The sequence below is a fragment of the Massilia violaceinigra genome, assembly GCF_002752675.1.
In the GTDB taxonomy this organism is placed as follows: domain Bacteria; phylum Pseudomonadota; class Gammaproteobacteria; order Burkholderiales; family Burkholderiaceae_D; genus Telluria_A; species Telluria_A violaceinigra.
The window spans coordinates 5,976,926-6,033,706 of sequence record NZ_CP024608.1; the positions used below are offsets into that span (position 1 = coordinate 5,976,926).

The 56,781-nt window shown below is 64.6% G+C and carries 56 protein-coding genes and 1 pseudogene (2 of these 57 only partly in view); 26 read left to right on the forward strand and 31 right to left on the reverse strand.

Annotated features, from left to right (window positions below; translation table 11 throughout):
* The 15 genes from CR152_RS25620 to CR152_RS25690 all read right to left on the reverse strand — a co-directional run.
* Positions 1-236: the start of an ExeA family protein gene (locus tag CR152_RS25620; protein WP_099879712.1), read on the reverse strand. Its footprint begins 655 nt before the window's first position; the window shows 236 of its 891 coding nt (coding positions 1-236); its start codon is at positions 234-236; the stop codon falls past the left edge of the window.
* Between the two features lies 1 nt (position 237).
* Entirely contained in the window at positions 238-2,022 is a 1,785-nt protein-coding gene (gene mshL, locus CR152_RS25625; protein ID WP_099879714.1) for a pilus (MSHA type) biogenesis protein MshL, read from the reverse strand.
* Between the two features lie 8 nt (positions 2,023-2,030).
* A complete protein-coding gene (locus tag CR152_RS25630) occupies positions 2,031-2,411 on the reverse strand; it encodes a hypothetical protein (protein WP_167399951.1) in 381 nt (126 codons plus the stop codon).
* Positions 2,396-3,115: a type II secretion system protein M gene (locus tag CR152_RS25635; RefSeq protein WP_099879716.1), complete on the reverse strand. Its 720-nt coding sequence runs from the start codon at positions 3,113-3,115 to the stop codon at positions 2,396-2,398. Before CR152_RS25635 ends, CR152_RS25630 begins: the two co-directional genes overlap by 16 nt.
* Positions 3,112-3,819, reverse strand: a complete 708-nt coding sequence (locus CR152_RS25640) for a PilN family protein (protein ID WP_208640206.1) — start codon at positions 3,817-3,819, stop codon at positions 3,112-3,114. The genes CR152_RS25635 and CR152_RS25640 overlap by 4 nt, the downstream gene beginning before the upstream one ends.
* A complete protein-coding gene (pilM, locus tag CR152_RS25645) occupies positions 3,816-4,757 on the reverse strand; it encodes a type IV pilus biogenesis protein PilM (protein ID WP_099882778.1) in 942 nt (313 codons plus the stop codon). The genes CR152_RS25640 and pilM overlap by 4 nt, the downstream gene beginning before the upstream one ends.
* 163 nt (positions 4,758-4,920) lie before the next feature.
* Positions 4,921-7,731, reverse strand: a complete 2,811-nt coding sequence (locus CR152_RS25650) for a DUF6701 domain-containing protein (protein ID WP_370663864.1) — start codon at positions 7,729-7,731, stop codon at positions 4,921-4,923.
* A 302-nt stretch (positions 7,732-8,033) separates the two neighbouring features.
* Positions 8,034-8,480 carry an agglutinin biogenesis protein MshP gene (locus CR152_RS25655; RefSeq protein ID WP_099879720.1) on the reverse strand — a complete coding sequence of 149 codons (447 nt, stop codon included), beginning with the start codon at positions 8,478-8,480 and terminating at the stop codon, positions 8,034-8,036.
* Positions 8,477-9,328, reverse strand: coding sequence for a type II secretion system protein (locus CR152_RS25660; protein WP_099879722.1), 852 nt, complete (start codon positions 9,326-9,328; stop codon positions 8,477-8,479). The genes CR152_RS25655 and CR152_RS25660 overlap by 4 nt, the downstream gene beginning before the upstream one ends.
* Positions 9,325-9,939: a type IV pilus modification PilV family protein gene (locus CR152_RS25665; RefSeq protein ID WP_099879723.1), complete on the reverse strand. Its 615-nt coding sequence runs from the start codon at positions 9,937-9,939 to the stop codon at positions 9,325-9,327. The genes CR152_RS25660 and CR152_RS25665 overlap by 4 nt, the downstream gene beginning before the upstream one ends.
* Positions 9,929-10,483 carry a pilus assembly FimT family protein gene (locus tag CR152_RS25670; RefSeq protein WP_099882780.1) on the reverse strand — a complete coding sequence of 185 codons (555 nt, stop codon included), beginning with the start codon at positions 10,481-10,483 and terminating at the stop codon, positions 9,929-9,931. Before CR152_RS25670 ends, CR152_RS25665 begins: the two co-directional genes overlap by 11 nt.
* A 94-nt stretch (positions 10,484-10,577) precedes the next feature.
* Complete coding sequence (locus tag CR152_RS34900) at positions 10,578-11,102, reverse strand: type II secretion system protein (protein ID WP_307718597.1); 525 nt, start codon at positions 11,100-11,102, stop codon at positions 10,578-10,580.
* A gap of 80 nt (positions 11,103-11,182) precedes the next feature.
* Positions 11,183-11,716, reverse strand: coding sequence for a type II secretion system protein (locus tag CR152_RS25680; RefSeq protein ID WP_157778735.1), 534 nt, complete (start codon positions 11,714-11,716; stop codon positions 11,183-11,185).
* Positions 11,713-12,948: a type II secretion system F family protein gene (locus CR152_RS25685; protein WP_099879729.1), complete on the reverse strand. Its 1,236-nt coding sequence runs from the start codon at positions 12,946-12,948 to the stop codon at positions 11,713-11,715. The genes CR152_RS25680 and CR152_RS25685 overlap by 4 nt, the downstream gene beginning before the upstream one ends.
* Positions 12,949-12,951: 3 nt before the next feature.
* Positions 12,952-14,655, reverse strand: a complete 1,704-nt coding sequence (locus tag CR152_RS25690) for a GspE/PulE family protein (protein WP_099879731.1) — start codon at positions 14,653-14,655, stop codon at positions 12,952-12,954.
* A 312-nt stretch (positions 14,656-14,967) separates the two neighbouring features.
* On the opposite strand from CR152_RS25690, the gene CR152_RS25695 reads away from it, so the two are divergent.
* The 18 genes from CR152_RS25695 to CR152_RS25780 all read left to right on the forward strand — a co-directional run bounded on the left by CR152_RS25695 (position 14,968) and on the right by CR152_RS25780 (position 37,502).
* Positions 14,968-15,684: an ABC transporter ATP-binding protein gene (locus CR152_RS25695; RefSeq protein WP_099879733.1), complete on the forward strand. Its 717-nt coding sequence runs from the start codon at positions 14,968-14,970 to the stop codon at positions 15,682-15,684.
* Complete coding sequence (locus CR152_RS25700; protein WP_229413588.1) at positions 15,672-16,598, forward strand: ExeA family protein; 927 nt, start codon at positions 15,672-15,674, stop codon at positions 16,596-16,598. The genes CR152_RS25695 and CR152_RS25700 overlap by 13 nt, the downstream gene beginning before the upstream one ends.
* A gap of 67 nt (positions 16,599-16,665) precedes the next feature.
* Positions 16,666-18,507, forward strand: coding sequence for a pilus (MSHA type) biogenesis protein MshL (locus tag CR152_RS25705; protein WP_099879737.1), 1,842 nt, complete (start codon positions 16,666-16,668; stop codon positions 18,505-18,507).
* A 2-nt stretch (positions 18,508-18,509) separates the two neighbouring features.
* On the forward strand, positions 18,510-19,856 hold the full coding sequence (locus CR152_RS25710) for a tetratricopeptide repeat protein (RefSeq protein ID WP_099879738.1): 1,347 nt from the start codon (positions 18,510-18,512) through the stop codon (positions 19,854-19,856).
* Positions 19,857-19,860: 4 nt separating this feature from the next.
* Positions 19,861-21,564, forward strand: a complete 1,704-nt coding sequence (locus CR152_RS25715; RefSeq protein ID WP_099882781.1) for a GspE/PulE family protein — start codon at positions 19,861-19,863, stop codon at positions 21,562-21,564.
* Positions 21,564-22,769, forward strand: coding sequence for a type II secretion system F family protein (locus CR152_RS25720; protein WP_099879739.1), 1,206 nt, complete (start codon positions 21,564-21,566; stop codon positions 22,767-22,769). The genes CR152_RS25715 and CR152_RS25720 overlap by 1 nt, the downstream gene beginning before the upstream one ends.
* A 32-nt stretch (positions 22,770-22,801) precedes the next feature.
* A complete protein-coding gene (locus CR152_RS25725; RefSeq protein ID WP_208640207.1) occupies positions 22,802-24,346 on the forward strand; it encodes a hypothetical protein in 1,545 nt (514 codons plus the stop codon).
* Positions 24,334-25,020 carry a hypothetical protein gene (locus CR152_RS25730; protein WP_157778736.1) on the forward strand — a complete coding sequence of 229 codons (687 nt, stop codon included), beginning with the start codon at positions 24,334-24,336 and terminating at the stop codon, positions 25,018-25,020. The genes CR152_RS25725 and CR152_RS25730 overlap by 13 nt, the downstream gene beginning before the upstream one ends.
* Positions 25,017-25,409 carry a hypothetical protein gene (locus tag CR152_RS25735; protein WP_099879744.1) on the forward strand — a complete coding sequence of 131 codons (393 nt, stop codon included), beginning with the start codon at positions 25,017-25,019 and terminating at the stop codon, positions 25,407-25,409. The genes CR152_RS25730 and CR152_RS25735 overlap by 4 nt, the downstream gene beginning before the upstream one ends.
* Positions 25,406-26,113 carry a type II secretion system protein gene (locus CR152_RS25740; RefSeq protein WP_099879746.1) on the forward strand — a complete coding sequence of 236 codons (708 nt, stop codon included), beginning with the start codon at positions 25,406-25,408 and terminating at the stop codon, positions 26,111-26,113. The genes CR152_RS25735 and CR152_RS25740 overlap by 4 nt, the downstream gene beginning before the upstream one ends.
* A 3-nt stretch (positions 26,114-26,116) precedes the next feature.
* Entirely contained in the window at positions 26,117-26,854 is a 738-nt protein-coding gene (locus tag CR152_RS25745) for an ABC transporter permease (protein ID WP_099879748.1), read from the forward strand.
* Positions 26,854-27,549 (forward strand): hypothetical protein, encoded by a 696-nt coding sequence (locus CR152_RS25750; RefSeq protein WP_099879750.1) that lies wholly within the window; start codon positions 26,854-26,856, stop codon positions 27,547-27,549. Before CR152_RS25745 ends, CR152_RS25750 begins: the two co-directional genes overlap by 1 nt.
* Positions 27,550-27,594: 45 nt before the next feature.
* Positions 27,595-28,146 (forward strand): prepilin-type N-terminal cleavage/methylation domain-containing protein, encoded by a 552-nt coding sequence (locus CR152_RS25755; protein WP_099879752.1) that lies wholly within the window; start codon positions 27,595-27,597, stop codon positions 28,144-28,146.
* A 17-nt stretch (positions 28,147-28,163) separates the two neighbouring features.
* The gene (locus CR152_RS25760; protein ID WP_229413589.1) at positions 28,164-28,865 is read left to right on the forward strand and encodes a histidine phosphatase family protein; all 702 of its coding nucleotides are present in this window, start codon (positions 28,164-28,166) and stop codon (positions 28,863-28,865) included.
* A 426-nt stretch (positions 28,866-29,291) separates the two neighbouring features.
* Complete coding sequence (locus CR152_RS25765) at positions 29,292-30,377, forward strand: phosphotransferase (RefSeq protein WP_099879756.1); 1,086 nt, start codon at positions 29,292-29,294, stop codon at positions 30,375-30,377.
* A complete protein-coding gene (locus CR152_RS25770) occupies positions 30,374-31,633 on the forward strand; it encodes an acyl-CoA dehydrogenase family protein (RefSeq protein ID WP_099879758.1) in 1,260 nt (419 codons plus the stop codon). The genes CR152_RS25765 and CR152_RS25770 overlap by 4 nt, the downstream gene beginning before the upstream one ends.
* A 416-nt stretch (positions 31,634-32,049) precedes the next feature.
* Positions 32,050-36,585 (forward strand): response regulator, encoded by a 4,536-nt coding sequence (locus CR152_RS25775; RefSeq protein ID WP_099879760.1) that lies wholly within the window; start codon positions 32,050-32,052, stop codon positions 36,583-36,585.
* Entirely contained in the window at positions 36,582-37,502 is a 921-nt protein-coding gene (locus CR152_RS25780) for a diguanylate cyclase (RefSeq protein ID WP_099879762.1), read from the forward strand. Before CR152_RS25775 ends, CR152_RS25780 begins: the two co-directional genes overlap by 4 nt.
* 55 nt (positions 37,503-37,557) lie before the next feature.
* Here CR152_RS25780 and CR152_RS25785 read toward each other — a convergent pair whose 3' ends face one another.
* From CR152_RS25785 to CR152_RS25805, 5 genes are all read right to left on the reverse strand, one after another.
* On the reverse strand, positions 37,558-39,249 hold the full coding sequence (locus CR152_RS25785; protein ID WP_099879764.1) for a methyl-accepting chemotaxis protein: 1,692 nt from the start codon (positions 39,247-39,249) through the stop codon (positions 37,558-37,560).
* Positions 39,250-39,403: 154 nt separating this feature from the next.
* Positions 39,404-39,859 (reverse strand): MaoC family dehydratase, encoded by a 456-nt coding sequence (locus tag CR152_RS25790; RefSeq protein WP_099879766.1) that lies wholly within the window; start codon positions 39,857-39,859, stop codon positions 39,404-39,406.
* Entirely contained in the window at positions 39,852-40,322 is a 471-nt protein-coding gene (locus CR152_RS25795) for a MaoC family dehydratase (RefSeq protein ID WP_099879768.1), read from the reverse strand. The genes CR152_RS25790 and CR152_RS25795 overlap by 8 nt, the downstream gene beginning before the upstream one ends.
* Positions 40,319-41,464 carry an acyl-CoA dehydrogenase family protein gene (locus CR152_RS25800; RefSeq protein WP_099879770.1) on the reverse strand — a complete coding sequence of 382 codons (1,146 nt, stop codon included), beginning with the start codon at positions 41,462-41,464 and terminating at the stop codon, positions 40,319-40,321. The genes CR152_RS25795 and CR152_RS25800 overlap by 4 nt, the downstream gene beginning before the upstream one ends.
* 10 nt (positions 41,465-41,474) lie before the next feature.
* A complete protein-coding gene (locus CR152_RS25805; protein WP_099879771.1) occupies positions 41,475-42,665 on the reverse strand; it encodes an acyl-CoA dehydrogenase family protein in 1,191 nt (396 codons plus the stop codon).
* 166 nt (positions 42,666-42,831) lie between these two features.
* Between CR152_RS25805 and CR152_RS25810 the strand changes: the two genes are divergently transcribed.
* Both CR152_RS25810 and CR152_RS25815 read left to right on the forward strand, forming a co-directional pair.
* Positions 42,832-43,308, forward strand: coding sequence for an Rrf2 family transcriptional regulator (locus tag CR152_RS25810; protein ID WP_099879774.1), 477 nt, complete (start codon positions 42,832-42,834; stop codon positions 43,306-43,308).
* The gene (locus CR152_RS25815; RefSeq protein WP_099879776.1) at positions 43,308-44,081 is read left to right on the forward strand and encodes a DUF4184 family protein; all 774 of its coding nucleotides are present in this window, start codon (positions 43,308-43,310) and stop codon (positions 44,079-44,081) included. The genes CR152_RS25810 and CR152_RS25815 overlap by 1 nt, the downstream gene beginning before the upstream one ends.
* A 75-nt stretch (positions 44,082-44,156) precedes the next feature.
* Here CR152_RS25815 and CR152_RS25820 read toward each other — a convergent pair whose 3' ends face one another.
* From CR152_RS25820 to CR152_RS25845, 6 genes are all read right to left on the reverse strand, one after another.
* Positions 44,157-46,397, reverse strand: a complete 2,241-nt coding sequence (locus CR152_RS25820) for a carboxy terminal-processing peptidase (protein WP_099879778.1) — start codon at positions 46,395-46,397, stop codon at positions 44,157-44,159.
* Positions 46,398-46,571: 174 nt separating this feature from the next.
* Positions 46,572-47,081 carry a hypothetical protein gene (locus CR152_RS25825; protein WP_099879780.1) on the reverse strand — a complete coding sequence of 170 codons (510 nt, stop codon included), beginning with the start codon at positions 47,079-47,081 and terminating at the stop codon, positions 46,572-46,574.
* A gap of 229 nt (positions 47,082-47,310) precedes the next feature.
* Entirely contained in the window at positions 47,311-47,598 is a 288-nt protein-coding gene (locus CR152_RS25830; RefSeq protein ID WP_099879782.1) for a DUF1963 domain-containing protein, read from the reverse strand.
* A gap of 108 nt (positions 47,599-47,706) precedes the next feature.
* The gene (locus CR152_RS25835) at positions 47,707-47,937 is read right to left on the reverse strand and encodes a hypothetical protein (protein WP_099879785.1); all 231 of its coding nucleotides are present in this window, start codon (positions 47,935-47,937) and stop codon (positions 47,707-47,709) included.
* An 18-nt stretch (positions 47,938-47,955) separates the two neighbouring features.
* On the reverse strand, positions 47,956-48,708 hold the full coding sequence (locus tag CR152_RS25840) for an SHOCT domain-containing protein (RefSeq protein ID WP_157778737.1): 753 nt from the start codon (positions 48,706-48,708) through the stop codon (positions 47,956-47,958).
* Positions 48,709-48,895: 187 nt separating this feature from the next.
* Positions 48,896-49,144 carry a DUF3297 family protein gene (locus tag CR152_RS25845; protein WP_099882783.1) on the reverse strand — a complete coding sequence of 83 codons (249 nt, stop codon included), beginning with the start codon at positions 49,142-49,144 and terminating at the stop codon, positions 48,896-48,898.
* Positions 49,145-49,263: 119 nt separating this feature from the next.
* On the opposite strand from CR152_RS25845, the gene CR152_RS25850 reads away from it, so the two are divergent.
* On the forward strand, positions 49,264-49,974 hold the full coding sequence (locus CR152_RS25850; protein WP_099879788.1) for a hypothetical protein: 711 nt from the start codon (positions 49,264-49,266) through the stop codon (positions 49,972-49,974).
* A gap of 153 nt (positions 49,975-50,127) precedes the next feature.
* Positions 50,128-50,355, forward strand: a complete 228-nt coding sequence (locus CR152_RS25855; RefSeq protein WP_099879790.1) for a hypothetical protein — start codon at positions 50,128-50,130, stop codon at positions 50,353-50,355.
* Positions 50,356-50,451: 96 nt separating this feature from the next.
* Here CR152_RS25855 and CR152_RS34400 read toward each other — a convergent pair whose 3' ends face one another.
* Positions 50,452-50,874 (reverse strand): DUF7684 family protein, encoded by a 423-nt coding sequence (locus CR152_RS34400; protein ID WP_229413590.1) that lies wholly within the window; start codon positions 50,872-50,874, stop codon positions 50,452-50,454.
* Positions 50,875-50,950: 76 nt separating this feature from the next.
* A pseudogene (locus tag CR152_RS34405) lies at positions 50,951-51,861 on the reverse strand (IS1380 family transposase); the annotation flags it as partial.
* Between the two features lie 397 nt (positions 51,862-52,258).
* Here CR152_RS34405 and CR152_RS34410 point away from each other — a divergent pair.
* From CR152_RS34410 to CR152_RS25880, 3 genes are all read left to right on the forward strand, one after another.
* Positions 52,259-52,588, forward strand: a complete 330-nt coding sequence (locus tag CR152_RS34410) for a hypothetical protein (RefSeq protein ID WP_157778740.1) — start codon at positions 52,259-52,261, stop codon at positions 52,586-52,588.
* Entirely contained in the window at positions 52,518-52,835 is a 318-nt protein-coding gene (locus CR152_RS35100; protein WP_370663865.1) for a Tc toxin subunit A-related protein, read from the forward strand. The genes CR152_RS34410 and CR152_RS35100 overlap by 71 nt, the downstream gene beginning before the upstream one ends.
* Before the next feature lie 127 nt (positions 52,836-52,962).
* Complete coding sequence (locus CR152_RS25880; RefSeq protein ID WP_099879798.1) at positions 52,963-53,571, forward strand: hypothetical protein; 609 nt, start codon at positions 52,963-52,965, stop codon at positions 53,569-53,571.
* A gap of 438 nt (positions 53,572-54,009) precedes the next feature.
* Here the strand turns inward: CR152_RS25880 and CR152_RS25890 are convergent, their stop codons facing one another.
* The 3 genes from CR152_RS25890 to CR152_RS25900 form a co-directional block, all read right to left on the reverse strand.
* Entirely contained in the window at positions 54,010-54,561 is a 552-nt protein-coding gene (locus CR152_RS25890) for a thymidine kinase (protein WP_099882787.1), read from the reverse strand.
* Positions 54,562-54,630: 69 nt separating this feature from the next.
* A complete protein-coding gene (locus tag CR152_RS25895) occupies positions 54,631-55,557 on the reverse strand; it encodes an NADP-dependent oxidoreductase (RefSeq protein WP_099879802.1) in 927 nt (308 codons plus the stop codon).
* Positions 55,554-56,621, reverse strand: a complete 1,068-nt coding sequence (locus CR152_RS25900; RefSeq protein WP_099879804.1) for an alkene reductase — start codon at positions 56,619-56,621, stop codon at positions 55,554-55,556. Before CR152_RS25900 ends, CR152_RS25895 begins: the two co-directional genes overlap by 4 nt.
* A 102-nt stretch (positions 56,622-56,723) precedes the next feature.
* Here CR152_RS25900 and CR152_RS25905 point away from each other — a divergent pair, with 102 nt between their 5' ends.
* Positions 56,724-56,781, forward strand: partial view of a LysR family transcriptional regulator gene (locus CR152_RS25905; protein ID WP_099879806.1) — the 5' portion only. 848 nt of this gene lie beyond the right edge of the window; 58 of the gene's 906 nt are visible here — the first part of the coding sequence; it begins with the start codon at positions 56,724-56,726; its stop codon lies off the right edge, out of view.

Below are 56,781 nucleotides of genomic sequence, written 5' to 3' on the forward strand. Positions count from 1 at the left end.
GGGTTGGGAATGTAGGCGGTGAAGAAAGCGTCGCCCAGGGTCGCCATGAACTTGCGGCACAACAGGGTTTTGCCGGTGCCGACTTCGCCGGTGATCTTGATGAAGCCTTCGCCACTGCGGGCGGCCACCAGCAAGGTATTGAGCGCTTCCTGCGAATGCGGGCTGGTGAAAAAGAAACTCGTGTCCGGCGTAATGCCGAACGGGACTTCGCGCAGGCCGAAGTGCGAGGTGTACATGTCAGCGGCGCCCTGCCGCGTTCGGGTCCAGATCGTCGAAGCGGCGGCTGGTGTCGAGCAAATCCTGGTTCCAGCCGTTGGGGCCGTCGACGATGGTCGGCTTGATCAGCACCACCAGCTCACGCTTCTGGTTGACGTTGGCCTTGTTGCGGAACAGCCCGCCGATCACCGGCAGATTGCCGGCGCCCGGAATCTGCGAGCCATCGGCGGTCGAGGATTGGCGCATCAAGCCGCCGATGGCGACCACCCGCCCATCCTGCCCGCGCACCATGCTGTCGATTTCCGACGTCGACGAGGCCGCCAGCGGCAGGCTCAGGTTGCCGGCGCTGCCCAGGCTGACGGACTTGTTGACCGTGGTCACCTGGCTGACCGAGGGGTGCACGTGCAGCAAGATATTGCCCTTGTCATCGATCTGCGGGGTCACGTCGAGCACCACGCCGGAAAAGAACGGCTGCAGGGTCACGCTCGGGCTGACGGTATTGTTGTTGTCGCCCGTGCTGGTGGTGGTCGACACGCCGGTCACGTAAAACTCGTCGGTGCCGATCTTGAGCACGGCTTTCTGGTTGTTGATGGTGGCAATGCGCGGGCTCGACAGCACGTGCACGGTGCCTTGCGATTCCAGAAAGGAAATCAGTGCGGCGAAATTGCTGGTCTGGAAGGCCAGTCCGAACATCGACCCGGCCGTGGCCGCCGCATTCGAGAGCAGGAAGCCGGTGCTGGCGGCAATGGTCTTGCCATCGCTGATGACCGGCGGCTGGCCGGTACCGAACGGCAGTGGCTGGAGCGTGGTGCCGGGCGTGAGGAAGCCGGTCGAGACGCGGTTGCCGTGCGAGCCGGGGAAGGAGGCGAACGAGGCCCAGTTGATGCCGCTCTGGAAGCTGTCGTTCAGTTCCACTTCGAGGATCTTGGCTTCCAAAATCACCTGGCGCCCGACCGACAGCTGGGTCGCTTTCAGGAACAGGTCGACGTTGCGCAGTTCCTCCGGCATGGCGCGGATCACCACCACGCCCGACTGCGGATTGACCACCACCGTGCGGCCGTCCTCTTTCGAGCCGACAATCGCGGCGATCGACGCCTTGAGCTCGACCCAGAAATCGCTGTCCGAGGTGGTGCTGACGTTGCTGCTGTCGGACCGCTCGCTGGTGCCGCCGCCGTTCTGGTCGTTATTGCTATTGTTGCTGTTGTTGCCCTGCCCCGAGCTGCCGCTGCTGCCGCCGCTGTTGCTGGTGCCGGCATTGGTGATCGAGGTGGAGGTCACGCGCAGGTTGGATTTGCCCTTGCGGTTGCCGACCAGGTAGTTGACCTGGAACATGCGCGTCTGCATGGTGAGCGGCTTGATCGAGACGCGGTTACCCTCGATCCGGTATTCGTAGCCGTACATTTCGCGCACGGCGTCGAGCGCTTCGGCCAGGGTCACGTCCTTCAGGTTGGCGCTGATGTTACCGCTGACTTCGGGATGGACCAGCATGTTGTAGCGCGTGCCGGTGGCGATCGAATTGAAGAATTGCTGCGCCGGCACATTGTTGAAGCTGACATTGAAGCGCTCTTCCAGCGCCTGGCGCGACTTGGGCAGCTGCCCGGCCAGCGCCGCGACGGGCGGCAGCAAGGCCGCCGCCACCGCGTCGTCGGGCCGCGCCGTGGCGGGCACGGGACGCGCGGCGGCCGCCATCTGGGCGGTGATGTTCTCGTACGTGTCGCGCTTGGGCGTGGCGTTGCAGCCAGCCAGGATGACGGCGCTGGCCATCACCGATGCCATCACGAGGTGTTCCACACGTTGTTTTTGCATGCTTTTTGTCAGTCTCTCTCGTTATGCCGCTGCGGCGGCGGTGCCGGCGGGTACAGCCGCAGTACGCGGCGGCTCGCGCCGTCCACCAGGACAACTTCGGTTTGCGTCATCTGGGCCACGCGCGCGCCCTTGAACAGACCGCCCAGGCGCACGGTCTGGCCGTCGATCACGGCCACGTGGCGCCCGCCGGGCGCGATCAGCACCGACTGCAGTTGCGGCAGCGCGTGCGCCACCGGCGCCGCCGGCGCGTCGGCCGGGCTACCGGCCGGGATGTAGAAACGCGCCGGCGGACGGGTCGGGTCGGCCAGCGGCTGGGCCGTGGCGGCCGCGGCCTGCAGCGCCAGCGCGGCCACGCACAGCAGCCGGCGCGGGTTCACAGCGTCATCCATTTCTTGTCCAGGCTCAGCGTGTACAGGGTCAGGCTCAGGCGCGCCTCGGGATAGGTGTCGACCTCCATCTGGGCCGCGCCCCAGTACAGCTGGAGCGGCATGGCTTCGAGCGCATCCATGTAATTGACCATGTCCAGGTAATTGCCGCGCACCGTCACCTCGACCCCGTGCGCGTAGATGGCGCGGCTGGGGATGGCAGGGGACGCCACAGCCGGGGACGCCGTGGCCGGGGCCGCGGGTTCGGCACCGGCCGGGGCCGGGGCGGCATCGAAGGAACCGTCGAACGATGTCACCGGCAAGCTTTTCAGGCCCACCAGGCGCAGGCGGCCATTCGACTTGAGGATCGATTCGAGCAGCGGCGCGATGCGTTCGGGCGCCACCAGGCTGCTGTGCGCCGTGCGCAGCTGGTTCGACAGCGTGGCGCTGGCGTTCCTGATCGCCGCCAGGCGCGCCTTGCTGGCCAGGTCCGGGTCGGCCGCGTGCGCCTGCACCATGGCGGTGATCTCGGCGTCGATGCCCTGCATATTGTTTTGCTGCTGGCTGATCTGGTTGCGCAAGGTTTTCTGGCGCGCGAACAGCGGGTCGATCAGCATGGCGAACATGATGAATACGATCACGCCGACCGTGGCGCCGAACACCATGGCGCGCTCGCGCACGCTCATCGCATCGATTTTCAGTTGCAGCTTGAGCAGGCGCGCTTTCATTTGGCGACCTCCGGCTTGGGCGTAGCCGCCACCGCCAGTTCGGCGGGCGCAGGGGCCGCGGCCACGCGTTCAGGAGGCAGATCCTGCAGGGTGAAATCGATATACGGGGCCAGCTGGGATGGGTCGGGCGACTCCTTGCCATCGACCTGCAAACGGGCGCGGCTGATCTGCAGGCTGGAAAAGCTCTTGCCCCGCATGGCCGGCTCGCGCGTGAGCCGGCTGACGTAGGCCGGCACCAGGTTGGCGTCGAGCGCCCTGCCCTGCAAGGCGATATGCGAGCCGACGCCGCCGATGCGCACCCCGGTCAGCCACAGGTCGCCGGCGGACTGGCGTGCCAGCGCCTTGAAATAGCGCGAAAAACCCTTGCGCGAGTTGGCCATCGTGTCGCTGTTGAGCATCGAGGCGACGGCGTTGAGCGACGCCAGCTCGACTTCGGCGCTGGCGATCTCGTTTTCCAGTTGCTTGCTTTTCTGGCGCGGAGCGAATTCCGTCATGACCGTGGCCTGGCGCGCCTTCTTCAGTTCGAGCTGCTCGGCGCCGGCCGCCGCTTCCGCTTCGAGCGTGCGCACGCTGTGGCGGCCCATCATCACCAGCGCCAGCGCGCCGGCCATCAGCACGCCGAGCGCGATCAGCATGGCGCCGGACGTGAAGATCTTCTTCTGCGTGAGAAATTCGGGGTTGAAGAGATTGATCTGCTGGCTCAAGAGGCGGCCTCCTCTTGCCGCAACGCCGCGCCCAGGGTCAGGAAGAAGCGCTGCTGCTGGGCAAGCGCAGCCAATTCCGGCACGCTCCCCAGGTCCAGCACCGTGGCCAGGTCGAGCGATTCGACCTTGGTGTACAGATTGCTGGACAGGTATTCGTCGAGGCCGCTCGCGCCGGTCGGCGCCAGCACCAGTTTCGAGACATTGATGAAGTTGTATTGACGGTCGAAATGGTCGAGCGAGCGTTGCAGTTCGAGGGTGATCTTGTCGTAGCACACGTGCTTGCGGTCGTGATCGCTGTCGAGCAATTGTTCGAGCGTCACATCGATGCGGCGCGCCAGGTACAGCTCGCCGTTATAGGTCACGGTCAGCAAGCCGCCTTCGTTACTGAACGAGAGCATGGCCACGCCGCGCCCTTCCGGTTCGACCAGGGCCGAGATATTCCGTTGCGCCATTTCCGGAATGTCGATCACGGCCAGCGGCACGCCGGCATCGACAAAACGGTTCTGGCGCGTTTCGATCAGGCTGTTGCGCGCGGCCACGGCGAACAGCGACTGGCTGCGGCCCTGGGCTTTATCGGTGGGAATGTCGAGCACGTCGATGCTGGCCTGGTCGGCGGGAAAGTCGAGCATGTCCTTCAGGCGCCAGCGCACGGCGGTGCGCAGCTCGTCGGCCGGCACGTTGGGCGACTCCACCGACAGCAACTGGTATTCGCCGGCGCCGAGAATGGTCGTGCAGCGGAAACTGCCCGCGTGCAAGTCCTTGCCCGTCTTTTCCAGCATGTCCGGGCCGGTGCTCTTTTCGGCGGGATGGAACGAGGCCAAGGTCACGCGCGGCATGCCCTCGGCCTGGCGCTTGACGCGGGCGGCAAACACGCCCTCGCCATGCAGGGCGATTGCCAGCAAGCCATCCTTCTTCTTTGATCTCGAGAAAAATCCCATGCCCGCAATCCATATCAATACCATGCGCGAAGTCCGCACGGTAGCGTCTTGATTATATTCAAGTTTCACCGCGATTTAACACGAAATTTGCGATCAGCAACTAAAACCGTCTTATTTCCACCGCATAGGCATAGCAGGATGGAATGTTCTTTACGCGCCCCCATCAGAAAACCTCGCGGATGTAGATCAGCGGGGTCGGTTTGTACACGCCGAAGGTCAGTTTGCCGGCCACGGGCGGCAGCCAGACGGGCTGGCCGACGCTCACGTTCACGCTGCCGGTCTTGTTGGTCGGGGCGAACTTGAACTTCACCAGGCCGTTGACCATCGACGAGCTCGCAAGCGTGGTCTTGGGATCGGGAAATGGCGTAGCCGCATTGCACGCGGCCATGCTTTTCAGGCACTGCGAATAGCTCAGCAGCAGCTGGGCGGCGGTGACGCTGTGCGGGAACGTCACCACCCCCGACGCGGGCACCGGCGTCGCGACGATGCTGATGCTATCGGTACGGCTGTCGGCCCAGCGGCCGTCGGTGGCGCTGGTACCTGTCCAGTACTGGGCGCGCATGACCACCGGCAACGCCAGCAGTTCCGAACCGAAAGCGTTTTCGATCAGCAGGCGCCCGCGCACGATCTTGGTGGCGCCCTCCACCGACAGGCCGGAACGGCCCGAGGTCACCAGGTCGGCGTCGCTGGCGCGCAGGTAAATATCGACCGGCGCCATGCTGGCGGCGGCGAAATCGAAGCTGGGCCAGGCGGTGCCGCTGCCCTGCACGAAGACGGCGGCGGCGTTGGCGATCAGGCTCGGGGTGAGCGTGCCCGAAGGCGACTGGGTCAGCCCGCCCAGGGCGGTGTACGGCAATAGCTTGGGCGCCTTCACGAACTTGCCCTGATAAAACCTGGTAATTTCGCCGGCGGCGTTGTAGGCCGTTACGATGGTCTCGATCGGCTGCTTCGAGTAATGCAGGCCGATATTCTGGCAATTGAGCGGATGCGGCGCGGCGCAGGTGATCGCAATCGGCACGGTGGTACGGAAATGGTCCGGATAAAAACGGCCCAGCGCCACGCCGTCGCTGGCGACATCCTCGACACCGAGATAGTTACTGCTTTTCATGTGCACATTCACGTTGACGATGCCGACCTCGGCAAACGTGAAATTGCTGCCCGTGGCCGCGCCCGCGCTGAAGGTGCCGAAACTGCCTTCCACCTTGCGCACCGGGTCGCCCGGGCCGGTCTGCATCTCGGCGAACGGCAAGGTTTCCGAATTGGGGTCGCCGGGAATGGCGTAATTGGTGGAATCGATGGTCGCCGTGGTGAGCAGCTCCACTTCTTGCGGCGTCGTTTCCTTGCCAAAATTGGGAGTCGGGGTGCTGTCGGCCGCTTGCGCCACGACATTGAGCGTGAATCCGGCGCCGGCCTTCCAGAAGCGGCCGATGTCGGCCGTCATATCGTCGGCGGCCACCGTACCGGCGGGATTGCTCAGCGGCGTACTCAGGGCAAATTTATACGGCCGCACCACGAACTGCCCGCTGGTGCTGGTCAGGGCCAGGGCGGTAGCCGTTTCCGACAGTAATAATTCGATCATCCCGACGTCGCCATACACAAACTGCATCAGCGTGCTGCTGGGCGAGCCGGTCGCGAACGCCATGGCGATCGATTGCCACTGGGTCGCGCTTTGCAAGGCCGTGCTGGAAATGCACGATTTCAGCGCCACGCCCTTCAGCCTGGCAACCCCGCCGGCGCTGGTGGTGGGATTAACGCAGCGAAACGAGAATTGCAGGGTCGGCGTGGTCGACGGCGGCACGGCCGGTTTGAAGGCGCTATCCACAAACGTCACGTACACGGGCGACTGCACGCCCGCCTGCAAGGTCGGGACGCTGAGCAGATTGCATTTGCCGGGCGTGCCGAAGGCAACCCCGACTTCGCACGGATTGTCGGTGAACACATAGCGCGCGCTGCTGAAGGTGATCGTATTGCTGGCGCTGTTATTGCCCATGTCATTATCGAACTGCAAGCCGCTGGCGGTCGCGCTGCTGGTCATGCTGTTCGGCGCCGTCAGGCCGATCCGGGCCGTGATCGACAGCGCCGGTGCCGCCTCGCCCACCTCCAGTGCTTCGGCGCTGGTACAGGTCACCACCTGGCCGCTGGCGCCGCAGCTCCAGCCGGTGCCGGACGAGGACAGGTAGGTCAGGCCATTGGCCAGGGTATGCTTCACCGTGATCGGCCCGGCGTCCGGCAAGGGGCCCTGGTTGGTGACGGTATGCACCAGGTTGACATTGTTGCCGCGCGCCGGCGTGCCCGTCAGGGCGATCGCCAGCGACAGGTCGGCCACGTCGACGTTCGGCACCGAGACGATTTCCGCGTTCAGCAAGACCATGTCCTGGCCGGATTCGTACAGCATGGTGGCGGTGGTCTGGCCGGCAAACAGCTTGGGGCTGGCCAGCAGATAGGAATCGAAGTCGATCCCGTACGACGCGTTGTCGACCGTGCCGCCGATATTGCTGGTGGAATTGAACTGGTTGCCGGTCGGATTGGCGCCATCGACCATCTCGGCGCCGTTGAACTTGAGGTTCTCGCTGCCGCCGGAGAGCGAGCTGTCGCCTTCCCAGGTCACGTGGGCGATGCGGCCGGTGGCGCTGCCCAGCGGCGTCGGCGTCCTGAAATTGCTCAGGTTCAGGCTCACCTTGATATTGTCGGTGCCGAAGGTGCGGATGTACTGGAAACCCTCGTACAGGTTGAGGACGCGAAATGCTTCGTTCGGATCCGAGTAGATCGCCACCAGCGAAAAGCCGCCCACCACGCCTTCCACCCCGCAGTACGGGGTACCGTTGGTGATCGTCAGGTTGGAAAATGCGTAGTCGGCATTGCGCTTGGCCGTCACTTGCGCCGTCACGTCGACCGCGCCGGAAAAATAATTGTAGCCGATGGTCGCGGTGGTGAAGCGGCGGTTGGCCGGCGCGCTCAGCGCCACGCCATCCATGCTCACGCCGTAGTCGGGCGTGCTGCTCGACCCGGCCCAGTACAGGTGCGCGCTGACGATCTTGGCGGTGGCGGGAATGCCGGTCAGCTTGGCGACCAGCGCATTGTTGGTGATGTTGCAAGGAGCGCTGCCGTTGGCGCCCGTGCGCATGGTCTTTTGCGTGCCGGTGAAGTTCAGCCGTCCGGCATAACTCTTGAACAGGGCGATCGGCGTGTCGGCCCGGGCCGGCAGGCTGGCCAGCAGCAGGCCGGCGCTGCACCCCGTGGCCAGCGCGGCGCGCCAGAACCTGTCGATGCGCTGCGTCATGGCTGCCCCGGCTCGCTGAATTCGACATGCACCACGCGCTGCACATAGTCGATGTTATTGGTCGGACTCGGGCAAGCGCCCGTGCCCGGCGTGTTGCAGGCGGTGCTGCGGACCGTGTAGCGCTGCAGCTTGCTGACCGTGTCGAGCGTGCGCGTGCAGATCACCGTGACCTTCATGCGCGCCAGGGTACTGTCGGCCGGCATGGGAAAGGTGCTGGTGGCGCAGGCGCCATTGGCGCGCGTGACCTGGTACACGCCCCATTCGGCACCGGCGCGCGCCGACAAATAGGCGCGCGTGCCCTGCAAGTCGAGCGCCGAACTGGTTTGGGCGCTGGTGGCCAGGGTCACCATCGCCACCGCCAGCCCGGCCAGCACCACCAGCAGGAAAATGGCGGTGACCAGGCTCACGCCGCGCATGCGCTCCAGGTTCGGGAAGCGTTTCATGGGTTGTTATCCACGTGAACCTGCTGGATCAGGCGGATCGGGCCGTCGCTGCCATTGGGCCGGTGCAGGGTGAGGGTCAGGCGCACCAGCGCCGAGCGCGTGTTGCCGACCAAGAAATAATTGAATTCGCAGGATGCCACATTGGTCGCCAGGATCGCCGGCGCGGCGCTCGGCACCGCTTCCTGCACCGCCTTGAAGCCGTAGTTGGCGTGGCGGTACAGCATGCCGTTGGCGCAGCTGTAGGTGACCGGCTGCCCGGTGACCTGGAAGCGGTGCAGCGGATGGGCCATGGGCGGGTTTTGCGCCGCGAACGGATTGGCCGCCAGCGTGACCAGCTTGGTGGCGGCGTCCACCGCCGTCACCTGGGCGCGGTTGGTCGGCACCGCCGCGTAGACATTGGCCAGATCGCCTTCGATCGCCATGTTGTTGACCACCACCGTGTCGCCCGCCACGATCTGCTGGGTCCCGCCCTGCAAGGGGCCGACCACGCGGAAGTTGACGTCGCTGGCGACGGCGAAGTTCAGGTGCTCGCCGGACTCGATATCCTCGGCGGCGAGGTAGCGCCCGCCCGTCTTGGTGGGCACGAATTCGATCGAGGTGCCCGAAGCGCTCGAGGGCCCCGTCACGCGCACCGTGTTCGGCAGCGCCAGGCGGATTTCGCGCACCATGCGCCGCACGGCCGTATCGGCCACGTCGGTCAGCTCGGCGCGGCCGGCGCTGTCGACATAATTTTGCACGGGCAGGCGCAGGAAGGTCGCGACGATGCCGCCCAAAATGCCGGTGATGACGATCACGACGATCGCCTCGACCAGGGTAAAGCCCGCTTGATGTGAACGTGGCGGCATCATGGCGGCGAATTCGGTGCGTAGCGAGTGCGGTAGCCGTCCAGCACCACCGTTTCGACATTGTTGTACGACACCGCCACCCGGATCCACAAGGCTTCCGATGGCGGCAGGCCGGCTCCCGCCGGGCCCAGCAGGCTGGTGGGGGTCACGGTCAGCCTGGCGGTGTAGCCCGGCAAGGGGATTTCCATTCCCGCCGCGTCGCTCAGCTTGCCAGAGGTGAGGAACGCTTCGGTGGCGCTGCCATAGGCCGCCACGTAATCGTTGACGTTGTCGAACGGACGCGTGCCGCCGGCTTCGTTGCCGACGTTCTCGACCAGGGTGGCGCAGCCGGCCGCGCCGATCGCCGCGCTGGTTGCCGAGTCGACCTGCTCGTCGGTGGCGTCGCAAAAGGTGAAGCGGGCCAGCTGGACTTCTTCCATCAAGCCTTCGGCCAGCATCAGCGCCTGCTTGCGCACCAGCGGGTCGGCGCTGACCCGGGTGGTCAGGTTCATGGCGTTGAGGATGCCGGCCAGGCCGACCCCGATGATCACCATGAAGATGATCAGCTCGACAAAACTGATGCCGCGCTGGTAAGCGAGGGTGCGCGGGCGGATGGCGGTGCGCTCAGTGCACATGGCCGGTATCGGCTTCCACCACCAGGGCGACGCTGCTGGCGCCGGACTTGACGGTCATGGTCAACGTGGCAAACGCCGCCGCGCCCACGCTGGCGGGACGGCCCAGCGCATCGTAGGAAAAGAAAGCGGTGGCGGGGCTGGTCGCATAGGTCACGCCGGGCGGATTGCCTTCGCAGGCCCAGCTGGTCGAATTGGTGCAGCGCGCCAGCGTATTGGTGCTGGCGGTATTGTTGGCGGAGGGAGACATCACGCGCTGGTCGGCGGGACAGCTGCCGTCGGCCACGTACACGAAGCACAGGGCCACGCTGTTGCCGTCGAGGCGCACGAACACGGGACGGTTCTGGGCGACCGCCACTTTCTGGCCAAAACGGATCAGGGAGCGGGCTTGTTCGGTGAAGGCGGCCGCGTCATACACGGCGCGATCGAAATAGCGGGTGGCCGCGGCGGCGGCCAGGACGCCGACGATCACCATGACGGTGATCAGCTCGACCAGCGTGAAACCCTGCTGGAGGTGCTTGCCGTGGCGCCGGAGGATGCTACTCATGGAGAAGTTGTCGGCAGGACTGGCGCACTGGACAGCGGCCTTGGCCGCGATGCCCGTCGTTCCGTGCGCCAGTGGGCCAGTCACTCGGTACGGCTTAGCAGGACGTGGCTTTGACAGTGATCACCGGCGGGGTCGCATCGGTGGCCGGGGCCACTGCCGCGACGGCTGGCTTGTAGTGCACGTAGCAGTTCAAGCCCTTGACGGTGCCCGACACGCTCAGCGGCACGATGGCGACTTCGCCGGCGACGGTGGTCGGCGTATTGGCCGAGCTTTGCGCGGTGGTGATCAGCTGGTAGTCGGTGTCTTTCAGGCCGGCTGCTTCGAGCAGGGCGGCATTACCGGCAGGGTAACCGTTGGTAACCGTCACCGAAGTGCCTTCGAGCGACACGGCCGCGGTTGGGGCGATCAGGTACTTGCCGTGCACCATGGCCGAGACGGCTTCCAGCGAACCCTTGCCTGCCTTCATGGTGGCAGCGCGCGCGTCACCGCCGAGGTCGGCGAATTTTGGCAGCGCGGTGGCGGCGAGGATACCGAGAATGACGATCACAACGATCAGTTCGATCAGGGTGAAGCCAGCTTGAGCAGTGCGAATGAACTTACCGTGGGATTGCATTTTCATGTGGATCTCCAAATTCGATTTAAGCAGTGAAATATGAGGTGCGTAACAGAAACACGACTACCGTATTCTTTAACGGCGGTTTAACTATTAACTTGAGTAAGGGCAACGGTCCGGGTTTCTGACGTACCACTCTGCTTGGCGGGGATTGTGGGCAAGCGAGTGAATTCTACCTTGAAGTTGATGCGCTTCGCAGTGCCATGTGGAAATTTTTTTTCCCCACTTATCAAGTACACCAAGGTTTTGCTTTTACGGTCGAAATACCAGTTGCCGGGACCGACCTGGGCCGGGGTCGGCGCGAAGTATTCGCCGGCATAATTGCGCGGCTTTTCAGCCAGCCAGTCGATCGGGTTTTTCCCAATGAGAGAGGGGATTTCCGCCTCTTTTCCACGGGCCTGCAACTGGCCGATCTTGAGCACCAGCGCGCTGCGCAGCACGCCGGCGAGCTGCTCCACCGCGGCCAGTTCGGCCTGTTCGCGATAGTAGAGCAAGCGTTGTAAAAGCACACCAGTCAACACCGCCATCACCACCGTGCACACCGCCATTTCCAGCAGCGAAAAGCCGCCCCGGCGCGAGCACCCCGATGACAACCTTGGCGGGGTGGCAATCTGTCTCATTTATGCAAAGCGGCTTTGCCCAAATCCCAGATCGGCAGGAAGATGCCCAGCGCCAGCACCAGCACCATCGCCCCCAGGAACACGATCATGATCGGCTCGATCTGGGCCGACAGGGTTTTCAGTTCGTAATCGACTTCGCGCTCGTACATCTGGCCGATTTCATCCATCAGATCGTCGAGCGAACCGGTTTCCTCGCCCACCGCCACCATCTGCAGCACGATCGGCGTAAACACCCCGGCCGCCACCGCCGTGCGCAAGATGCTCTCGCCGCGCTCGACGCCATCGCGCATCTGCTCCACGCGCGAAGACAGATAGGCATTGTCGACCGTTTGCGACACCACCGTGAGCGCCTGCACCATCGGCACCCCGCTCTTCATCGACAGCGCGAAACTGCGCGCAAAGCGCGCCATGGTGCCTTTCAGGATGATCTTGCCGGCAATCGGGATGCGCAGGCGCACCCGGTCCCACCACATGCGGCCCTCTGTGGAATTGATGTAGCTGCGCCAGCCGAAAAACGCCACCACCGAGAAGCCCAGCAGCGCCGGCCAGAAGCGCACCATGAAGTTCGAGCTGGCGATCAGGATGCGCGTCATCAGCGGCAACTGCGAATTGAAGCTCTCGAACACCTTCACGAACTGGGGAATGACGAAAATGTTCACCACGATCATCGCCAGCAGCATGGCGATCATCACAAACATCGGGTAGCGCGTGGCCGTCTTGACCCGTTCGCGCATGTCGCGGTCGAATTCGAGGTGGTCGAACAGGCGCAGGAACACGTCTTCCAGGCGCCCCGTCATTTCGCCCACGCGCACCATCGACAGGTAAAAATTGGAGAACACGTCCGGATGGCGGCGCATGGCCGCCGACAGTTCGCGCCCGGAATCGAGCGACTCGCGCAAGTCCTTGATGACCTTGCCGAAAGACTTGCTGATGGCCGATTCCTGCAGCCCGGCCAGCCCGCGCATGATGGGCACGCCGGATTTAAGCAAGGTGTAGAGTTGACGGCTGAACAACTGCACATCCATCGAGGTGACTTTTTTCTCGAACATGCGGTCGAGCCAGCTCTCCTCTTCGCCGCTGCTGGTGACGGCGCGGCTGGTCGGGCTGATCTCGAGCGGCGTGACGCCGTTGCCGAACAGCTGATCGGCCACGGCCCCGCTGTCGGCGCCCTCCAGCACGCCTTGCATCAGCTCGCCTTTGGCATTGCGTCCCTTGTAGGCGAAGAACGGCACGGTTTATTCCTCGATCTGGTTACTGATGCGCATCGCTTCGGACACCGTGGTGCGGCCCTGCACGGCCAGCTGCACGGCGTGGCGGCGCAAGGTTTCGCCCTGCATTTCGGCATGCGCCGCTTTCAGGAAGTGGGCCGGATCGGGGTGGTTGGCCGCGTCCACCACGGCGCGCGTCATTTCCAGCAGCTCGTACACGCCGGTCCGGCCGCGGTAACCCATGCCGTTGCAATGCGAACATCCTTTGCCGTGGAAAAACTGGGTGGTCTCGGCATGCTCGTGCAATTCCGCGCGCAGCCATTCGCGTTCGGTCGGCGTGAGCTCGTAGGTGGTGGTACAGCTTTCGCAAATCACCCGCACCAGGCGCTGCGCCAGCACCGCCTGCAACGAACTGCCGACCATATAGCGCGGCACGCCCATGTCCATCAGGCGCAGCGGGGTGCTGGCGGCATCGTTGGTGTGCAAGGTGGAGAGCACCAGGTGACCCGTCATGGCGGCGCGCAGGCCGATCTGGGCGGTTTCCTGGTCGCGCATCTCGCCGACGAGCACAATGTCGGGATCCTGGCGCAGCGCGGAGCGCAGCACGCGCGCGAACGACAGGTCGATTTTCTCGTTGACCTGCACCTGGTTGATGCCGGCCAGGCGGTACTCGACCGGGTCTTCCACCGTGATCAGCTTTTTCTCGACGGAATTGAGTTCCGCCAGCGCGCTGTACAGGGTGGTGGTCTTGCCGCTCCCCGTGGGGCCGGTGACCAGCACCAGGCCGTTGGGGCGCTGCACGATGGCGCGAAATTTTTCCACCAGGCGCGCCGGCATGCCGATCGCGTCCAGCCGCAGCGTGGTGCCGCCCTGGTTCAGCAGCCGCATGACGACCGATTCGCCGTACTGGGTCGGCATGGTCGAAATCCGCACGTCGATCCGTTGCTGCTTGACCTTGACGGCGAAGCGGCCATCCTGCGGCAAGCGTTTTTCGGAAATGTCGAGGTCGGACATGAGTTTCAGGCGCAGCGCCAGCGGCGTGGCGATCTTGATATCGGCCTCGGTTTGCAGGTGCAGCACGCCATCGATGCGGAAACGGATCTGCAGCCGCGTTTCCTGCGGTTCGATGTGGATGTCCGAGGCGCGCACCTGGGTGGCGTCGTCGAACACCGATTGCAGCAGCTTGACGATGGGTGCCTCTTCCAGGTTCGGATTGGCGGCCAGGGTGCCGAAGTCGACGAAGGTGTCGCCCAGATCCTGTTCCAGCTCGCGCGCGAAGTCGGTGATCTCGTCGGTGCGGCGGTAGATGCGGTCGATCGCGGCCAGCACCTCGGTTTCATTGACCACGGCCAGCTCGATATTGCGTTTGACCAGGCGCGCGATCTCGTCGTAGGCGAACAGGTCGGTCGGGTCGGACATGCCGATCAGCAGCGCGCCGCGCCGGTCTTCCAGCGCGATGGCGCGGAAACGCCTTGCCTGGGTTTCCGGCAACTGGCGCACGATGTCCGGGTTGGTGTTGTAAAACTTGAGGTTAATGTAGGGAATGTCGAGCTGCTTGGCGAGCGCGCCCGAAATCTGTTCCTCGGTCACGAAACCGTTTTCGATAAACACCCGGCCCAGTTTGCGGCCGGTGCGTTTCTGATCCTGCAACGCCGCACCCAGCTGTTCTTCGGATAACAGGTTTTGCTGGACGAGGATTTCGCCGAGGCGGACTTTTTCTGGGCGTGCCATGAAGACCCTTGTTGAAGTTGCTTGTCTAGTGAATAAGACGGGCTTCGCTATCCTCCGCACCGTCACTCCCGCGCAGGCGGGAATCCAAGTTTGTTTCCCGACTGTGCAGCCAAACTTGGGCTCCCGCCTGCGCGGGAGCGACGGCTCACGCAGAAAGCCGTCGAACTATTCTATTCCAGAAACACTCGTTTTTTACATTCACAATGATTTTGTGTCGTACTAACGTGCAACCATTGTGCAAGCGACACTGAATGCGCTACAGTCGGAGCGTCGCTCCCTGTCAACCTTGCCACCTCTGCCAACATTGCCAACATGAGCACACCCGCGCTGCGCTTCCGCCAGTTAGTCAAACGCTACGCCGGCACCCCGGTACTGGAAGGCATCGACCTCGACATCGCGGCGGGCGAATGCGTGGGCCTAGTGGGGGTGAACGGCGCCGGCAAGACCAGCCTCCTGAAATGTCTGTTCGACTTCGTCTCGTTCGAGTCCGGCAGCATCGAGATCTTCGGCCACGGCCACCGCCTCGCGCAAGCGCGCCGTCCCCTCGCCTTCCTGCCCGAACGCTTCATGCCGCCCTACTACCTCACCGGCGCCGAATTCCTGAAATACATGGCCAAACTGCACGGCAACACCTACGACATCCACGCCGCCCACGCCATGTTCGACGCGCTCGACCTCGACCATGCGGCGTTGTCCATGCCGGTACGCAAGCACTCCAAGGGCATGACCCAAAAGCTCGGCCTGGCCGCCTGCTTCCTCGCCGACAAACAAGCCTACGTGCTGGACGAACCCATGAGCGGCCTCGACCCGAAGGCGCGCGCCCGCCTGAAAGAGCGCCTGTTGCACGCGCGCAGCCAGGGCGCCACCGTGTTTTTCAGCTCGCACGCGCTGGCCGACATCGACGAACTGTGCGACCGCATGGCCATCCTGCACGGCGGCCAGCTGCGCTTCATCGGCACCCCCGCGGCCTGCCGCGAGGCCTACGGCGCCGCCACGCTGGAACAGGCCTTCCTCGCATGCGTGCACTAAACCCCATGTATCACCAGCACTTCGGCCTGCACCAGTCGCCCTTCGGCATCACGCCCAACCCCGCCTTCTTTTACGCCGGCAATACGCGCGGCGAGATTCTCGACGCCCTGCTTTACGCGGTCGAGCACGGCGAAGGCATCATCAAGGTCACGGGCGAAGTCGGCAGCGGCAAGACCATGCTGTGCCGCATGCTGGAAAACCAGCTGCCGCCGCACATCGACGTGATCTACCTGGCCAATCCCACGTTGAAAAACACCGAGGTCGCCTACGCCATCGCCGGCGAACTCGAACTCGACGTCACCGGCAAGCGCATCGACGAAGTCACGCGCATGCTGCAGGCCGACCTGATCGCCCGCCACAGCGCCGGCAAGCAGGTGGTGCTGCTGGTCGAGGAAGCCCAGGCCATGCCGCTCGAGACGCTGGAAGAGGTGCGCCTGTTCTCCAACCTGGAAACGGCGCGCCACAAGCTGCTGCAGATCGTGCTGTTCGGCCAGCCCGAGCTCGATGAGCACCTGAACCTGGCCAGCATGCGCCAGTTCAAGGAACGCATCACCCACAACTTCGTGGTGCCGGCCATGCCGCCCGACGTGATTCCCGACTTCCTGGCATTCCGCCTGCATGCGGCCGGCTACAACGGCCCGGCCGTGTTCAGCGCCGCCGCAACCAGACAGATCGCGCGCGTGTCGCAAGGCATCGTGCGGCGTATCAATATACTGGCGGACAAAGCCCTGATGGCCGCCTACATCGACGAATCCGACCTGGTCGAAGCGCGCCATGCCAAAGCGGCCATCGCCGATTGCGCTTTTGCCGGCAGCGGCCGCCCTAAGGGCAGGACCTTGGCCCTGGCCGGCCTCGGCGCGGCCATGCTGGCGTTGCTCGCGTGGCTCGTTTCGCGCAGCATCTTCTTCCATTAGACGTGCAGCAATTGCCCCACGCTTACTTTTCCGCCATTATTGTGTCATGGCACTCACGAGCGCACCAATGACCCTGACTAAATCCGTTTCCCCCTGGAGTACCGCGGGCACCGCCATCTGTTGCGCCTTGTTGAGCGCGTGTGCCACGCCCACCCTGCCCCGTTCGCCGTCGCATGTGACCCAGGCGCCCCCGGCGGCCGGACGGATTCCCGATCCGGTCATGCACAGCGCGCCGCTGCCGCCGCCCAAAGCCACGCCCAAGGCCGAAACCTACAGCGTCACGGTGCACAAGGTGCCGGTGCAGTCGCTGCTGTTTGCGCTGGCGCGCGACGCCCGCCTGAATGTCGACATTCACCCGGGCATCGAAGGTACGGTGACCCTCAACGCGCTCGACCAGACCCTGCCGCAGTTGCTGACCCGCATTTCGCGCCAGGTGGACATGCGCTACGAAATCGACGGCGCCACCCTGACCGTGCTGCCCGATACGCCGGTGTGGCGTAATTACAAGGTCGATTACGTCAACATGGCGCGCAGCACCAGCAGCAGCGTCAACATCGCCACCCAGATTTCGACCACCGGCGGCGGCTCGAGCACCCCCACGCTCACCAACGCCAATGGCAGCACCAGCGGCGGCGCGGCCGCGGCCGGCGGATCGGGCAACAATAATTCGACCACCTCGGTCACCAACCGCTCGGAAAACAATTTCTGGGGCAGCCTGGAAAAGAATATCCGCGACATGCTGCGCGAAACGACGCTGGGCGACGCGCCGAGCACGATCTCGTCGGCCGCGCCCCCACCCGCGCCGGGCGCCGCCCAGCCGCAGCCGGGCCAGCCGGCCCAGCCCACGCCGCCAGCCGTGCCCGACAACGTGCTGGCCGCCTTCAATGCCTCGTCCAGCGAGCGCCAGCGCAACGCGCCGTCGGTGATCGTCAACGCCGAAGGCGGCTTGCTGGCGGTGCGCGCGACCGGGCGCCAGCACGAAAAGATCCAGCAATTTCTCGACATCGTGCTCGGCAGCGCCAAGCGCCAGGTGCTGATCGAAGCGACCATCATCGAAGTGCGCCTGTCCGACCAGTACCAGCAGGGCATCAACTGGAGCCGCCTGCACGGCGGGCTGACCCTGACCCAGAAACCGGTCGGCGGCACGCTGCCCGGCTCGAACGTGGCCATCGGCACCACGCCGGGGCTGTTTTCGATCAATTACATCAATCCCACCTCGGCGCTGGGCAACATCACCACCGCGATCCAGCTGCTCGAATCGTTCGGCAAGGTCAAAGTGCTGTCCAGCCCCAAGATCAGCGTGCTGAACAACCAGACCGCGATGCTGAAAGTGGTCGACAACAACGTCTTCTTCACCATCAAGGTCACGCCCGCCGTGATCGGCGTGAACGGCAACGTCACCACGCCCGCCACCTACGAATCGAAGCTCGAAACCGTGCCGGTCGGCTTTGTGATGAGCGTGACACCCCAGATTGCCGACTCGGACGAAGTCACCCTCAACGTGCGCCCGACGATCACCCGCATCGTCGGCTACGTGACCGACCCCAACCCGGCGCTGGCCGCCGAAAACGTGATCAGCCAGGTGCCGGTGATCCAGGCGCGCGAAGTCGAATCCATCCTCAAGGTCTACAGCGGCGACATTTCCGTGCTGGGCGGGCTGATGCAGGACTCGGTCGACAACGCCAAGGATGCGGTGCCGGGCGCGGGCGTGCTGCCGGTGATCGGCAATTTCTTCTCGTACCGCAATGAGAAAGTCAGCAAGACGGAGCTGGTGATCTTCATCCGGCCGGTGGTGGTGAAGAATGCCAGCATCAACGGCGACTACAAGGATTACCGCTACCTGCTGCCCGACACCAGCGGCGCCGTGTCGGAGCCGTACTCCGAACCCGTGCGCGGAAAGGTGAACTGACCATGAGCCTCCTGATGCAGGCCATCAAGAAAGCCGAACGCGCCAAGCAAAACCATGCGCCCGACGAGGAACTGGCGAAGCCCTCCGAAGCCTACGACGAGGTACTGGCGCTGGCGCCGCATGAGCAGGCCACATCCGCCGAGCCGCTGACCCTGTCGCCGCTCGACGCGGCGCCGGCCGCCGCGCGCGCCGAACCGTCCATCGATGTCGCGCCCGAGGCGCCGCGCATGGCCATTCCGGACCCGCAGGCCGAACCGCCGGCGCCACCGCCACCGCCACGGCGTGCGCGCAATGCCCCGCCACCGCCGCCACCACGGGTCAAGGCCCAGAAGCGCGCCATGGCGCGCATGGACGCGCGCACCATCCGCATTGCGGTCCTCGGCAGCATCGCCCTGCTGATCGCCGCCGTGTTCGCGTATATTTACTGGAACGCCGTGTACGGTCCAGGTTCCAGCCGCCACCTGCCGATGGTGCCGATGCCGGGCCAGAACCAGAGCGCCGCGCCGGATCCCGGCGCTGCCGTGCCCGGCGTGCCCGTCATCGCCGCCCAGCCCGGTGCGGACGTCCCCATTCAAGCGGCGCAGCCGGTCCAGCCCTACGTTGCGCAAGCGCCGGCGCCCTCGTCGCGCGACCAGATTCCGCCGGACGAAGCGATGCGCCTGCAGCAGTTGCAGCAGCAACAGCCGCCTGCTCAAGCCGCGCCGCGCCCATCCACCGCGCGCGCGCCGGCAGCCGCGGCCGACAGCAGCGGTATCCGCGTGGCACGCTCAAGCAAGCCGGAGCAGATCAATCCATCGCTCCAGAACGGTTTTACGGCCTACAACAATGGCGACCTGCCAGCCGCGCGCCAAAGCTACCAGACCGTGCTGCGGCAAGACGCGAACAACCGCGACGCCCTGCTCGGCATGGCCGCCCTCGCCGCCCGCGACAACCAGGCCGAGCAGGCTGCAAGCATCTATGCGCGCCTGCTCGAGCTCGACCCCAACGACAACGATGCGCTGGCCGGCCTGACCAGCGTGCGCCAGGGCGACCCGGCCCAGTCCGAAGGGCGCCTGCGCCGCGTGGTCGAGCGCAATCCGGAATCGGGCCCGCTGCTGTTCGCCCTGGGCAACCTGTACGCGCGCCAGGGACGCTGGCCGGAAGCCCAGCAGCATTATTTCCGCGCCTATTCCGCCAGCCCGAACAATGCCGACTACGCCTTCAACCTGGCCATCGGCCTGGACCGCCTGAACCAGGGGAAACTGGCGTTGACCTATTACCAGCGCGCGGTGGAACTGGCGCAGCGCGGCGCCGTCAATTTCGACCGTGCCGCGGCCGCCACCCGCGCACGCGAACTGGGCGGGCAATAAGCGCATGTCGGAACATGCAAAATTCCCTCTCGGCAAACTGCTGATCCAGAAAGGGGTCATCAGCGAAGACCAGCTGCGGATCGCGCTGATCGAACAAAAGCGCAGCAGCGAGCCGCTCGGCAAACTGCTGATCACGCTCGGCTTCGTCACCGAAGCGACGGTGCGCGAAGCGCTGTCCGAAAACCTGAACCAGCAAAGCGCCGACCTCACCAGCCTGGTGGTCGACGCCATCGCGTTGAAACTCATCCCGAAGGATGTGGCCAAGCGCTACCGCGTATTCCCTATCGTCTACGAACGCGATACCGACAACCTGATCCTGGCCATGGCCGACACCAGCAACATCGTCGCGCTGGACCAGATCAGCGCCATGCTGGTCAAGGGCATTACGATCGCGCCGGTGCTGGTCAACGAATCGGACATCGCGCGCGCCATCGACCAGTATTACGGCTTCGAGCTGTCGATCGACGGCATTTTGCTCGAGATTGAAACGGGCGAAGTCAATTACTCCGCCATGGCCGCTACCACCGACGAATACAGCCAGCCGATGGTGCGCCTGATGGACGCGCTGCTGGCCGACGCGGTGCAAAATGGCGCGTCGGACATCCATTTCGAGCCGGAACAGAGTTTTCTGCGCATCCGCTACCGCATCGACGGCATCCTGCGCCAGATCCGCAGCCTGCACAAATCGTACTGGCCGGCGATGGCGGTGCGCCTGAAGGTGATGAGCAATATGAACATCGCCGAATCGCGCGCGCCGCAGGACGGCCGCATTTCGATCAAGTTCTCGGGGCGCCAGATCGACTTCCGGGCCTCGGCCCAACCGACCACGCACGGCGAAAATTTTGTGCTGCGCGTGCTCGATCGCCAGAAGGGACTCGTGCCGCTGGATGGCCTGGGGCTGGGCGAGGACGAACTGCACCTGCTCAAACTGATGATCGCCCGTCCGCACGGCGTGATCCTCGTCACCGGCCCGACCGGCAGCGGCAAGACCACCACCCTGTACTCGATCCTGAACCACATCAATACCGAGAGCGTCAACATCATGACGCTGGAAGACCCGGTCGAGTACCCGATGAACATGATCCGCCAGACCTCGATCAACGAGTCGGCCAAGATGGGTTTTGCCGACGGCATCCGCTCGATGATGCGCCAGGACCCGGATATCATTTTGGTGGGCGAAGTGCGCGACAGGGAAACCGCCGAAATGGCGTTTTCGGCCGCCATGACCGGCCACCAGGTCTACACCACCCTGCACACCAATTCGGCCATCGGCTCGGTGTCGCGCCTGCTCGACATCGGCATCCTGCCCGACATCATGGCCGGGAACATCATCGGCATCATCGCCCAGCGCCTGGTGCGGCGCCTGTGCCAGGTGTGCAAGACCGAATCGGTGGCCGACGCGATGGAGCGCCGTTTGCTTGGCCTCTCGGCCGAGGACCCGGCGGCCACCATCTGCCAGGCGGCCGGCTGCGAAGCCTGCGGCCACCAGGGCTACAAGGGCCGCATGGCGATCATGGAACTGCTCAAGGTGAACGCCGACATCGACGAAGCCATCGCCCGCCGCGCCTCGCTGCGCGAACTGAAAGACACCGCGCGCGCCGCGGGCTTTCGCTCGCTGGTCGACGATGGCATGCGCCGGGTGCTGGAGGGCGCCACCTCGCTCGACGAAGTGGCGCGCGTGGTCGACCTGACCGACAGGCTGGCCTGATGCCGCTGTACGCCTACCGCGCGATGGACCTGGCCGGCCAGATGGTGCCCGGCGCGATGGACGCGACCAACAGCGCCGACCTGGAACTGCGCCTGCGCCGCATGGAACTCGACCTGATCGACTTCCGCGTGGCCGGACAGAGGGCGGTCGCCTTCGGCAAGCGCGTGGTGCGGCGCGCGGACCTGATCAACTTCTGCTTCCACATGGAGCAGCTCACCGCCGCCGGCGTGCCGATCCTGGAAGGCCTGGGCGACCTGCGCGACTCCACCGACCACCCGCGCTTTCGCGAAATCGTCACCGACCTGATCGAGTCGATCGAAGGCGGCCTGACCCTGTCCGAAGCGCTGCGCCACCACGACGAAGTGTTCGACAACACCTTCACCAGCCTCATTACGGCCGGCGAATCGAGCGGCAAACTGGCCGAGGTATTCCGCAACCTGTCCGAGAGCCTGAAATGGCAGGACGAACTGGCCGCCCAGACCAAGAAAATCATCACTTACCCGATCGTGGTCGCGGTCGTGGTGCTGGGCGTGACCTTCTTCCTGATGATCGTGCTGGTGCCGCAACTGACCTCGTTCATCAAAAACATGGGCGGCGAACTGCCGTTCCACACCAGGGCGCTGATCGCCGTCTCGAATGTCTTCATCCACTACTGGTATGTCTTGCTCGCCCTGCCGCTGCTTGCGTACTTTGGCGGACGCGCATGGCTGCGCCGCAGCGACAGCGCGCGCATGCTGGCCGACGGCCTGAAACTGCGCCTGCCCCTGATCGGGCCCGTGCTGCACAAGATCATCCTGGCGCGCTTCGCCACCTTTTTCGGGCTGATGTACGGCTCCGGCATCACCATTCTCGAATGCATCCGCCTGTCCGAAGGCATCGTCGCCAACCGCGTGGTGGCGGTCGGCCTGCAGCGCGCCGCGCAATTGATCTCGGACGGCCAGAGCGTCACGCTGGCGTTCCAGAACAGCGGCATCTTCCCGCCGCTGGTGCTGCGCATGCTGCGCGTGGGCGAGGCCACCGGCTCGCTCGACAACGCCCTGCGCAACGTCAGCTACTTCTATAATCGCGAAGTGAAGGAAATGATCGAGCGCGTGCAATCGCTCATCGAACCGGCCATGACGGTCACGCTCGGCCTGCTGCTGGGATGGATCATGCTGTCCGTGCTGGGACCGATCTACGACACCATGAGCCAGTTGAAAACCTGAGGATGGCAGTGCTGCCCAAACAATTATTCTATGTGACGAACGACCGGCTGTGCGCCTTCGACTGGCGCGCCGGGGCGCTTGCGCCCGGGCCCTGCTTTTCGGCCGACCGTGACGGCATGGACGCCTTCGCGCGCTACCTCGATGGCGCGCAAGGCACACGCGCCTGCCTCGTGGCCGACCTGGTCGAAGAAGACTTCCAGCGCTGCCTGCTGCCGCACGTGAGCGGCCGCGCCGGGCGCACCCTGGTCGAACGGCGCCTTTCGCACGCCTTCCGCGACACGCCGTTCCGCCACGCCGACATCCAGGACCGCGACAGCGAAGGCCGGCGCGACGACCACACCGTGTTCTCGGCCCTGACCAACGCCGCCATGGTGCAGCCATGGGTGGGCGTGATGGAGCAGAACAAGATCCCGCTGGCCGGCCTGTATTCGGCCGCCCACCTGTCGGCGAAGCTGGTGCGGCGCATGGGCATCGCCCAGAACCATCTGCTGCTGATCGCCGAACAGGGCGGCGGCCTGCGCCAGAGCTATTTCCAGGGCCCGTACCTGAAATTTTCCCGCCTGACGGTGCTGGCGGCGCACGACGATGTCATCGACGCCACCGCGTTAGAGACGGCCAAGATGCAGCAGTTCCTGACCAGCACCCGCCTGCTGGGACGCGGCGACATGCTGCATGTGGTGGTGCTAGCGCCCTCGGCGCGCGTGGCGGCGCTGGAACAGCGCTGCGAAGACGATCCGGAACTCGCCTACCACTTCATCGACATCGACAGCGCCTGCGCGCGCCTGAAACTGGCCGGCGGCGTGGATACGGCCGAACAGCTTTTGCTTGGCCTGCTGGGCCGTGACTCCCTGCCCAGCCAGTACCCGCCCGGCGCGGCCGGCCGCTTTTACCAGCTCTGGCGCGCGCGCCTGGCGCTCAACTGCGCCAGCGCCGCGATCGCCGCCGTCGGCGCCGTCTGGCTGCTCGCCAGCCTGTGGGGCAGCGTGCGCGATGGCCAGGAAGCCACGCGCCTGCTGGCCGAGGCGGCGCAGTACGATGCGCGCTACCGCGCCATCATGGCCACCTTGCCGCCCACGGCTGCGCGCAGCGCCAACATGAAGGCAGCGGTGCAGCTCGACCGCCTGCTCGGCGCCACCGCCCCCGCCCCGGCGCCGCTGGTGGCGCTGGTGAGCCGCTCGCTGGAGCGCGCACCCGCGATCCGCCTGCTGGCGCTGGACTGGCAGGTGCAGCAGCCGGTGCTGGCCCAGACTGGCGCCGGCGCCGGCGCCACCCTGGTCGCGCCAGCCGCCGGCGACACCACCGATCCGATGGCGGCCAGCGTGGTCGGCCTGCCGTCGGCGCCGGTGCAGGTGCTGCGCATCGACGGCGAAATCGAGGTCGGCCCATCGGACTACCGCGCCATAGTCGACAGCGTGAACCAGTTCGCCCTCGACATGGCCGGCAATCCCGGCGTGGCGGTGCATATCGTCGAAGCGCCGCTCGATGTGCGCCAGAGCGTCAAGTTAAGCGGCAAGACCGACGCTGGCGACAGCGGCGTCAAGCCCCGCTTCGTCATCAACGTGACATGGAAACCATGATGGCCAAGCCGAACGCCCTGCGCGCCAAGCCGGCCGACGCCAAGGTACCCACCTGGCGCGACGAACTCGGCATGATCGGGGCGAGCGCCAGACTGTGCGCCGGCGTGCTGGGCGCCGCCGTGCTGCTGGTGGGCGCGGCCACCTGGTACGGCGCGCAGAAGGCGGCATCGCTGGCGCAGGCGGCCCAGGTACGCGGCGCGGCGGCCAGCCGCTTCCAGAATGTGGAATCGGAAAAGCAGGACATCGCCATTTACCAGCCACGCTTCATGGAACTGCAGGCGGGCGGCCTGATTGGCGACGAAAACCGGCTGGCGTGGATCGAGACGATCAAATCGATCCAGGGCACGCGCAAGCTGGTCTCGGCCAGCTACGACATCGAACCCCAGCAGGCGCTTGCCTTCAGTGTCCCGATGGCGCTGGGCGACTACCAGCTGCGCGGCAGCCGCATGCGCGTGGAACTCGGGCTGGTGCACGAACTGGACCTGTTCCACTTCATCGACGACCTGCGCGGCGCCGGACGCTTCACGGTCCAGGACTGCAAGCTGAAACGCACCGACGCACCGGCCGAAGCGATTGGGGTGGCGCGCCTGACGGCGAACTGCACCCTGGTGTGGCTGACGCTCGGCGCCACGCCGCAGCCGGATGCGTCCGCGCCCGCGAAAGGATGGCCATGAAATCCACCACGACCGCCTGCGTGCTGCTCTTCGTCACCCTCACCGCCCAAGCCCAGACGGCGCCGATGGGACGCCTGTTCACGACGCCGGCCGAACGCCACCAGCTCGATATCCAGCGCGGCCTGGTCGCCGCACCGCCAGTGCCTGTGGTGGAAGCGGCGCCCGTGCCGCAGCCGATGACCGTGAATGGCTTCGTGCGGCGCAGCAGCGGCAAGTCGACCGTGTGGGTGAATAACGAGGTGCAGGAAGGCGCGCGCAACCGCTTCAGCGGGCCGGCGCAGGCGCCGCGCGTGACGCTGACGCTGCCCTCGGGCCGTAAGGTCGTGCTCAAACCCGGGCAGAGCGTGGACATGAACGCCGGCACCGTTACCGACGTCGACAAGCCATGACGCGCGCGCAGCAGGGATTCAGCCTGGTCGAAATGGCAGTGGTGCTGGTGATCGTGGGGCTGATGATCGGCGGGTTACTGACCCCGCTGGCGGTGCAGATGGAACAGCGCAAGATCAGCGACACCCAGAAAACCATGGACGAAGCGCGCGAAGCGCTGATGGGTTTCGCGCTGCGCAACGGCTACCTGCCCTGCCCCGCCGTCTCGCCGGTCAACGGTCTGGAAGACCGCAACGGGGCCACCTGCCGCGACGGCAAGCGCCAGGGCGTGCTGCCGTGGGCCACGCTTGGCCTGCCCAAGCTCGATAGCTGGGGACGCGCGTTCCACTACAGCGTCTCGCCGGCCTACAGCAACAGCCAGACCATGTTCACGCTGCAGACCGCGCGCGACATCACCATCGGCACGCGCGACGCGCGCGGCAACCTGGTGGCGGCGACCGGCATCAACGATATTCCGGCGGTGATCGTCTCGCACGGAAAAAACGGCGCCGGCGGCTTTGGCGACACCGGCGTCCGCAGCCTCGACACGAGCAGCACCAACGTCGACGAACGCACCAACGCCGGCAGCGCCGGCATCGCCTTCGTGGCGCGCACGCCGAGCGACAGCCCCACCGCGCCGGGCGGCGAGTACGACGACCTGGTGATCTGGCTCTCGCCGAATGTGCTGTTCAACCGCATGGTTGCCGCCGGAACGCTGCCGCGCTAGGCCATGCTGGGACCCATCTTCACGATAGCCTTATACACCGTGCTCGAAGCGCTGCGCAACCGCATCGCCTGGGTGCTGGGCGGCCTGGCGGTCGGTGCGGTCGCGCTGGGCGGCTTCGTGGGCCAGCTGGCGCTGACCGAAAGCGCCGCGCTGCAAGCGGCCCTGCTGGCCGCATTGCTGCGGGTGTGCTGCGTGCTGCTGGTGGCAGGTTTCGTGGCCACCAGCGTGGTGCGCGAAGCGGCCGACAAAGGCCAGGAACTGCTGCTCGCCCTGGCCATACCGCGCGCCGCCTACGTGCTGGGCAAGCTAGCCGGATTCGGTCTGGTGGCGCTGCTGCCCGCGCTGCTGTTCGGGGTAATGGCTTTGATGCTCGCGCCGGCCGCATGGTGCGCCGCGTGGGCCGTCTCGCTATGGTGCGAATTGTGGATCGTCGCCGCGTTTTGCCTGCTGTGCGTGCTCACGCTCGGGCAGGTCATGGCGGCGCTGGCGGCCACCTTGGCGTTCTATCTGCTGGCGCGGGCGATCGGCAGCCTGCAAGCCATGGCGCAGGATGCGGCGCAGCTGCCGCGCATGGCCATCGACGCGCTGGCGGCCGTGCTGCCGCACCTGGACCAGTTCACGCGCAGCGAATGGCTGGTGTACGGCGGCGCGCAGCTGGCGCCTCTGCTGGCGCAGAGCGCGATCTATGTCACCTTGCTGGGGGCCGCCGCGCTGTTCGATTTTTACCGCAAGGATCTGTGATGGCCGCGCGCGTGCCGCTGCCGGTGACGCTGCTGCTGGTGGCCGCGCTGGCGCTCCAGGTGGGCTATCAGGCCATGCGCGCGCCGCAGCCCCCGACTGCGGCCGGCCTGGAGCCAGCGCCTCCGCTGGCCGTGCTGCGCCTGGCCAGCCTGGGCGAACCGGTGGCGCTGGCCAAGGCCATGACCGTGTACGTGCAAGGCCAGGACGAGGCGGCAACGCCGCTGGGCGCCATCGATTACAGCGCCTTGCGCACGTGGCTCGATCGCATCGTCGAGCTCGACCCGCGCGGCCAGGCGCCGCTGCTGGCGGCCAGCCAGGTGTACAGCGCCAGCGCCGACCCGGCGCGCACCCGCATCATGCTCGATTTCGTCCACCAGCGTTTTGGCGAAGACCCCGACCGGCGCTGGCCGTGGCTGGCGCATGCGGCGCTGGTGGCGCGCCACCGGCTGCACGACCCCGCGCTGGCGCGCCAGTATGCGCACGCGATCCGCACCCGTACCACGGCCGGGGTCCTGCCCGCGTGGGCGCGCCAGATGGAGCTGTTCATCCTCGACGACATGGGCGAGGACGAGAGTGCAAAGACGCTGATCGGCGCCATGCTGGCCAGCGGCCAGGTCAGCGATCCGCGCGAGCTCGCGTTGCTGGAACAGCGCCTGCACAACATTTCGGTGCGCCAGCGCCGGGTCCATCCTTGATACGCTAGAATAATACGCAGCTGCCGTCACAACAGAGAGAGCCCCATGCAACGACAACACGGATTCACCCTCGTCGAAATCGCCATCGTACTGGTGATCATCGGCCTGCTGCTGGGCGGCGTGCTCAAGGGACAGGGGCTGATCGACAGCGCCAAGGTCAAGAACATCATCCAGCAATCGAACTCGCTGTCGGCGGCGGTGAACGCCTACCAGGACAAATTCCGCGCCCTGCCCGGCGACGACGTGCTGGCCACCACCCACGTGGCCGGCGCCACGGCCAACGGCAACGGCGACGGCCAGATCACCGAATACCTGTCGGCGCCACAGCACCTGGCGCTGTCCGGCTTCATCACCGGCGCCTACAACGGCACCACCGATTTCATGACCAGCGCCCAAGGCGGCGCGGTCTACATCTACAACGACGCGGTGGGCGGGCGCAGCGGCAATGGCTTGCGCTTCGACAACCTCCCCGACTCCTTCGCCCAGCAGCTCGACAGCAAGCTCGACGATGGCGTCGCCACCACCGGCGCCGTGCGCGCGACCGCCCCGTACACCAACACCGGCAGCATCGTCACCCGCACCGCCCTGTTTTTCTGAACCGACCACAAGAACCCATGCTTCCTACTTCCCAGCGCCGGCGCATCTTCCTGATGCGCCATGGCAGCGTTACCTATTTCGATGCCGCCGGCAAACCCTTTCTTCCCGAAACCGTCCCGCTCAACGAGCAGGGCTGCGCGCAAGCGCGTGCCGCCGGACAAGCCTTCGCCGCCGAAGGCGTCCAGTTCGACCGTGTGATCGTCTCCGGCCTGCCGCGCACGGTGGAAACGGCGACGCGTGTGCTGGGCGCGACCGGCCAGGGGATCGACATCGAGATCTGGCCCGAGTTTGAAGAAATCCGCGGCGGGCGCCTGTCGACAATCGCCGACGCCGACCTCAAGGACGCGTTTACGGGCGCGTTTGAAGGCATGGTGGGTGAAGACAAGCGCTTCCTCGGGGGCGAATCGGTGGGGCAGCTGATGGACCGGATCCACCCGGCGGTGACGCGCCTGCGGGGCCAGGACGACTGGGACACGGCCTTGCTGGTGCTCCATGGCGGCGTGAACTGCGCGATTTTATCGTTGGCGCTGACGGGCCAGCGCATGTTCCTGGGTGGGCTGTCGCAAACGGCCGGCTGCATCAACGCGCTCGACGTGGGTGATGCCGAGGCTGACTGGGTAGTACGCTTCGTCAACTATTCCCCGCCCGCCCCGCTGCAAACCGACACCCGCAGCACTACGATGGAACAGCTGTACGACCAATACCGCCTCTCGCGCTGACTGCCCCCAACAACATTTCTTAACCGGGGTCAGAGCTCTCATTTCTTAACCGGGGTCAGAGCTCTAACATTTCTTAACCGGGGTCAGAGCTCTGACTCGAAACATTTCTTAATTGAGCTCTGACCCCGGTTGTATGAGTTACGGAAAATTCGGCGCGAGATTGTTAGGAAATAGCTTCATCGATCCCTCGTAGTGGCGAATCTCCAGCTCTACCAAGGGCAAATCGCGGATTCACTATGCGTTTAGTCGCACAACCGGGGTCAGAGCTCTGACTAGCAACATCTTGCGCGTTTTCCGCGTTCTGCCGTCGCCTGTGCAACTATTGCTAGTCAGAGCTCTGACCCCGGTTGTGCGCCTGTGGAAAAATTAGTACGGTCGTTCTATTCATGCGCTAGAATAGATCTCACATAACCAGCAGGAGACAAGATGTTCGAGGAAATGATGGGGACCAAGCCGGTCTCGGAGCGCCAGAAATTCGACGTCGACGCCCTCGACGCTTATCTGCGCGCCCATGTCGAAGGCTATCCCGGCGGCCCGCTGGAAGTGGCCCAGTTCAAGGGCGGGCAGTCCAATCCCACCTTCAAGATCAGCGCCGGCGGCCAGCATTATGTGCTGCGCACCAAGCCCGGACCAGCCGCCAAGCTGCTGCCGTCCGCCCACGCCATCGAGCGCGAATTCCGCGTCATGGATGCCTTGCAAAAGGCCGGCTTTCCCGCCGCCCGCCAGTACGCGCTGTGCACCGACGAGTCGGTTATCGGCCGCGCGTTTTACGTGATGGAATTCGTCGATGGCCGCGTACTGTGGGATCAATCCCTGCCCGGCATGACGCCAGCCGAACGCGGCGCCATTTACGATGAACTGAACCGCGTCATCGCCGCTCTCCACACGGTCGACTACGCCGCCATCGGCCTGGCCGATTACGGCAAACCCGGCAATTATTTCGCGCGCCAGATCGAACGCTGGACGCGCCAGTACCAGGCCTCGGTCACGGAACCGATCGATGCCATGGACCAGCTGATCGCCTGGCTCCCGCACAATATTCCGCCGGGCGACGATACCGCCATCGTGCATGGCGACTTCCGCCTCGACAACATGATCTTCCACCCGACCGAACCGCGCATCCTCGCCGTGCTCGACTGGGAACTGTCGACCCTGGGCCACCCGGCGGCGGATTTTTCCTACCATTGCATGAGCTGGCACATTCCTCCCGGCCAGTTCCGCGGCATCGCCGGTCTCGACCTGGACGCCCTCGGCATTCCCACCCAGGAAGCCTACATCGCCGCCTACGCGGCGCGCACCGGCAAGTCCATCCGCATCGAGGATTTCAATTTTTACCTGGCCTACAATATGTTCCGTCTGGCCGGCATCATGCAAGGCATCATGAAACGCTACGTTGACGGCACCGCGTCCAGCGCGCAAGCCCTCGACAACGGCAAGGCCGCCCGGCCCATGGCCGAATTGGGCTGGCAGTACGCCCAGCGCGCCATTTCTCTCTCCAAGGAATCCACATGAACTTCGATTACTCCGACCGTTGCAAAGAGTTGCAGGCGCGCCTGCTCGCCTTCATGGACCAGCACGTCTATCCGAACGAGACCGCCTTCAAGCAGGAAGTCGACCGCAACGGCACGCACAAGGGCAACCGCTGGATTCCGACCGAGCTGATCGAGCGGCTCAAGCCGCTGGCGCGCGAACAGGGCCTGTGGAATCTGTTCCTGCCGAAATCGGTGCGCGCGCCGGAGGGCTTGTCGAACCTCGATTACGCGCCGCTGTGCGAAATCATGGGCCGGGTCGGTTGGGCGCCGGAAGTGTTCAACTGCGCCGCGCCCGACACGGGCAATATGGAAACCATCGAGCGTTACGGCAGCGAGGAACACAAGCGCACCTGGCTCGAACCGCTGCTGCGCGGCGAGATCCGCTCGGCCTTTGCCATGACGGAGCCGGCTGTGGCCTCGTCCGACGCGACCAACATCGAAACGAGCATCGCGCGCGAGGGCGACGACTACGTCATCAACGGACGCAAGTGGTGGATTTCGGGCGCGGGCGATCCGCGCTGCAAGATTTTCATCGTCATGGGCAAGACCGCTCCGGAAGCGGCGCGCCATGCCCAGCAATCGATGATCCTGGTACCGGCCGACACGCCCGGCATCACCATCGTCCGCCCGCTGCCCGTGTTCGGTTACGACGACGCTCCGCACGGCCACTGCGAAATCCTGTTCGAGAACGTGCGCGTGCCGGCCTCCAGCCTGCTGCTGGGCGAGGGCCGCGGTTTCGAGATCGCCCAGGGCCGCCTGGGGCCAGGCCGCATCCACCATTGCATGCGCGCCATCGGCGTGGCCGAGCGCGCGCTGGAACTGATGTGCCTGCGTCTGAACAGCCGCGTTGCCTTCGGTAAAAAGATTTCCGACCAGGGTGTGTGGCGCGAGCGCATCGCCGAGTCGCGCATCCAGATCGACACGGCGCGCCTGCTGACGCTCAAGACCGCAGCGCTGATGGATACCGTGGGCAACAAGCACGCTCAGGCCGAGATCGCCATGATCAAGGTGCTGGCGCCGAACGTGGCCCAGCAAGTGCTGGACTGGGCGATCCAGGCGCATGGCGCGGCCGGCGTGTCGGATGAGTTTCCGCTGGCCTACCAATGGGCCGGCAACCGCACGCTGCGCCTGGCCGACGGTCCGGACGAAGTGCACCGCAACGCCATCGCCAAGATTGAATTGGCCAAGCACATCAAGCTGGGCGAAGACCTGTCGCTGCCGATCACCCGTTCCTGACCCGCACCGATCCTTCCGGCAATTTTTCTTAACCGGGGGGCAAACCTCAATTAGGAAACATTTCGAATTGGAGGTCTGATCCTATTGCCGCCAAATTAAGCTCCGTCATTCCCGCGCAGGCGGGAATCCAAGCTCCACCGCTCAGCAAAGATGCCTTGGATTCCCGCCTGCGCGGGAATGACGGAACTGAGTTTTCGGGCAACAATGGCTTAACTTAACGGCATTCAGGTCAGACCTCATTTAAAAAACGTTTCGAATCGGAGGTCTGACCCGGTTAGGAAATGTTGCTGGTTGATATGGCAGAAGCATAGCCGCACACGGCTGGCGTAAAGTGCTTTGAAGAAAACGCCCGCTCGGCTACCATCGTTCTCATAGCGGTGCGCGGCGCCGCGTTTGATGCGGCGGAGGCTCGGGCAGTGTCGTTTTCATCACGTTCAACCCTGCCGTCCATCCGCTCGAAGACCGCCAAGCTGGTCCTCGCCTGCGCCTTGCCGACCCTGGTCGGCTTCGCCGCCCTGTCCTATGATTCTTTCCGGCGCGAGCACCAGAACCTGCTGCGCGACGCCGAACGGCTGGCGCAAAATGTGCTCCAGGCCGCCGAGCGCGATCTCGATGCCGGCGAAACCGCAGCCCGCGCCCTGGCCAGTTCGCCCAGCCTGACCAGCGGCGACCTGGCCGACTTCCACTCTCAGGCGCGCAGCATCCTGGGCCCGGAGTTCCCCGCCTACGCCTTCGTGCTGAGCGACCTCGATGGCAAGCCACTGCTCAATACCCGCGTCGCCCACGGCCTGCCGCTGCCACCGAACGGCAACGTCGAGACCATCCGCCAGGTCGCCGTCAGCGGCCTGGCCGCCACCTCGGACCTGCACCGCGCCACGCCGACCGCGCCCTACACTGTCTCGGTCGAGGTGCCGGTGCGGCGCCACGGCGAGGTGGTGTACGTGCTGTCGGCCCAGTTGCGCCCCGAACGCTTCAACCAGCTGCTGGCCGACCAGCGCCTGCCGCCGCGCTGGAGCGCCCAGCTGTTCGACCGGCGCGACATCTTTGTCGCGCGCAGCATCGCTCCCGAGAAGTTCGTCGGCGCGCTGGCGCGCCCGGAAATGGCCGACCTGGCGCACCGCGCCAATGCCGGCACGATGGAACTGACCTCGCGCGAAGGCGTGCGCGTCATCTCCAGCCTGCAGCGCTCACCCAGGCGTGGCTGGTACGCCACGGTCGCCCTGCCGCGCGACGCGGCCTATGAGGCCATGCGCGAGGCGCTGGCCAGCGTGTTCCTCAGCGTCGCCGCGCTGCTGGTGGTGGGCTTTGCCGCCGCGTGGAGCATCGGCGGCGTGATCGGGCGCTCGGTGCGTTCCCTGTGCGCGCCGGCGGCGGCGCTCGGCCGCGGCGAGCCGATGGCGCTGCCGCCGATGCAGATCCGCGAAGTGGCCGACGTCGCCGGCGCGCTGCAGCACATGGACGGCGAGCTGCAGCGCTACCGCAACGACCTCGAAACCCTGGTCGCCGAACGCACCGGCGAACTGGAACGCGCCAACGCCCTGCTCGAAACCGTGTACGCGACCGCGCCGGTGGGCCTGGCCCTGCTCGACGCCGACCTGCGCGTCGTCATGGTCAACGACTACCTCGCGGCGATCAATGCGCTGCCGGTGGCCGCCCATCTGGGGCACACCCTCCCCGAGCTGCTCGGCCCCCTCGGGGTCGAATACGAGCAGGCATACCGCCAGGTGCGCGATACCGGCCTGCCGATCAAGTCGGTGCACGAATCGCGCTCGGTGCCCGGCTCGCCCGATGTGGAAAGCCACTGGGTGACCAGCTACCATCCGGTGTTCGGCCCCGACCACGCGCTGGTCGGCATCAGCGCCGTGGTGCTCGATGTCAGCGAACGCAAACTGCTCTCGGATCGCCTGCGCGACGTCAACGAGCAGTTCCGGGCGCTGTACGAAATGTCGGGCGACGCCCACATGCTGATCGCCCTGGGCGCCGGTTTCGTCGGCGGCAACCAGGCGGCGGTGCGCATCTATGGCTGCGCCACCATCGAGGAATTCCTGACCCTGTCGCCGGCCACCACCTCGCCCGAGTTCCAGCCGGACGGGCGCCGCTCCGACGAGAAGGCCGAACAGTTCATCCGCTACGCGATCGAAACCGGCAGCCATCATTTCGAGTGGCTGCACATGCGCCGCGACGGCACGCTGTTCAACGCCGACGTGCTGCTCACCAGCGTGAACATCGGCGGCAAGGGTATTTTGCAGTCGACCGTGCGCGATATCAGCGAGCGCGTGGCGGCCGAGAAGGCCCTGCGCGCCACCAGCGAGCGGCTCGAACAGAGCGAGCGCTTCATCCGCACCGTGACCGACAACGTGCCCGGCATGGTGGCCTACTGGGACGCGGAACTGCGCTGCCAGTTCGCCAACCGCCGCTATCTGGAGCTGTTCGGGCGCAGCGCCACCGGCATGACGGGCGCGCGCATGGACGATATCCTCGGCCCCGAAACGATGTCCGACATCGCGCCGCACCTGCGCGAGGTCCTGGACGGCAAGGCCACCCATTTTGCGCGCGACCTGCACGAGCCGTCCGGCGAGGTGCGCCATACCTGGGCCAATTACATCCCCGACTTCGATGAAGAGGGGGCAGTGCGCGGCTTTTACGTGCTCATTTCGGACGTCTCGGAACTCAAGCGCACCGAGTTGCGCCTGCAATCGCTCAACGAGCAGCTGATCCAGGCGCTGGAACGGGCCGAATCGGCCAGCAGCGCGAAAAGCCAGTTCCTGGCCAATATGAGTCACGAAATCCGCACGCCGATGAATGCCATCATGGGACTGGCGCGCCTGCTCGAAGAAGGGCCGCTGGAGCGGCGCGAGCGCAGTTATGTCGCCAAGATCAAGATGTCGACCCGCTCGCTGATGGGCATCCTGAGCGACGTGCTCGATTTTTCCAAGATCGAAGCGGGCCAGCTGGTGCTCGAATCGTCGCCATTCGCGCTGTGCCAGGTCCTCGACAGCATCACGGTGCTACTGTCGGCCAATGCCTGGAACAAGGGCGTGGAGCTGGTGTACGCGGTGGCGCCGGACGTGCCGCTGACCGTGGTGGGCGACGCGCTGCGGCTCGAACAGGTGCTGCTGAACCTGATCGGGAACGCCATCAAGTTCACCGAACAGGGCGAAGTGGTGCTGTCGATCACGCGCCGCGGCGAAGCCGATGGTGTGGTGGTGCTCGATTTCGCGGTACGCGACAGCGGCATCGGCATCGCGCGCGAGCAGCAGGCGCACATGTTCGACGCGTTCTCGCAGGGCGACACCTCGACCAGCCGCAAGTACGGCGGCACCGGGCTGGGACTGGCGATCTGCCGCCGGCTGGTGGGGCTGATGGGCGGCACGCTGGGCGTGCGCAGCGAACTTGGCGCCGGCGCCGAGTTCCATTTCGATTCAGCCTTCGGCGTGGCGCATGCCGACGACGCGGCCGTGCTGCCATCCCTGCCGACCGGCGCGGTGCACTCGGTGCTGGTGGTGGACGACAACCGCAGCGCGCGCCAGGCTGTCACCGGCCTGTGCGCCAGCTTCGGATGGGTGGTCGACAGTGCCGCCAGCGGCGCCGAGGCGCTCGAACTGCTGCGCGCGGCCGGCCGCGCCGGGGCTCCCTACGATCTGATGTTCCTCGATACGGCGATGGCGGAGCTGGACGGCATCGCCGTGTTGACTTTCGCGCGCGCCGATCCGGCCATCGTCATGCCGCGCTGCGCGCTGATGGTGGCCGAGAGTGCGCGCGAGCAGCTGGTGGCACTGCAGGAAGACCTGAAACTGGACGCCATCATGAGCAAACCGGTGACGCGGCTCTCCCTGATAACGACGGCAATCGAACTCCATACCGGGAAAGCGGCGCCCGAGGCGGCGCCCGAGATGCCGCTGGCGGGCCGCCTGAAGGGCATGTATGTGCTGCTGGTCGAGGATAACCAGATCAACCAGGAAGTGGCGAAGTACATCCTGCTGCACGCCGGTGCCGCGGTCGACATCGCGGGCAACGGGCGCATCGCGGTCAGCATGCTGGCCGATGCCCCCAGCCGCTACGATGCCGTGCTGATGGATATCCAGATGCCGGTCATGAACGGTTACGAGGCGGCCGAAGCGATCCGGCGCATGGGCGTCAAAGCGCTGCCGATCATTGCAATGACCGCCAACGCGATGGAAGAAGACCGCCAACAAGCCATCGCGGCGGGCATGAACGGCCATGTGGCCAAGCCGATCGACGTCGACAACCTGGTCAATACCCTGATTCGCGTGACCTCGGACGGCGCCGTGCACGAAGCGCATGCGTCCGGGAGCCATGGGCATGCACCCAAGGCCGCATTGCCCGACGGCGTGCGCACGCTCGACATCCCGGGCATCGACCTGGCATCGACCCTGCCGCGCTTTGGTGGCAATATCGATAACTTTGTCACCTTGTTCAAGCGCTTCGAGAATTCGCAGGGCCAGACCCTGGACGAGGTGCGCGCGCTGCTGCGCGGCGAGCAGCGCCAGGAGGCGATCCAGCTGGTGCACCGCCTGCGCGGCGTGGCGGCCAACCTGGGGGCGAGCGAGCTGGCGGCGCTGGCCTTCGACTTTGAACAAGCCTTGCGCGGGGCCGGCAGCGCCGAGCTGACGGTGCGCCTGGGGGCGCTCGACAAGGCGCTGCAGGCGGTGTTCGAGACCGCGCGCGCCCTGCCCGCGCCGGCGGCGGCCGGTGTGCAGCCGGGGGCACAAGACCCGGTACAAATAAACGCGGCGCTGGCGGATCTTCTGAGTTTGCTTCAGAATAACAATCTGAAGGCCATGGCGGCATTCGACGCATTGCGTCCGGTTCTGGACGCGGCCCTGGCCCCGGCTGTGGTGAGCGCGCTGGGCGATGCCGTCGCCACACTCGGTTTTGCCAACGCCGCGCTGCAGGTGCAAGAGATTTTGAAACGAAGGGACCATGCATGAGTTGGACCGATATGGCGAGGAACGGGCGTATCCTGATCGTCGACGACGCGATGGAAAACATCCAGATCCTGCACCAGGCCTTGCAGGACGAGCACGACGTGCTGTTTGCGATGAACGGCGCCAAGGCGCTGCATATCGCCCAGAACCAGCGCCCCGACCTGATCCTGCTCGATGCGATGATGCCCGACATGGACGGTTATGCGGTGTGCCGGGCCTTGCGCGAGTCGGGAGCGACGCGCGACATTCCCATCATTTTCGTCACGGCGCTCAAGACCCCCGAGGATGAAACGCGCGCACTCGAAGCCGGCGCCGCCGATTTCATCACCAAGCCGGTCAACGCGGCGGTGGTGCGGGCGCGCGTGCGCACCCAGCTGACGGTCAAGCGCCAGAGCGATGCGCTGCGCGAGCTGACCCTGACCGACGGCCTGACCGGGGTGGCCAACCGGCGCGGCTTCGACGAAGCGATGGATACGGAATGGCGGCGCTGCGCGCGCGCGCGCATGCCGATCGCGCTGATCATCGCCGATATCGACCATTTCAAGGCGTATAACGACGCGTACGGCCATCAGGCCGGCGACGACAGCCTGGTGCAGGTGGGAGGCGCGATGCGGCGCGCGGCGGCGCGGCCCCAGGATCTGGTGGCGCGCTACGGCGGCGAGGAATTCGTGATCCTGCTGCCGCAGGAAGACAAGCGCGGCGCCGAGGTGGTGGCCAGGAAGCTGCTCGACGAGATCGCGCTGCTGGCCATTCCGCATGAAAAATCAGGCGCGTCACCGTGGCTGACCCTGAGCATGGGGGTGGCCAGCCTGATGCCCGCCGATGGCCTGCTGCCGGGTGGGCTGATCAAGACGGCCGATGCGCTGCTGTATGAAGCCAAGGCGGGTGGGCGCAACCGCTACTGCCTGCAGCCGGATTAAGACAAGGGCCGGGTTGTTCCCGCGCCAGGACGCGAACAACAAGATTGACGTCTGCTCAGAACTCCTCCCAATCATCCGTCCCCGCAGCGGCCACCTCGCGCTTGCGCGCGCCCGCGGGGCTGGCGGCCTGCCTTGGCCGCTCCACCGGCACCCTCGCCTCCACCTTGCGCGGCGCCGGCTTGGTCCGTCCTTCCGCCGCGCTGGCCGGCAGCTTGAACACACTGACCACGCCAGCGAGCGTTCCCGCCTGATCCTGCAGCGCCCCGGCAGCGGCCGCGGCTTCCTCCACCAGCGCGGCATTTTGCTGCGTCACCTCGTCCATCTGCGTGATTGCCCGGTTGATCTGCTCGATCCCGGCCGTCTGCTCCACGCTGGCCGCCGTGATCTCGCCCATCATGTCGGCCACGCTCTTGATACTCGTGACAATCGCCTGCATGGTCGATCCGGCCCGGTCAACCAGCTCGCTGCCCTGCGCGACCTTGTCCACCGAGTCGTCGATCAGCATCTTGATTTCCTTGGCCGCCGCCGCCGAGCGCTGCGCCAGGTTGCGCACCTCGCTGGCCACCACCGCGAAGCCGCGCCCCTGCTCGCCCGCGCGCGCCGCTTCCACCGCCGCGTTGAGCGCCAGGATATTGGTCTGGAACGCGATCCCTTCGATCACGCTGATGATATCGACAATCTTGCGCGAGGACTCGTTGATCGACCCCATCGTGTCGACCACCTGCGCCACCACCGAACCACCCTGCACCGCCACGTGCGAGGCCGAAATGGCCAGCTGATTGGCCTGGCGCGCATTGTCGGCATTCTGCTTCACGGTCGACGTCAGCTGCTCCATCGACGATGCCGTCTCTTCCAGCGAACTGGCTTGCTGCTCGGTGCGCGTGGACAGATCGAAGTTGCCGCTGGCGATCTGGCTCGACGCCGTCGCAATCGCATCGGTGCCGCTGCGCACCTGGCTGACGATATTGCGCAAGCCGGCGTTCATGTCGCCCAGGGCATGCAGCAGCTGCCCCGTCTCGCTCGACGATCCGGGCGCAATGTGGGTGCTCAGGTCTCCCGCCGCCACCGTCCGGGCCACATTGACCGCATCATTGATTGGCCGCGTGATCGAACGCGTGATCCACCACGCGGCCACCACGCCGATCAGCAGCGCCAGCGCGCCCTGCCACAGCATCATTGTGCGGGCGTCGGCAATGCTGTCCAACACTGCGCCACTGGCCGCTTCGGCCAGCCGCTTTTGCAGGGCGGCCAGGGCGGTGATGGACGTTTGCAGCGCGTCGAGCGCCGGCAGCGTCTCCGAGCGCATCAGGGTCGACGCTTCGTCACGCTGGCCTTCGGTGATCAGTTTGTCGACGCGCGAGTACGAGGCGACGTAGACGGCGCGCTCGCGCATCACCCTGGCCAGCAGTTCGCGCCCGTCGCGTGAATCGATCAGCTTTTCGAGCGTCGCCAGCGCGGCGGAGATCAGCTTCTTGTTCGCTTCGATGCGCTGGCGGATATTGGCCAGATGCGCCGGGTCGGTGACGATGAACAGTTCGAGCGTTCTGCGCGCATTGGCGCGCGTGCCGACGTTGATCTCGTTGGCCGCTTCGGCCTTGACCCACTCGTGGTCGACCATCCGCGCGGTGCTGGCGCCGGCGCTGTTGAGCAAGGTGATGCCGGTGGCGACCAAGGTCCCCATCAGCAGCAGCACAAGACCGAAACCGGCCCCCAGACGAACACCGATCTTCAAGTTCGCAATTTTCATCCGGACTCCTGGCTGATGACCACACAGAACGACGACAGCTACCCGTCGGCCCATACTAGTCCCATACGCGGCCAGGATTCGCCCGTGCATAATGATAGTTGCGGTGCCAGTTGGGGAGGTGCAGATGGCGGGACCGGCGGCCCCGCCGGGGACATCAGGCGTAGCGGCGCATCAGCAGTTCGGCCACGCACACCGGTTTGGCGCCACCCTCGTTCTCGACGACGACGCTCCATTCGAGCTGCGCGCCGCCTTCGATGGATTCGACCTGCAGCAAGGTCAGGCGCGCGCGCACGCGGCTGCCCACCGGCACCGGAGCGGGGAAGCGCACTTTGTTGAGGCCATAGTTGACGACCATCTTCGCATCGACCATGCGCAGCGCCCTGCCGAACAGGCCGGAAATGAGCGACAGTGTCAGGTAACCATGCGCCACCGGGCCGCCGAAGGGCGACTCGCGCGCGCAGCGTTCCTGGTCGACGTGGATCCACTGGTGGTCGTCGGTGGCGTCGGCGAACAGGTTCACGCGCTCCTGTGTGATTTCGAGCCAGTCCGACACGGCCAGCTCCTGCCCCACCAGCGCCTGCATGTCGGCCAGGCTGGAAAATTCACGCATTGCCGTCCTCCTTCGGGCGGCGCCCGAACATGCCCATGCCTTCGATCGTGCATGCCACCTCGCCGTGCTGGTTGACGGCCTGCCACGTCGACCAGACCACGCCGCGGTCGGGACGCGAGCCCGATGGCTTGAGCGCAGTGGTGATGTAGCTGACGGTGAGCGTGTCGCCGGCGCGCACCGGCTGCGGCCAGCGTACCTTGTCCAGTCCCGGAGAGCCCATGCTCGACGAGGTGCCCAGCACACTGTCGACCACCATGCGCATCATCATGCTGCAGGTATGCCAGCCGCTGGCGATCACGCTGCCGAAGATGGACGCCGTGGCCGCATCGTGGTCGACGTGGAAAGGCTGCGGGTCGAACTGGGTGGCAAAGGCGATGATTTCTTCCTCCGTCACGGTGCGGCTGCCGACCGGAATCTCCTGGCCGACGAAAAAGTCCTCGAAATACCATGTGGTCTTGGTCATGCAATGTCACCCGCCGCGAAACCCGGCTGCGCGATGAAGCGCTGCAGGTGATGGTCGGAGTCGCCCAGCGACAGTTCGATCATGGTCAGGCGCTTGAAGTGGTGCGCGGCCGGCAGTTCGTCGGTCACGCCCATGCCGCCGTGCAGCTGGACCGCCTGCTGGCCGACGAACTTGAGCGCCTGGCCGACGCGGAACTTGGCCGCCGACACGGTGCGGCGGCGTTCTTCCGCGTCCGTTGAGGCCAGCCGCACCGCGGCCAGCAGCGCCATCGAGCGCGCCTGCTCCAGGTGAATGTACATGTCGGCCATGCGATGCTGCAGCGCCTGGAATTTGCCGATCGGCGCGCCGAACTGGGTGCGCGTCTTGAGGTAGTCCAGCGTGGCGGCGAAAATGGCTTCCATCGCGCCCAGCGCTTCGGCGCACAGCAGGCCCGCGCCGTAGTCGGCGCCGGCGTCGAGCAGGTCCCAGCCCTGGCCTTCAAGACCGATCAGGTTCTCGAGCGGGACCTGAACGTTGGCGAAGGTGATGTCGGCGGCGCGCTGGCCGTCGAGCGTGCGGTAGTCGCGCACGGTCACGCCGGCGGCGTCCAGCGGCACCACGAACAGCGACACGCCGTCCATGCCGCGCTGGGCGCCGCTGCTGCGGGCCGAGACAATCAGGCTGGCGGCCTGGGCGCCGTGAATCACCACGCTCTTGTGGCCATTGAGCGTAAAGCCGCCGCCATTGCCGACCACCGTGGTGGCGATGTCGGACAGGTCGTGGCGCGATTGTTTTTCAGCCAGCGCGCAGGCCAGTTTGAGTTCGCCGCCGGCCACTTGCGCCAGCAGGTCGGGATGCTTGCCGCCCAGGGCGAGGAAATGCGCACCGAGCACGGTGGCGAAATACGGTTCGACCACCAGCCCGCGCCCCAGCTCCTGCATGACGACGAACATGTCGACCGCCGTGCCATTGAAACCGCCCTGCTCTTCCGGCACCGGCAAGGCAAGCATGCCCAGTTCGGCCAGCGCGGCCCACGCGGCGTCGGAGGTGCCCGATTCGGAGTGAACGATCTTCTTGCGCGCCTCGAAGCTGTAGTCCTTGGTCACCCAGCGCTTGAGGGCATCGGCGAAGGCCAGCTGTTCTTCCTTGAAGTTGAAATTCATGTTCAGTCCCTCACAGGCCCAGGATCATCTGGGTGATGATATTGCGTTGAATCTCGTTCGAGCCGCCATAGATGGAGGTCTTGCGGAAATTGAAGTAGTGCGCGGCCAGCGGCGCGGCGGCGTCGTCGCCGAACACGCTGTGCGGCGTCTCCGATTCGAGATAGGCGGGGTCGAACGGCAGCGCCATCGGGCCGACCGCTTCGACCATCAGTTCGGTCAGCGTCTGCTGGATTTCGGTGCCGCGCACCTTGAGCACCGACGCTTCCGGACCGGGTGCCTTGTGCTCCTGCGCCAGCACGCGCATGACGGTCATCTCCAGTGCCATCAGTTCGATGTCGAGCGTGGCCACCTTGGCGGCGAACAGCGGGTCGTCGATCAGCGGCTTGCCGTTCTTGCCGCGCTGCGCGGCGATGCGCTTGAGCGTGGCCAGTTCGCGCTTGGAACGGCCCACGGCGGCGATGCCGGTGCGTTCGTGGCCGAGCAGGTATTTGGCGTAGGTCCAGCCCTTGTTTTCCTTGCCGACCAGGTTTTGCACCGGCACGCGCACGTTATCGAAGAAGACTTCGTTCACTTCGTGGTCTTCGTCGAGCATGATGATCGGGCGGACCGTCACGCCCGGGCTGTGCATGTCGATCAGGAGGAAGGAGATGCCTTCCTGCTTGCGCACGCCGCTATCGGTGCGCACCAGGCAGAAGATCATGTCGGCATGCTGGGCCAGGGTAGTCCAGGTTTTCTGGCCGTTGACCACGTAAACGTCGCCATCGCGTTCGGCGGTGGTCTTGAGCGACGCAAGGTCGGAGCCGGCGCCCGGTTCCGAGTAGCCCTGGCACCACCAGTCCTCGCACGAAAGGATACGCGGCAGGAAGTGGGCTTTCTGTTCGTCGCTGCCGAAGGCCATGATGACCGGGGCGACCATGTTCACGCCGAACGGAAGGATCGGCGGGGTGCCGGCGCGGGCGCATTCTTCTTCCCAGATGTGGCGCTGCACGGCGCTCCAGCCGGGGCCGCCGAATTCGGTGGGCCAGCCCGGCGCCACCCAGCCTTGCTTGGCCAGGGTCTGGTGCCAGCGCACGTAATCGTCCTTCGACAGGCGCAGGTGCTTGCGCACCTTTTGCTGCAGATCGGCCGGAAGATGGGCGTCGAGGAAGGCGCGCGCTTGGTCGCGGAACGCCAGGTCCTCGCTCGTATAGTTCAGGTCCATACAGTCTCCTTGTTGTTATCGCCTAAAAATAGCACGACCGTTCACAATGATTGTACCCGAAAAAATCGCCTCGGGAAGACGGCTTTTGCCGACCTCAATATCGCCCCACGCGGCATGCCGCGAGGCGGTAAACTGTGCGTTCAGATCACCTCGAGCGACAATTCAAATGAGAACAGACAGCCGCCTTTCCCGCGTGCTCCATGTGCTGCTGCACATGGCCAGGCATGACGGACCTTTGACATCGGAACACATCGCGAAAATGCTCGATACCAATCCCGTGGTGGTGCGGCGCACGATGGCCGGCTTGCGCGAAGCGGGCTATGTGACGTCCGGCGCGGGCAAGCACGGCGGCTGGTCGATGGCGTGCGATTTGCGCTCGGTGACGCTGCTGGACATTCATCGCGCCGTGGGCGGGCCGCATCTGTTTGCCATCGGGGTGGATAACGACCATCCAAATTGCGCCGTGGAACAGGTGGTCAACCAGGCGCTGGGAGACGCGCTGCGCCGGGCGGAGGCGATTTTGATCGAGAGCCTGGGCAATGTCGTGCTGGCCGACCTGGCGCAGCAGTTCGACCAGTTGTGCGTGGACGGCGGGTGGGACAAGGCGGCGAAGCACGGGGCCGGTGACGGAAACAAAACCTGATGCCGTTTACCTTATGCCACCCCGCCATCGTGATTCCGCTGCATCGCTGCGCACCGGGTTTCACCTCCCTTCCTGCGCTCGTCATCGGCAGCATGGCGCCCGATTTCGTGTACTTCTTTTCATTCGGCGTCAGCGGACCCTTCAGTCACAGCGTGCCGGGCATACTCGCGTACTGCGTTCCGGCCGGCGCATTGGTGTATATCGTTTATTACACGCTCTTGAGGCAAGCCTTTCTGGCGTGGCTGCCGCTAGCGATCAGCGCACGCATGGCGTGGCACGTGCCAATGCCCTTCCAAGGTGCGCAAGCGGCAGGGGTGACGCTCCTTTCGCTGGCAATCGGCGCCTCAAGCCATATTGCCTGGGACGCGTTCACGCACCCCGGCACATTGCCTGTCAATTATTTTGGACTGGCACGCACGCTGGTTTCGATCGGCGGCCACGACATACGCGTGTATAAAGTTCTGCAGCACATGAGCAGCCTGGTCGGATTCCTGGTGATCTCCAGTTGTACCGTCGCCTGGGTGCTGCGCAGCCCGCCTGGCCCGCCGTATCCTCTATCGTTGAGCAACAGGCAGCGGCTACTGGTTGTGGCTGCGGTCGGTGCGGCGGCCGTAGCTGGCAGCGCGGCGGGATTGCTGCTCCGGCAGGCGAGCTCCATCGAACGCGGGCTTTTCAACGCCATAACGACGGGTATGGCGGCCGCGGCAATAGCCATCGTGCTGCTCTGCGCCGCATGGAAGGCATGGGCATACAAAAGGATCGAGAAAAGCTGAGGTGACTTGCAAGCCGGGCGGTAAACGACGACGGGGCCCATCAGGCCCCGTCGTCGGAAATTACTTCATGCCTGCTCAGTTACCGGGTTTGGCGGCCGGCAGGTAAGGCATCAGGCGAGCTGCCATGCGCGTATCGGTCTTGAGCATGTCGATCTCATCGGCCAGGATGTGCGCCGCTTCCTGCAGCATCACGTCCTTGGCATCCTTGGCCGCTTTTTCGGCGGCCAGTTCGGATGCCAGATTACGCTCGTCGGCCTGCAAGCCATCGTCCTGACGGTTCGGCTTGGTAGTGGCGGCCTTGGCCGTCTTGGCCGGCGGCACCAGCTTGCTGCGCGCATCCTTGGCGTCGAGCAGATCGGCCGGCTCGTCGGTGACGGCGGCGCGCAGGGCTACCTGGCGTGCCTCGCGCTGCTTGGCCTTGGCTTCGAGCGCATCGCGTTCCTTGCGGCGCACGGCTTCGTTCAGGGAGATCACGTTATCCTTGCGCAACTTACGCAATTCCGCCATGTCTTCCTGCAGGTACTGGAAGTCCTTGTCCTTGGCGATGCGCGCTTCGTGACGCTTTTGCAGCGGAGCAACCAACTGCTTGACGTTGCCCGACGGCGTGAACGGCACCGGCTTGATCGCTACCCACGGCAAGGCATTCTCGTAGCTCGACTCGCCGAAGCCTTCCGGATCGGAGGTCACCGGCATCTTGATGTCGGGCGTGACGCCGCGCAACTGCGTGGTGCCGCCGTTGATGCGGAAAAACTGCGCGATGGTCATCTTGAGTTCGCCGTAGCGTGCTTTTTCACCCGGGTTGCCACGGTCGAGGTTGACCAGGGTCTGGACGGTGCCCTTGCCGAAGCTCGGTTCGCCCAGCACCAGGCCGCGGCCGTAGTCCTGGATGGCGGCGGCGAAAATTTCCGACGCCGATGCGGAGCCGCGGTTGATCAGCACGCCCATCGGACCATCCCAAGCCAGGCCCGGCTGGACGTCGCTCTCGACCTCGACCCGGCCTTCGGCGCTGCGCTGCATGACGACCGGGCCTTTGTCGATGAACAAGCCGGTCAGCTCGACCGCTTCGCCCAGGGCGCCGCCGCCATTGTTGCGCAGGTCGATCAGCACATTGTCGACTTTTTCTTTCTTGAGCTCGCCGAGGATTCGGGCCACGTCGCGCGTGGCGCTCTTGTAGTCCTTGTCGCCGCGGCGGCGCGCTTCGAAGTCGAGGTAGAACGTCGGCAGCGAAATCACACCAACCCGGCGCTTGACGCCGCCGTCCTTGACTTCGATGATGGTTTTCTTCGCGGCCTGCTCTTCCATGTTGATTTTCTTGCGCACCAGGGCCACCGTGACGGTCTTGCCATCGGTACCGGCATCGACCGGCAGCACGTTCAGGCGCACCACCGATTCCTTGGGACCACGGATCAGCTGGACCACGTCATCGATGCGCCAGCCGAGCACGTCGGTGAAGCCCGGCGAATCGGCCTGGGCCACGCCGACGATGCGGTCGCCCACCTTCAGCTTGCCGGACATGCCGGCCGGGCTGCCCACCACGATTTCGCGGATGACGGTGTAGTCTTCGCGCTGCTGCAGCACGGCACCGATGCCGTCGAGCGAGAGGCGCATGGCGATGGCAAAGTTGTCGGCCGAACGCGGGCCGAGGTAGTTGGTGTGCGGCTCGATCGAGGTGGCATAGGCGTTCATGAAGGTCATGAACACGTCTTCGCTGTCGACCTTGCTCATGCGGCCGACGTAGTTTTCGTAGCGCTTGTCGAGCGTTTCGCGGATCGACTTGTCATCCTTGCCAGCGAGCTTGAGACGCAGCCAGTCGTTCTTGACGCGCTTGCGCCACAGATCGCGTGCTTCTTCCAGGTTTTTCGGCCAGGCGGCTTTTTCGCGGTCGATCTGGAAGGTTTCGTCGACGGTGAAGTCGAACTTGCCCTTGAGCAGTTCACGCGAATAGGCAAAGCGCTCGTTGAAGCGCTGCTGGTACAGGCTGTACATGGAAAACGGCGTGACCAGGTTTTCTGTCCTGATCGCGTCGTCGAGCTTGGTACGCACATTGTCGAACGAATCGACATCGCTCTGCAGGAAATGCAGGCGGTCGCCATCGAGCGACTTGAGGTAGCGGTCGAAAATCTTTTCGGACATCGCATCGTCGAGCGGCGTGACCTTGTAATGGTGGCGTCCAAAGACGGTGGCGGCCCAAGCCGCAGCCTGCGTTTGCGTCGCAACCGGCCGCAGCTGGGTGGTGCCTACCTTGACAGGCTGCGGGACTGCCGCGTGTGTCGTCGCGGCAAATGCCAGTGCGACCATCAACATGTGCTTCTTCATTCGTTGTCTCTCCGAGCGGGAACTGGTGTTATCTGCGGGCGAAACCGTGCACTGCAAGGGCGCCCAGCCGCTAAATCGGCTACTGCTGCTGATTCTAACAGGATAGTGGCATGGGGCAGAGCCAGCCAGCGCGTTGGCGCGAAACCGAGCTTACGGGCTGGGGGCGGTACGGGTTCATGGATTTACAAATTGAAACAGGTGCGGCCGGAAGTGAAACACCAGCCAGGCCGCGCCGGCGATGATAAACAGATAAGGCCAGGAGCGTACTGCGATACGCCAATCAACCATCGATGGCCAGAACGACAGGAACTGGGGCGCCAGCGCCAGCGCGATGAACAGGTCGCGCGTGTCGAACTGCCACGGTTGGCGCGTGCGCCACCAGGCCACGCAGAACGGCAGCAGCACGATCACCAGGGGCGCCAGGGCCGCCGGGGCGGCGTTATACCAGCGCACCCGGGTCAGCGTGACCGATCCGAGCTCCCAGTGCCGCCCTACCCTGCGCGGAATCACGGTGAACGAGGCGGGCCGCGCGCCCGTCAGCAGGCCGGCCACGAAGTGCGCCAGTTCATGGCAGATGGTACCGGCAACAGTGAACAGGAAGAAAAATGGATGGGCGCCGGCCAGCACCCGGATCACCAGCGCCAGCGCGACCGAGGGCGCGAGGTAGAGGAGAATCTCTTTCATGGGGCCGCTATCGGCAATGCGGCGGGAAACTGTCCGGCTTTCATCGCCGAACTTATACCATAGACCAGCCCGACAGAACGCCGGCATGCTATCGTGCGCGGCCCGGTCATGCCTTTTCGAGCTGCACCGAGCTTTTGGTCATGCCAGGGTTGCCGTCATCCATGCGGTAGCGCCCGATCCGCCGGCGCTGAACGGCCGGATCGAGGTGTCGGCTGCACGCCTGGGTGCACTAGTAAAACCGGCATTCCCAGCGCCACTGCCCGTCGGGCAAGCGGTGGAAGTAGCCCATCCCATTGTCGCCCCACATCCAGCCGACCTTCTCTTCCGGCCCGACCTGGAACACGAAGTCATGGTGGCCGACGCCGTGCTGGATTTCGTACGGATAGCCGCCGGCCTTGGTGCCCATATGGCGCGAGAAATCGTCGAAAAAGGCGTCGGATGCGGCCTCGTCATCGTTGACCGCTGCCAGATCGACAACTTTCCAGGCGCCCTCCCAGCCCGGCGCATCGCCATCCACGCGCCTCCAGCGGATGGGAAAGGGCTGGAAGGGATGCGCCACCTCAGGAAGCGCAATAAGGCCGTCGAGGCGCGCGTATTCGCGGATCTGCCATCCTTCGCCGTGCGCCTACAGGTCGAATACGCCCGGAGTCCAGCCGTGTTTCGCCGCCACGTGGCGCATCGAATACGAGCCGATGCAAATGACGTTGGCGTGATCAATCTCGGGTGGCGGCAGCAGTTCGCCGGTTTTCGGTACCACCGCGTGCACGGAATAGCCGATGCCGAATCGCTCCAGGGTGGCGATCAGGGCGTCCCAGCCGGTTTCGGACAGAAATCCATCTTGCAGGATCCAATGCACGCTATAAGCTTCGTGCGTTCACGACGGCCGGCCGGTCCGGTTGCCGAACGACAGCCGGCGCGCCGCGGCGCGTGCCTCATAATCGGTATCGCCGAGCAGCTTGGCTTTCTGTTCCGCAAATTCCTCTTCGGTAAGCAAGCCGCTGCTCATCAACTCGCCAAGCTTCTTGATTTCGTCGGCGACGGCTCCCAGCGGCACCGGCGGCGCTGCGGGAGTTTCGAGCGCAGCCCGACGCGCCATGCGCTCCTCTTCATTGCGATTGGCTTGATCGATAATCACGTTCATGAGCGAGAACCAGCGCCTGGCCGACGCAGCCTTGTCGGTATACTGCCGGCTATTCTTCGGGGTCTGGACGTTGAGGAAAGTGAGACTCAGCGGCGGCGCGGTGGTCCTGCTGACCACCAGGCGCAATTCGAGTACCCGCGCCGAGCTTGCGGCGGAATTGACCCAACGCCCATTCTCGCCGGGATGCGGAAACCTGCCTCTGGACGCCATCATGAGCGAAACACCGTCTTCAATCAGCTCGGCACTGAACAGGTCGTCGTACGGAAACAACCGGGTTGGGAGATTTTTGCCGTCGGCGGTGATGAGACACATTTTCCCGCTCACTTCGTCAATGCCGACGCCGGTCTTCTGATCGATGCCGACAACGTGCTGCGTCACCCTGAGCCCGGCTGCGGCCATCGCCGCCAGGAAGGCTTTTTCGCGCTGGTTTGCCCTGACGGCGCCCGCGACTAGCCACAGTACCAATGACCCGACAATCAGGCCCAACCACATTCCTATGCTCACGAAGGCTCCTGGTGACGAACGTCGGCAAGGCCGTCGCGACGACCACGCGCACAAAATAATATCCCCGATGGTCGTGCCGCCTGAAAAACAGGCGGCATCGCAGCGGGGATGGAAATGGAATAACAGGGTGCTGCACCCGGCTGAATCAGCCGGATGCCGTCAAAGCGCGCTATTTATAGAACGCTTCGACCGTTCCCTTGAGTTTGATGAGCATCGGATGGCCTTTGCGGTCGAGGCTTTTGCCAGCCGGGATCTTGATCCAGCCTTCGCTGATGCAGTATTCCTCGACATTGAGGTGTTCTTTGCCGTTGAGCGTAATGCCGACGTCGCGTTCGAAAGCGTCAGCGTTATGAAAAGGGCTGCGCGGATCGATCGACAGGCGGTCGGGCAATGGGGGGAGTGTAGTGGTATCGTTCATGGGCGAATTATCCACCAGATCGGCGCGCAGTACAACGGGCTTTGTGGCGCGCTTTTGCATCAATGGCAAGTATGGCATCATGCGCCATTCGGGCAAATTGCCCATCTTTAAGGGAAACAATGACAGCACTGACACGCCTGAAGCTCGCGGAAGAAGCCATGCGCGAAGGCCGCCATGAAGAGGCACTGCAGGAATTCATCTGGTTCCACCATCACGCGCTGGAAGAAGATCCCTCGCTGTCCGACACGAGGGCGTACGCGCTGAGTTTTTGGATGGAGCTGGGCCAGGCATATCCCAAAGCGATCGATGCGCTGCGCTCCATCCGCGGCGACAAGGCTGATGCACTTCTGCGCGGAGAAACCAACCTGGAATGGTTCTGGGATATCGTTCTCATCGACGCGGAGCTCGGCAATACAGCGGCCACCTACCAGCTTTACCTCGCGCTTGCCAAGGCGTGGCCAGCGTTCGCGAAAGAGTGCGCACGGGTTGCCATACCCGCAATTGTAGAGGCGCAGGATTACGCGCTGGCGGCAAGCCTGATGCCACCGCCAGAGACGCTGGTACGCGAATTGGCAAGCATGCTCGAACAAGAAATTGCAAGCATCAAGCAGCAACCCTTTTCGCGCACACCCGTGCGGTGGGGCGAAATCACCTGGTACGCCGAAGAGGTCAAGCGGCTGGTCGCGATCCAGGCCGGCATCGGCGACCATGCCGAAGCGGCCCGTATCAAGGCCCTGGCAATCAGCTTGATCAAAAGCCCGTCCGTGCGCAGGGATGTTGCGGCCGGATTCATCAAGCGTTCCAGGCCACCGCGCTTTGCACGGCGTTAAGCACGAGGCGGCGGATTGAGGCTGCTGCGTAGAGTCGCAGCAGTGATTCCTGCCACCGTGTGGGAGGTGGCAAGTTTGCAAATGCCGAGGGCGTTCTCGACTGGACCGTGCGCACGCCAAGAGTGCGGCCAAATTGCTCATCTTTAAGGAAACATGAACGCACAAGAACGGCTTTTGAAAGCGGACGAAGCCGCGCGCGAAGGTCGCCACGAAGTAGCCTCGCAGGAATTTATCTGGTTCCATCATCACGCGCTGGATGAAGAACCGTCGCTATACGGTGTGAGGTTGTTCTTCGCGCCCAGTTATTGGAATGAGCTGGGGCAAGTTTATCCAAAAGCGCTCGACGCGCTGCACGCCATCCGTCCCTGGCAATCAGCTTGATTAAAAGCCCGCCCGTGCAAAGGGACGTCGCGGCCGGATTCATCAAGCGTTCCAATCCGCCGCCCTACAGGGTGCGTTAGCATTAACCCGGACGATTCACGCTGCCGCGTAGGCTTGCAGCAGCGCTTCCTCGTTCGCCGCGTCGGCAATATGCAGCAGGACCGTCTGTTTGAGCTCCACCACCGGATGCACCGCATCGTATTTGCAAAAGCCGAACACGTCCTCGATCGGATCATCCGCATGCCACGAAGTGGGAATGAAGTGCTGGTCGGGGATATCGCCGAAGTCGAACGCTTCGATATTGGCCATATCGACCGCGTCGTCCCAGGAACTGCAATCGACGCCCCAGGCGATCATGTAGCGGCAACCGGATTTGACAATCCAGTCGCTGACCTGCGATTGCCATTCCGGCGACACGGCGGCATCGGCGACGACCACCATCTTGTACGGCGCCGGCTTTACGCGCCCGGTGGGCGTATCGCCCGGCGCAAGATGGATATAGGTGACGGGATGAAACATGCAAACACCTCCTTAGCGTGTTCTCGCCGAGTGCCCTGACCTCGGCCTTCAACAGCACGCGCCACGCCCTCGGCCGCGAGCGCGCCTGGTAAGCAAATTCATCGAACAGCCGCACCGCGCCCGGCACCACGTCCCGGGTTTGCGCCGCCACCCAAAGATCGCAGGCGCGAAGATTGGTAGGCTCAGCCATCTCATGCAGCGTGACATTGCAGGAGAAACCGAAGATGAAATCGGTATTCGGCATGCTGGCGATCAGGCCCATCAATTCGGGTTCGCTGAAGTGACCGTCGCCCCGGACGAGGATGGGGGTATCGGGAAATGGCGGCGAATCAGTTTCAGAGCGCGGCGCATGATCATGGCGTTCTCCTCGCCGAACGGGCGCTTGCCGGGCCGCAGCACGGCCGCGACCAGGGCGCCCGACACACTGTCGAAGATCATCAGCGGCAGGTAGCAGGTTGATCCGTAATAATGGTTGTAGAACGCCGGCGGCTGCTGGCCGTGGCACGCATCCTCGGAGTGATCGAGGCCGTGAATCAGGCTCTTTGGCGCGCTCGCAAAACCGGCAATGAACTGATCGACGAGCGCTTCGCTGACGCGGTAGATGTCCTGGTGGCTCGCTGCGTGTTCGAAGCGCGGGATCGTCTCACCCGAGGCCGGCGCGGCGGTGTCGTCCAACGGCAAGTGGGCGGTGCCAAGCTTGAACATCGGGTCGTGACGCAGGCTGTTCGCGTCGTTGCCGTCCTCGTAGCCGCAGCCGATCTGGTAGATTGGCTGCGTCAAAATATCGTGATACGAATGGTCGACGTAACGTTGATGGCGGCGGTCAGACAGGGCTGCGGCGATGCGCTCGGTCAAGCCAATCTGGAGGTCGACGCCGCGCAGCAGCACCAGCCCCAGATCGGACGACAAGCCGCCGCCGGTGACATCGGCGCGGACGCTGTGGGCGGGAATAGATGCAAAACGGAGCTGCTCCGGGGTAGCATTCATGTCGGGCAAGGTGTGTTCGTGCTGATGGATGTGTTTTAAGGATAACTCACATTTGATCAATCACTTACTGCATTCTTGCCCCTTTTTATGCAAAATTCAGGCTACACGGCCTTCGGGCTCGAGACGGCAGCATCGATATTCCAGTCGATCGCAGCGAGCGGTTATACGGCCCAGGCCTTGATGAGCTATGGAAACTCCGGCGCCATCGCGGCGGCGGCTGGGGCCAGTGCCGGGGCCGCTTCCGCCACGGCGGGTTCCTTCCACGGCCTGTCGCAGGCCGCCTCGACCTGGTCGCAAATTCAGCAAATGCGCACAGCCGGGAGCGAATCCGGATAGATTGGCAACTGCGGGTCCGGCTTTCCACGCAAGATCAACGCATCGGCGATCAGCCACCGCCATGGCGCAGCTCGCGGCGCGCCAGCTTGCACTCGAACGGCAGGAGGGGCAGCCGCCAGCCCTTCAGGCCGATTATTGGGAGCCGGTCGGCGACGGCGTGGGGCTGTCCGGCGTCAACGCGAGCGCGCCCGAACACCGCGGGGTGACCGGTTCCGCGCGTCTGCAGCAGCACATCCAGCAACTCGACCAATGGGCATTCGATACCAATAAAAAGGACACTTCAGTTATCCAAGACCTTTTCCCTTGCGCAGCTTGCACCGATCGATGTCGAACAATTGCGCGTGACGGGCGGCATGACATTCAACCCGCCCGCGCGCTTACTGGACAATGATTGTCCGGGTCATTACCTTCGATGGATCAAACGGGTCAGCGTAAGCGTCATCGCGTTGTTACCGCCGAGCCAGGGATTGCGTGCGACCTTCTTCAGCCGGTTCCACAGCGGCCAGGCGCAAGCGCATCCGCGCCGGCCGGCGGCGGCTAGCGGCCGCACCGGCGCGCAGCGGAAGTCAGCCGCCACGCCCGCGCGGTTACATCAAAGCTTCCTCCTCGCCGCAGCTCACAATGAGAGTGCCGGCTGATGCCGGCATGAGACTGTCATCGAGCCCACTTCCGGGTTTCGATGACGGTAAAACGGGTGACACGTTTCGCTTGTTTCATTGTTGTTCTTAAGCCTCAACGTGCCACCATTCCTAAAAGGTGGACAAAATGAGTACGATAAACATCAACACGTTCTCGAAGAACGCGATCGCGGCAATCCTGCTGACCTTCGCGGGCGCTGGCGTCGTGTCCGCAGCGACTGTGACGCAGTTCCGTAGTTCCGGCGATTATGCATGCGCAAGTGGAATCACCGGTCCAGACCGGGTAGCGCATTTGTGCGTATTTTCCAATAAGCAGGAGGGTACAACGACTGTTTTCCTCAATTACGTTTCGTTCAATCTGAGCGATGGAGGCGACTTCATGTACGGAAACGGTGAGATCCCATCGTCGGCTTTCAGCGCCACAGCCAAGGGCGCTTCCCTCTCGGTGGTGCCATCGGCTGTCCCGGGTTTTGTCATGGAAGGCAGTGGACATACCGGCGCTATCATGGTCGAATGGAAACCAAATGGGTTTTCCAGCTCACAATTTAGCGGACATGGCACGTACACGTACGCCAACGGCGCTTTCCGCCAGAAATGGAATGGCAACTCGCGCGATCAAAGTGCGGATACCAGCGGCAACTTTTTTGGAAGCAACTTCGCCGGATTCAATAGCAATTTCGGGAGCACGGCAAATATGACAATTACCTTTGAACGCCAAGTACCCGCTCCAAAATAAATGTGATTTTTGTCTTCCCTGCCCTGCGCAGCTCAAAACGATGTGCAGACAGCGGCACTTGATGTGCCGCTTTTTATTGCCATACACAGGTCAGAAGATGTGCGGCGCCGCCCTGGCGCAACGACAAGACACGGGCTTACTCCTGTGCACCTGTGACTGGCAACGGCGCCTCGGCCGCCACCAATGCCAGCGCGGCGGTGTCGCCGAACGGCAAGCGGGCGGTGCCGAGCGAAGCACCACCGGCCCCAGATCGGACGACAAGCCGCGCCGGTGACATCGGCGCGGACGCTGTGGGCGGGAATCGATGCAAAACCGAACTGCTCTGGAGTAGCATTCATGTCGGGCAAGGTGTGTTCGTGCTGATGGATGTGTTTTAGGGATAACTCACATTTTATCAATCACTTACGGCATTCTTGCCCTTTTTATGAACAATTCAGGCTATCCCGCGTAAAAACAGCGGCCGCAAGCCTGGCGGTACTGCTCGTTCCCGCCGATACTGACCTGCTCGCCCTCCCTGATCCGCTTGCCCTGCCCGTCCACGCGAATATTCATCGTGGCTTTCTTTCCGCAGGTGCAGATATTTTTCAATTCTTCGATATCGTCGGCCAGCGCCAGTAAATAGGCCGACCCAGGAAACGGCTCGCCGCGGAAATCGCTGCGCAAGCCGTAGCAAATCACCGGCACGCCCCTGATTTGCGCCAACTGGTGCAATTGCTGCACCTGGGCCGTCGATAAAAACTGCGCTTCGTCGACCAGCACGCAAGCCACGCGCGGCGCATCGTTCAGGAAATCGGTCGCGCCATCGAACATATCGACTTCGCGCTGCGGCCCCAGGCGTGATGTAACCTGCCCCACGCCATAGCGGCTGTCGATCGCGGCCGTGTACAGCTTGACCTGCTGGCCCTGCTCTTCATAGTTATGCGCGACCTGCAGCAGTGCTGTCGATTTGCCGGCGTTCATCGCCGAATACCTGAAATAAAGTTTTGCCACTGCGTGTTCCCACCAATTGAAGCGCGTCATTATAGCAAGCGCAGCGGCCCTGCTTGTTGCACCTTAGCATCAGCGAGTGAAATCGACGACGACCTTGCCGGGCGCATGTCCGCTGTGCGATTCCTCGATCGCCTGCGCCAGGGCATCGAAGGCGACGACCCTGGCGATGGTCGAGCGCACGCTGCCCGCAACCACCATTGCGGCGATCTCGGTCAGCTGCCGCTGGTGCGGCACCATCATGAACCACAGGCCGCGCTGTCCGGCGGGTGCGCGCCCTACGATGTCCGGCGCGGCCGTGCTGACGATGGCGCCGCCGTCGGCGAGCACCTGCCAGGAGCGGTCCAGCGCATCGCCGCCGACCAGGTCGAGCACCAGGTCGACACCGCGCACCTGCTCCTCGAAGCGTTCGGCGTGGCGGTCGATCACGCGGTCGGCGCCCAGTGCAAGGACATGCTCGCGGCTCGATGCCGACGCTGTCGCCACCACCACGGCGCCCGCCGCCTTTGCAAATTGCACCGCGAAGCCGCCTACTCCGCCGGCCGCGCCGTGGATCAGCACCTGCTGGCCGGGCCGCAGCGGGCCGGCGGCGCGCAAAGCCTGCCACGCGGTCAGGCTGGCCACCGGCAGTGCCGCGGCCTGCGTGAAATCCATCGCCTGCGGCACCAGCGCCAGCTTGTCCGCCGCAATCGCGACCACGTCGGCATAGGCGCCAAGCCCGCCCAACGGGCCCATGACCCGGTCGCCCGGTGCCAACCCGGTCACGCCAGCGCCGAGCGCCATCACCTCGCCGGCCAGTTCGATGCCGAGCGTTGCGGGCAGCGGCAGCGGGAACGCCGCCTGCAGGTATCCCTGGCGGATCTTCCAGTCCAGCGCATTGACGCCGGCCGCATGCACCTTCACCAGCACCTCGCCGGGACCCGGCGCGGGTACGTCGATCTGGTCGACCTGCACAACGTCGGCGCCGCCGTAACCGTGAATGCGAACGGCGCGGCTCATGCTGCTTCTCCCAGCGTCGGATAATCGGTGTAGCCTGCCGGTCCGGGCGAATAAAAGGTCGACTGGTCGGGCGTGTTGAGCGGCGCGTCCAGGCGGAAGCGCTGCACCAGATCGGGATTGGCCAGATACAGGCCGCCGAACACCGCGGCGTCGGCACGCTGCTCGCCGATGACGGCTTCGGCGCCCGGTTTCGCCAAACCTCCCCCGTGCAGGTAAGCGCCGGTAAACAGGGGTCGCAGCGCCGCATGGTAGTCGAACGACGTATTGAACAGCGCCACGTGCAGGTAGGCCAGTTTGAGCGGCGCCAGTTGCTGCACCAAATAGCGGTAGGTCTCCTGCGGCGTGGCGTCGCTGATGTCGTTAAAGCCCATCTCCGGCGAGATCTTGATGCCGACACGCTCGCCACCGGCCTCGCTCACCATTGCGGCCAGCACGTCGAGAATGAAGCGCGCCCGGTTTTCGACCGAGCCGCCGTATTGGTCGGTGCGCTCGTTGGTCGACGAGGACAGGAACTGCTCCGGCAAATAGCCCGATGCGGCGTGCAGCTCGACCCCGTCGAAGCCTGCGGCGAGGGCGTTGCGGGTCGCCACACGGTACTCCTCGACGACCTGCCGCACCTCGCTGGTGGTCAGTGCGCGCGGCTGCGCCAGTTCCAGCGGTCCGGCGTCGGTATAGACCGTGCCGGTCGCCTTGATCGCGGATGGCGCAACGGGCGCGGCGCCGTCCGGCAGCAGCGTCGGATGCGAGATGCGGCCGCAATGCATCAGTTGCATGAAGATCCGCCCACCCTTGCCGTGCACCGCGTCGGTGACCTTCTTCCACGCCGCGATCTGTTCGCCGCTATGAATGCCGGGCGTGCGCACGTAACCCTTGCCCATCGGGCCGGGCCAGGTGCCTTCGGTGATCAACAGGCCGGCGTCGGCGCGCTGTTCGTAATACGTGATGGTCGCCGCGGATGGCACGCCGCTGGCAGCGTCGGCGCGCGAACGGGTCATGGGCGCCATGACGACGCGGTTAGGCAAGGTGAGCTGGCCGAGTTCAAGCGGGGTGAATAGCGTGTTCATCTGATTCCCTTTTGGCTGAGTGAAAAGCCATGGTACATTGCTGCATCAACGATAGAAATAGACGAAAACGGGATTCACTGCTGCATAAATGGAGCAATCGATATGCAACTTCTTAACTATATGCATCTCTACGTGGAAGTCGCGCGGACGAAAAATTTTC

Excerpts from the sequence above, each read along its gene's own strand:
- mshL (WP_099879714.1), bottom strand. The coding sequence starts at position 2,022 with ATGCAAAAACAACGTGTGGAACACCTCGTGATGGCATCGGTGATGGCC.
- CR152_RS25630 (WP_167399951.1), bottom strand. The coding sequence starts at position 2,411 with ATGGATGACGCTGTGAACCCGCGCCGGCTGCTGTGCGTGGCCGCGCTG.
- CR152_RS25635 (WP_099879716.1), bottom strand. The coding sequence starts at position 3,115 with ATGAAAGCGCGCCTGCTCAAGCTGCAACTGAAAATCGATGCGATGAGC.
- pilM (WP_099882778.1), bottom strand. The coding sequence starts at position 4,757 with ATGGGATTTTTCTCGAGATCAAAGAAGAAGGATGGCTTGCTGGCAATC.
- CR152_RS25650 (WP_370663864.1), bottom strand. The coding sequence starts at position 7,731 with ATGGATGGCGTGGCGCTGAGCGCGCCGGCCAACCGCCGCTTCACCACC.
- CR152_RS25655 (WP_099879720.1), bottom strand. The coding sequence starts at position 8,480 with ATGAAACGCTTCCCGAACCTGGAGCGCATGCGCGGCGTGAGCCTGGTC.
- CR152_RS25660 (WP_099879722.1), bottom strand. The coding sequence starts at position 9,328 with ATGATGCCGCCACGTTCACATCAAGCGGGCTTTACCCTGGTCGAGGCG.
- CR152_RS25665 (WP_099879723.1), bottom strand. The coding sequence starts at position 9,939 with ATGTGCACTGAGCGCACCGCCATCCGCCCGCGCACCCTCGCTTACCAG.
- CR152_RS25670 (WP_099882780.1), bottom strand. The coding sequence starts at position 10,483 with ATGAGTAGCATCCTCCGGCGCCACGGCAAGCACCTCCAGCAGGGTTTC.
- CR152_RS34900 (WP_307718597.1), bottom strand. The coding sequence starts at position 11,102 with ATGAAAATGCAATCCCACGGTAAGTTCATTCGCACTGCTCAAGCTGGC.
- CR152_RS25680 (WP_157778735.1), bottom strand. The coding sequence starts at position 11,716 with ATGAGACAGATTGCCACCCCGCCAAGGTTGTCATCGGGGTGCTCGCGC.
- CR152_RS25690 (WP_099879731.1), bottom strand. The coding sequence starts at position 14,655 with ATGGCACGCCCAGAAAAAGTCCGCCTCGGCGAAATCCTCGTCCAGCAA.
- CR152_RS25695 (WP_099879733.1), top strand. The coding sequence starts at position 14,968 with ATGAGCACACCCGCGCTGCGCTTCCGCCAGTTAGTCAAACGCTACGCC.
- CR152_RS25700 (WP_229413588.1), top strand. The coding sequence starts at position 15,672 with ATGCGTGCACTAAACCCCATGTATCACCAGCACTTCGGCCTGCACCAG.
- CR152_RS25705 (WP_099879737.1), top strand. The coding sequence starts at position 16,666 with ATGACCCTGACTAAATCCGTTTCCCCCTGGAGTACCGCGGGCACCGCC.
- CR152_RS25710 (WP_099879738.1), top strand. The coding sequence starts at position 18,510 with ATGAGCCTCCTGATGCAGGCCATCAAGAAAGCCGAACGCGCCAAGCAA.
- CR152_RS25715 (WP_099882781.1), top strand. The coding sequence starts at position 19,861 with ATGTCGGAACATGCAAAATTCCCTCTCGGCAAACTGCTGATCCAGAAA.
- CR152_RS25720 (WP_099879739.1), top strand. The coding sequence starts at position 21,564 with ATGCCGCTGTACGCCTACCGCGCGATGGACCTGGCCGGCCAGATGGTG.
- CR152_RS25730 (WP_157778736.1), top strand. The coding sequence starts at position 24,334 with ATGGAAACCATGATGGCCAAGCCGAACGCCCTGCGCGCCAAGCCGGCC.
- CR152_RS25735 (WP_099879744.1), top strand. The coding sequence starts at position 25,017 with ATGAAATCCACCACGACCGCCTGCGTGCTGCTCTTCGTCACCCTCACC.
- CR152_RS25740 (WP_099879746.1), top strand. The coding sequence starts at position 25,406 with ATGACGCGCGCGCAGCAGGGATTCAGCCTGGTCGAAATGGCAGTGGTG.
- CR152_RS25745 (WP_099879748.1), top strand. The coding sequence starts at position 26,117 with ATGCTGGGACCCATCTTCACGATAGCCTTATACACCGTGCTCGAAGCG.
- CR152_RS25750 (WP_099879750.1), top strand. The coding sequence starts at position 26,854 with ATGGCCGCGCGCGTGCCGCTGCCGGTGACGCTGCTGCTGGTGGCCGCG.
- CR152_RS25755 (WP_099879752.1), top strand. The coding sequence starts at position 27,595 with ATGCAACGACAACACGGATTCACCCTCGTCGAAATCGCCATCGTACTG.
- CR152_RS25760 (WP_229413589.1), top strand. The coding sequence starts at position 28,164 with ATGCTTCCTACTTCCCAGCGCCGGCGCATCTTCCTGATGCGCCATGGC.
- CR152_RS25765 (WP_099879756.1), top strand. The coding sequence starts at position 29,292 with ATGTTCGAGGAAATGATGGGGACCAAGCCGGTCTCGGAGCGCCAGAAA.
- CR152_RS25770 (WP_099879758.1), top strand. The coding sequence starts at position 30,374 with ATGAACTTCGATTACTCCGACCGTTGCAAAGAGTTGCAGGCGCGCCTG.
- CR152_RS25780 (WP_099879762.1), top strand. The coding sequence starts at position 36,582 with ATGAGTTGGACCGATATGGCGAGGAACGGGCGTATCCTGATCGTCGAC.
- CR152_RS25785 (WP_099879764.1), bottom strand. The coding sequence starts at position 39,249 with ATGAAAATTGCGAACTTGAAGATCGGTGTTCGTCTGGGGGCCGGTTTC.
- CR152_RS25790 (WP_099879766.1), bottom strand. The coding sequence starts at position 39,859 with ATGCGTGAATTTTCCAGCCTGGCCGACATGCAGGCGCTGGTGGGGCAG.
- CR152_RS25795 (WP_099879768.1), bottom strand. The coding sequence starts at position 40,322 with ATGACCAAGACCACATGGTATTTCGAGGACTTTTTCGTCGGCCAGGAG.
- CR152_RS25800 (WP_099879770.1), bottom strand. The coding sequence starts at position 41,464 with ATGAATTTCAACTTCAAGGAAGAACAGCTGGCCTTCGCCGATGCCCTC.
- CR152_RS25805 (WP_099879771.1), bottom strand. The coding sequence starts at position 42,665 with ATGGACCTGAACTATACGAGCGAGGACCTGGCGTTCCGCGACCAAGCG.
- CR152_RS25810 (WP_099879774.1), top strand. The coding sequence starts at position 42,832 with ATGAGAACAGACAGCCGCCTTTCCCGCGTGCTCCATGTGCTGCTGCAC.
- CR152_RS25815 (WP_099879776.1), top strand. The coding sequence starts at position 43,308 with ATGCCGTTTACCTTATGCCACCCCGCCATCGTGATTCCGCTGCATCGC.
- CR152_RS25820 (WP_099879778.1), bottom strand. The coding sequence starts at position 46,397 with ATGAAGAAGCACATGTTGATGGTCGCACTGGCATTTGCCGCGACGACA.
- CR152_RS25825 (WP_099879780.1), bottom strand. The coding sequence starts at position 47,081 with ATGAAAGAGATTCTCCTCTACCTCGCGCCCTCGGTCGCGCTGGCGCTG.
- CR152_RS25845 (WP_099882783.1), bottom strand. The coding sequence starts at position 49,144 with ATGAACGATACCACTACACTCCCCCCATTGCCCGACCGCCTGTCGATC.
- CR152_RS25850 (WP_099879788.1), top strand. The coding sequence starts at position 49,264 with ATGACAGCACTGACACGCCTGAAGCTCGCGGAAGAAGCCATGCGCGAA.
- CR152_RS25855 (WP_099879790.1), top strand. The coding sequence starts at position 50,128 with ATGAACGCACAAGAACGGCTTTTGAAAGCGGACGAAGCCGCGCGCGAA.
- CR152_RS34400 (WP_229413590.1), bottom strand. The coding sequence starts at position 50,874 with ATGTTTCATCCCGTCACCTATATCCATCTTGCGCCGGGCGATACGCCC.
- CR152_RS34410 (WP_157778740.1), top strand. The coding sequence starts at position 52,259 with ATGGCGCAGCTCGCGGCGCGCCAGCTTGCACTCGAACGGCAGGAGGGG.
- CR152_RS25880 (WP_099879798.1), top strand. The coding sequence starts at position 52,963 with ATGAGTACGATAAACATCAACACGTTCTCGAAGAACGCGATCGCGGCA.
- CR152_RS25895 (WP_099879802.1), bottom strand. The coding sequence starts at position 55,557 with ATGAGCCGCGCCGTTCGCATTCACGGTTACGGCGGCGCCGACGTTGTG.
- CR152_RS25900 (WP_099879804.1), bottom strand. The coding sequence starts at position 56,621 with ATGAACACGCTATTCACCCCGCTTGAACTCGGCCAGCTCACCTTGCCT.